This window comes from uncultured Kordia sp., assembly GCF_947496985.1.
Taxonomy (GTDB): domain Bacteria; phylum Bacteroidota; class Bacteroidia; order Flavobacteriales; family Flavobacteriaceae; genus Kordia.
Window position 1 is genome coordinate 173,014 of record NZ_CANMEZ010000003.1, and the last position, 57,671, is coordinate 230,684.

51 protein-coding genes (2 of these 51 only partly in view) are annotated in these 57,671 nt (G+C 31.3%); 18 read left to right on the forward strand and 33 right to left on the reverse strand.

All coding sequences use genetic code 11. The annotated features are described in order from the left end of the window. The 14 genes from Q0828_RS09150 to Q0828_RS09215 all read right to left on the reverse strand — a co-directional run. On the reverse strand, positions 1-618 hold the 5' portion of the coding sequence (locus Q0828_RS09150) for a deoxyribodipyrimidine photo-lyase (RefSeq protein WP_298419822.1). Its footprint begins 684 nt before the window's first position; 618 of the gene's 1,302 nt are visible here — the first part of the coding sequence; the start codon lies at positions 616-618; its stop codon lies off the left edge, out of view. Continuing rightward, on the reverse strand, positions 608-1,096 hold the full coding sequence (locus tag Q0828_RS09155; protein WP_298419824.1) for an SRPBCC family protein: 489 nt from the start codon (positions 1,094-1,096) through the stop codon (positions 608-610). Before Q0828_RS09155 ends, Q0828_RS09150 begins: the two co-directional genes overlap by 11 nt. Positions 1,097-1,101: 5 nt before the next feature. Beyond that, on the reverse strand, positions 1,102-1,563 hold the full coding sequence (locus tag Q0828_RS09160; RefSeq protein ID WP_298419826.1) for a TspO/MBR family protein: 462 nt from the start codon (positions 1,561-1,563) through the stop codon (positions 1,102-1,104). Between the two features lie 3 nt (positions 1,564-1,566). Then, entirely contained in the window at positions 1,567-2,250 is a 684-nt protein-coding gene (locus tag Q0828_RS09165) for an SDR family oxidoreductase (RefSeq protein ID WP_298419829.1), read from the reverse strand. Between the two features lie 94 nt (positions 2,251-2,344). After that, on the reverse strand, positions 2,345-2,548 hold the full coding sequence (locus tag Q0828_RS09170) for a hypothetical protein (protein ID WP_298419831.1): 204 nt from the start codon (positions 2,546-2,548) through the stop codon (positions 2,345-2,347). Positions 2,549-2,551: 3 nt separating this feature from the next. Continuing rightward, entirely contained in the window at positions 2,552-3,253 is a 702-nt protein-coding gene (folE, locus tag Q0828_RS09175) for a GTP cyclohydrolase I FolE (protein ID WP_298419833.1), read from the reverse strand. Positions 3,254-3,365: 112 nt separating this feature from the next. Next, positions 3,366-3,641 (reverse strand): TIGR03643 family protein, encoded by a 276-nt coding sequence (locus Q0828_RS09180; RefSeq protein ID WP_298419835.1) that lies wholly within the window; start codon positions 3,639-3,641, stop codon positions 3,366-3,368. Continuing rightward, positions 3,641-4,066, reverse strand: coding sequence for a hypothetical protein (locus tag Q0828_RS09185; protein WP_298419837.1), 426 nt, complete (start codon positions 4,064-4,066; stop codon positions 3,641-3,643). The genes Q0828_RS09180 and Q0828_RS09185 overlap by 1 nt, the downstream gene beginning before the upstream one ends. Continuing rightward, positions 4,066-5,547: an FAD-binding domain-containing protein gene (locus Q0828_RS09190; protein WP_298419839.1), complete on the reverse strand. Its 1,482-nt coding sequence runs from the start codon at positions 5,545-5,547 to the stop codon at positions 4,066-4,068. The genes Q0828_RS09185 and Q0828_RS09190 overlap by 1 nt, the downstream gene beginning before the upstream one ends. 2 nt (positions 5,548-5,549) lie before the next feature. Next, entirely contained in the window at positions 5,550-6,974 is a 1,425-nt protein-coding gene (locus tag Q0828_RS09195; RefSeq protein ID WP_298419841.1) for an SDR family oxidoreductase, read from the reverse strand. A gap of 9 nt (positions 6,975-6,983) precedes the next feature. After that, positions 6,984-7,598, reverse strand: coding sequence for a flavin reductase (locus tag Q0828_RS09200; RefSeq protein WP_298419843.1), 615 nt, complete (start codon positions 7,596-7,598; stop codon positions 6,984-6,986). Beyond that, entirely contained in the window at positions 7,598-8,908 is a 1,311-nt protein-coding gene (locus Q0828_RS09205) for an AarF/UbiB family protein (protein ID WP_298419845.1), read from the reverse strand. Before Q0828_RS09205 ends, Q0828_RS09200 begins: the two co-directional genes overlap by 1 nt. Further along, a complete protein-coding gene (locus Q0828_RS09210) occupies positions 8,908-9,567 on the reverse strand; it encodes a TetR family transcriptional regulator C-terminal domain-containing protein (protein WP_298419846.1) in 660 nt (219 codons plus the stop codon). Before Q0828_RS09210 ends, Q0828_RS09205 begins: the two co-directional genes overlap by 1 nt. A 152-nt stretch (positions 9,568-9,719) precedes the next feature. Continuing rightward, complete coding sequence (locus tag Q0828_RS09215) at positions 9,720-10,379, reverse strand: MIP family channel protein (protein WP_298419848.1); 660 nt, start codon at positions 10,377-10,379, stop codon at positions 9,720-9,722. Positions 10,380-10,498: 119 nt separating this feature from the next. Here Q0828_RS09215 and Q0828_RS09220 point away from each other — a divergent pair, with 119 nt between their 5' ends. Both Q0828_RS09220 and Q0828_RS09225 read left to right on the forward strand, forming a co-directional pair. Next, positions 10,499-11,341: a DUF2911 domain-containing protein gene (locus Q0828_RS09220; RefSeq protein ID WP_298419850.1), complete on the forward strand. Its 843-nt coding sequence runs from the start codon at positions 10,499-10,501 to the stop codon at positions 11,339-11,341. 149 nt (positions 11,342-11,490) lie between these two features. Further along, complete coding sequence (locus Q0828_RS09225; protein WP_298419852.1) at positions 11,491-12,864, forward strand: vanadium-dependent haloperoxidase; 1,374 nt, start codon at positions 11,491-11,493, stop codon at positions 12,862-12,864. A gap of 66 nt (positions 12,865-12,930) precedes the next feature. Here Q0828_RS09225 and Q0828_RS09230 read toward each other — a convergent pair whose 3' ends face one another. The 3 genes from Q0828_RS09230 to Q0828_RS09240 all read right to left on the reverse strand — a co-directional run bounded on the left by Q0828_RS09230 (position 12,931) and on the right by Q0828_RS09240 (position 16,843). Then, positions 12,931-15,276 (reverse strand): hypothetical protein, encoded by a 2,346-nt coding sequence (locus Q0828_RS09230; protein ID WP_298419854.1) that lies wholly within the window; start codon positions 15,274-15,276, stop codon positions 12,931-12,933. Between the two features lie 203 nt (positions 15,277-15,479). After that, a complete protein-coding gene (locus tag Q0828_RS09235; RefSeq protein ID WP_298419855.1) occupies positions 15,480-16,298 on the reverse strand; it encodes a hypothetical protein in 819 nt (272 codons plus the stop codon). Next, positions 16,283-16,843, reverse strand: a complete 561-nt coding sequence (locus tag Q0828_RS09240) for a sigma-70 family RNA polymerase sigma factor (RefSeq protein WP_298419857.1) — start codon at positions 16,841-16,843, stop codon at positions 16,283-16,285. Before Q0828_RS09240 ends, Q0828_RS09235 begins: the two co-directional genes overlap by 16 nt. A gap of 80 nt (positions 16,844-16,923) precedes the next feature. Here Q0828_RS09240 and Q0828_RS09245 point away from each other — a divergent pair, with 80 nt between their 5' ends. The 6 genes from Q0828_RS09245 (at position 16,924) to Q0828_RS09270 (ending at position 25,646) form a co-directional block, all read left to right on the forward strand. Beyond that, complete coding sequence (locus Q0828_RS09245) at positions 16,924-18,282, forward strand: S8/S53 family peptidase (protein ID WP_298419859.1); 1,359 nt, start codon at positions 16,924-16,926, stop codon at positions 18,280-18,282. Between the two features lie 27 nt (positions 18,283-18,309). Continuing rightward, complete coding sequence (locus Q0828_RS09250) at positions 18,310-21,054, forward strand: CHAT domain-containing protein (RefSeq protein WP_298419861.1); 2,745 nt, start codon at positions 18,310-18,312, stop codon at positions 21,052-21,054. A 164-nt stretch (positions 21,055-21,218) separates the two neighbouring features. Next, complete coding sequence (locus tag Q0828_RS09255; RefSeq protein ID WP_298419863.1) at positions 21,219-22,319, forward strand: hypothetical protein; 1,101 nt, start codon at positions 21,219-21,221, stop codon at positions 22,317-22,319. Next, on the forward strand, positions 22,319-24,076 hold the full coding sequence (locus tag Q0828_RS09260) for a T9SS type A sorting domain-containing protein (RefSeq protein ID WP_298419865.1): 1,758 nt from the start codon (positions 22,319-22,321) through the stop codon (positions 24,074-24,076). The genes Q0828_RS09255 and Q0828_RS09260 overlap by 1 nt, the downstream gene beginning before the upstream one ends. Before the next feature lie 280 nt (positions 24,077-24,356). Next, positions 24,357-24,617, forward strand: coding sequence for a hypothetical protein (locus Q0828_RS09265; RefSeq protein WP_298419867.1), 261 nt, complete (start codon positions 24,357-24,359; stop codon positions 24,615-24,617). 93 nt (positions 24,618-24,710) lie between these two features. After that, positions 24,711-25,646, forward strand: coding sequence for an NAD-dependent epimerase/dehydratase family protein (locus tag Q0828_RS09270; RefSeq protein WP_298419869.1), 936 nt, complete (start codon positions 24,711-24,713; stop codon positions 25,644-25,646). A gap of 49 nt (positions 25,647-25,695) precedes the next feature. On the opposite strand, the gene Q0828_RS09275 is transcribed toward Q0828_RS09270, so the two are convergent. The 11 genes from Q0828_RS09275 to Q0828_RS09325 form a co-directional block, all read right to left on the reverse strand. After that, positions 25,696-27,327 carry a glycosyltransferase family 39 protein gene (locus Q0828_RS09275; protein ID WP_298419871.1) on the reverse strand — a complete coding sequence of 544 codons (1,632 nt, stop codon included), beginning with the start codon at positions 27,325-27,327 and terminating at the stop codon, positions 25,696-25,698. Beyond that, positions 27,324-27,944, reverse strand: coding sequence for a lipid-A-disaccharide synthase N-terminal domain-containing protein (locus tag Q0828_RS09280; RefSeq protein WP_298420589.1), 621 nt, complete (start codon positions 27,942-27,944; stop codon positions 27,324-27,326). The genes Q0828_RS09275 and Q0828_RS09280 overlap by 4 nt, the downstream gene beginning before the upstream one ends. Further along, on the reverse strand, positions 27,944-28,657 hold the full coding sequence (locus Q0828_RS09285; RefSeq protein ID WP_298419873.1) for a glycosyltransferase: 714 nt from the start codon (positions 28,655-28,657) through the stop codon (positions 27,944-27,946). The genes Q0828_RS09280 and Q0828_RS09285 overlap by 1 nt, the downstream gene beginning before the upstream one ends. 156 nt (positions 28,658-28,813) lie before the next feature. After that, positions 28,814-29,287, reverse strand: coding sequence for a DUF6428 family protein (locus tag Q0828_RS09290; protein WP_298419876.1), 474 nt, complete (start codon positions 29,285-29,287; stop codon positions 28,814-28,816). 21 nt (positions 29,288-29,308) lie between these two features. Then, positions 29,309-29,635: a metalloregulator ArsR/SmtB family transcription factor gene (locus tag Q0828_RS09295; protein WP_298419878.1), complete on the reverse strand. Its 327-nt coding sequence runs from the start codon at positions 29,633-29,635 to the stop codon at positions 29,309-29,311. Positions 29,636-30,561: 926 nt separating this feature from the next. Then, complete coding sequence (locus Q0828_RS09300; protein WP_298419880.1) at positions 30,562-31,746, reverse strand: RsmD family RNA methyltransferase; 1,185 nt, start codon at positions 31,744-31,746, stop codon at positions 30,562-30,564. A gap of 3 nt (positions 31,747-31,749) precedes the next feature. After that, the gene (locus tag Q0828_RS09305) at positions 31,750-32,838 is read right to left on the reverse strand and encodes an AI-2E family transporter (RefSeq protein ID WP_298419883.1); all 1,089 of its coding nucleotides are present in this window, start codon (positions 32,836-32,838) and stop codon (positions 31,750-31,752) included. Positions 32,839-32,874: 36 nt separating this feature from the next. Further along, on the reverse strand, positions 32,875-33,390 hold the full coding sequence (locus Q0828_RS09310; protein ID WP_298419885.1) for a TrmH family RNA methyltransferase: 516 nt from the start codon (positions 33,388-33,390) through the stop codon (positions 32,875-32,877). 8 nt (positions 33,391-33,398) lie between these two features. Further along, positions 33,399-33,740, reverse strand: a complete 342-nt coding sequence (locus Q0828_RS09315) for a cyclic-phosphate processing receiver domain-containing protein (RefSeq protein WP_298419886.1) — start codon at positions 33,738-33,740, stop codon at positions 33,399-33,401. Between the two features lie 12 nt (positions 33,741-33,752). Continuing rightward, on the reverse strand, positions 33,753-34,091 hold the full coding sequence (locus Q0828_RS09320; RefSeq protein WP_298419888.1) for a hypothetical protein: 339 nt from the start codon (positions 34,089-34,091) through the stop codon (positions 33,753-33,755). 20 nt (positions 34,092-34,111) lie between these two features. Further along, positions 34,112-34,753 (reverse strand): DUF4159 domain-containing protein, encoded by a 642-nt coding sequence (locus Q0828_RS09325; protein ID WP_298419890.1) that lies wholly within the window; start codon positions 34,751-34,753, stop codon positions 34,112-34,114. Between the two features lie 40 nt (positions 34,754-34,793). Here Q0828_RS09325 and Q0828_RS09330 point away from each other — a divergent pair, with 40 nt between their 5' ends. Next, positions 34,794-35,537, forward strand: coding sequence for a thioredoxin family protein (locus tag Q0828_RS09330; RefSeq protein WP_298419893.1), 744 nt, complete (start codon positions 34,794-34,796; stop codon positions 35,535-35,537). Positions 35,538-35,625: 88 nt separating this feature from the next. On the opposite strand, the gene Q0828_RS09335 is transcribed toward Q0828_RS09330, so the two are convergent. From Q0828_RS09335 to tsaD, 3 genes are all read right to left on the reverse strand, one after another. Then, the gene (locus tag Q0828_RS09335; RefSeq protein ID WP_298419894.1) at positions 35,626-36,333 is read right to left on the reverse strand and encodes a 16S rRNA (uracil(1498)-N(3))-methyltransferase; all 708 of its coding nucleotides are present in this window, start codon (positions 36,331-36,333) and stop codon (positions 35,626-35,628) included. Positions 36,334-36,406: 73 nt separating this feature from the next. After that, the gene (locus tag Q0828_RS09340) at positions 36,407-36,745 is read right to left on the reverse strand and encodes a TfoX/Sxy family protein (protein WP_298419896.1); all 339 of its coding nucleotides are present in this window, start codon (positions 36,743-36,745) and stop codon (positions 36,407-36,409) included. A gap of 87 nt (positions 36,746-36,832) precedes the next feature. Beyond that, a complete protein-coding gene (gene tsaD, locus Q0828_RS09345) occupies positions 36,833-37,855 on the reverse strand; it encodes a tRNA (adenosine(37)-N6)-threonylcarbamoyltransferase complex transferase subunit TsaD (protein ID WP_298419897.1) in 1,023 nt (340 codons plus the stop codon). 183 nt (positions 37,856-38,038) lie between these two features. Here tsaD and Q0828_RS09350 point away from each other — a divergent pair, with 183 nt between their 5' ends. The 4 genes from Q0828_RS09350 to Q0828_RS09365 all read left to right on the forward strand — a co-directional run bounded on the left by Q0828_RS09350 (position 38,039) and on the right by Q0828_RS09365 (position 45,921). Then, complete coding sequence (locus tag Q0828_RS09350) at positions 38,039-42,526, forward strand: translocation/assembly module TamB domain-containing protein (protein WP_298419899.1); 4,488 nt, start codon at positions 38,039-38,041, stop codon at positions 42,524-42,526. A gap of 384 nt (positions 42,527-42,910) precedes the next feature. Continuing rightward, positions 42,911-43,897 carry a 6-phosphofructokinase gene (pfkA, locus tag Q0828_RS09355; protein WP_298419901.1) on the forward strand — a complete coding sequence of 329 codons (987 nt, stop codon included), beginning with the start codon at positions 42,911-42,913 and terminating at the stop codon, positions 43,895-43,897. Between the two features lie 30 nt (positions 43,898-43,927). Next, positions 43,928-44,926, forward strand: a complete 999-nt coding sequence (gap, locus tag Q0828_RS09360; protein WP_298419903.1) for a type I glyceraldehyde-3-phosphate dehydrogenase — start codon at positions 43,928-43,930, stop codon at positions 44,924-44,926. A gap of 116 nt (positions 44,927-45,042) precedes the next feature. After that, positions 45,043-45,921 carry an N-acetylglucosamine kinase gene (locus Q0828_RS09365; RefSeq protein WP_298419905.1) on the forward strand — a complete coding sequence of 293 codons (879 nt, stop codon included), beginning with the start codon at positions 45,043-45,045 and terminating at the stop codon, positions 45,919-45,921. Between the two features lie 78 nt (positions 45,922-45,999). On the opposite strand, the gene Q0828_RS09370 is transcribed toward Q0828_RS09365, so the two are convergent. Continuing rightward, a complete protein-coding gene (locus Q0828_RS09370; protein ID WP_298419906.1) occupies positions 46,000-46,164 on the reverse strand; it encodes a hypothetical protein in 165 nt (54 codons plus the stop codon). Positions 46,165-46,381: 217 nt separating this feature from the next. Next, on the reverse strand, positions 46,382-47,419 hold the full coding sequence (locus Q0828_RS09375; protein ID WP_298419908.1) for a GMP reductase: 1,038 nt from the start codon (positions 47,417-47,419) through the stop codon (positions 46,382-46,384). A 280-nt stretch (positions 47,420-47,699) separates the two neighbouring features. Here Q0828_RS09375 and Q0828_RS09380 point away from each other — a divergent pair, with 280 nt between their 5' ends. The 5 genes from Q0828_RS09380 to Q0828_RS09400 all read left to right on the forward strand — a co-directional run. Then, positions 47,700-50,999, forward strand: a complete 3,300-nt coding sequence (locus Q0828_RS09380) for a tetratricopeptide repeat protein (protein WP_298419910.1) — start codon at positions 47,700-47,702, stop codon at positions 50,997-50,999. Then, positions 50,968-52,923, forward strand: a complete 1,956-nt coding sequence (locus tag Q0828_RS09385; protein ID WP_298419912.1) for a DUF3857 domain-containing protein — start codon at positions 50,968-50,970, stop codon at positions 52,921-52,923. The genes Q0828_RS09380 and Q0828_RS09385 overlap by 32 nt, the downstream gene beginning before the upstream one ends. Before the next feature lie 3 nt (positions 52,924-52,926). Then, a complete protein-coding gene (locus tag Q0828_RS09390; protein WP_298419914.1) occupies positions 52,927-54,891 on the forward strand; it encodes a DUF3857 domain-containing protein in 1,965 nt (654 codons plus the stop codon). 236 nt (positions 54,892-55,127) lie between these two features. Next, positions 55,128-57,152, forward strand: a complete 2,025-nt coding sequence (locus tag Q0828_RS09395; protein WP_298419916.1) for a hypothetical protein — start codon at positions 55,128-55,130, stop codon at positions 57,150-57,152. A 277-nt stretch (positions 57,153-57,429) separates the two neighbouring features. Then, positions 57,430-57,671: the 5' portion of a peptidase inhibitor family I36 protein gene (locus Q0828_RS09400; RefSeq protein ID WP_298419918.1), read on the forward strand. It continues 1,222 nt past the right edge of the window; 242 of the gene's 1,464 nt are visible here — the first part of the coding sequence; the start codon lies at positions 57,430-57,432; its stop codon lies beyond the right edge, outside the window.

A 57,671-nucleotide genomic window follows, 5' to 3' on the forward strand; every position in this document is an offset into this window, starting at 1 on the left:
CGTCATAGTATGAGGAATCACTTTGATGCTTGAAGTTGTAAATCTAATAGCTTCCAATGATGGGAAATCAACTGTTATTTTTGCAAAATTTTTATAATGATCAACGCAATTAATACTTGTGTACATATTTAATGTTAAGTTTGCCAACCATTTTTTAGAATATGGAGTATATATTGTATATGGTTTTCCATCTGCTTTTACAATTTCGTCACGCTCAAAAATTACTTGATCTTTAAACGTTTTAAATTCAATATTCTGTGACGATAAAAATGTATCTACTTCTTTATCTCTAGCTATTGCATATGGTTCATAATCACGATTTGTATATACAGCTGAAATATTATATGTGTTTATCAATTGCTTCATAACCTCAATAGGCTTTCCATGTTTTACTATAAGCGAAGAACCTAATTTTGAGAGTGTATTATGTATGTTTTGTAATTCATCATGAATAAAATTTACACGTGCATCATCTTTTGGTAATTTATCCAAAATGTTTTGATCAAATATAAATAGTGGAATTACTTTTTTACCAGTTAATAAAGCGTTATATAGTCCGATATTATCTTCAATTCGCAAATCTCTACGATGCCAAAAAAGTATGTAGTTATCCTTCATACGTTCCAAATAATTCAGTTAATTTTCTAGTTCTATATTCAAATATTTCTTTCAATTTTGGTTTTACAATTATTGGATGTACTAACCTACCAAGAAAACCAAGAGGTATTTTATAATCTATAATATCTTCCATTTCAACTCCGCCAGGAATTTCTCTTATAAAATGTTTATGATGCCACATTGTATAAGGCCCAAAACGTTGTTCGTCTACAAAATAATGTTGATGTTTTACATGTGTAATTTCGGTAACCCAATGTGTTTTTATGTTGAGAATTGGTGTTACAATATATTGTATAATTTGGCCTGGATACATCGGTCCGATATTTTCTGTAAGAATATCAAAACTCATATAATCAGGAGTAATTGTTTTTAAGTTTTTTGGATTCGATAAAAAATCCCATGCCTTTTCAAGAGATATGGGAAAGTTTTGTGTACTGTGCAATCGATATACAATTCCTTTGGTACTAAATTTTTGCATGTGTTCTAATTATTAAACAAAATATAGCCGTTTAAAGAATTGGCAACAACCAACCATATGATGTAAGGTATTATAAATAGGGTGAATTTTTTTAATTCAGATTTAAAATTGAATGCGATAAACGATACGGTCATTAGTAATATAACCAAGTTTATCATTCCCATAGTAACTAAATGTTGATTAAAGAAAAGATAATTCCAGCTTACATTTAAGACAAATTGTATTGCAAAAAGAATAAAAATTAATTGTTTGTTTTTTACTTCAAAAAGTTTTGCCATATAAATAGAAAAACAAATCATTATCGTAGTCCAAGCAAAACCAAAAAACCAGCCTGGTGGTGTCCAAGGTGCTTTTTCTAATCCTACATACCACGATGCATTTGGTCCATCATTCATAAGAATTATTCCTATGCCTAATGCACTGAAATTGATGATTAGGAATAGTACAAGTCGAATAAAAAATTTCATAGATTATAATTTTAGACTTACAATTCCACAATCAATTGTGAAAATTTGCCCAGAAACTGAGCGTGATTTATCCGAGATTAAAAAGTCGGCCATATCAGCGACTTCTTGTGGTTCTAAAAATTTCTTCAAAGGATGGCGTTCTGTTATATTTTCGATCATTTTATCATTACGTAATAACTTACTTGCTAAATCGGTGTTTGTAATTGTTGGTGCAATTGCATTTACTCTAATAGTTGGAGCAAACTCAGCAGCCAAAGATTTTACTAAACCTTCTATTGCAGATTTTGCGGCAGAAATGCTCGCATGAAAAGGCATTCCAAGTTTTGTAGCTACAGTACTAAATAATACAATATTAGGATTATTTCCATTCTTTAATACAGGTAAATACTTTTGAATTGCTTTTACTGCACCAATCACATTGATTTCATAATCATTTTTGAAATCGTCAATTTTTAAACGTGAAATGGGTTTCAAATTGATACTTCCTGGACAGTATACTAATGCGTCAATAGTATCTATAGCGGGAAGTTCGTCAGTTAAAATATCACAACTGTAATGCGTGAAGTTAGGATGATTAATTTCTGGATTAGAACGACTAATATTAATTACATTATGGTTTACTAATTGAGATGTTACAATAGCAGCACCAATACCTTTACTTCCTCCAATTACAAGTATGTTTTTCATATGTTTGGTTAGTTTTTTAACAATATAAACGTATGATAATGCTAACAATAATTAGTACTGTTAGCATTATTACGTTATAGATTTGAGGGATATTTTATTTTAAACGCTTCTCGTACTTTCGTTTCAAAGTCGTTAATCTCTTCATCAGTTCCATGATGGTTGGATCTTTCTTTTGTTTATAAATTTCGTTTAATCCTAAGATTAATCGTTTTGCCTCTCTTGAAGCTGTGATTTTATCACTTCTTGATATGAACTTTGTGCTCTCAAAGGCCATTACTTCTGAAAAAATAGGTGCCATAAGTTAATTGTTTAAAAAATTTTGTAATTCTTGTATTTTTTCGGGAGTATTAAAAACTCCTCCATAATAAGATGTAATTGTTGTAGATGAGTCATCTTTAACTCCTCTAGATGAGACACATAAGTGTTTTGCATCAATAATTACAGCTATGTCTTCAGTTTGTAATATATTACATAAATCCATTGCGATTTGATTAGTCAGTCGTTCCTGAACTTGAGGTCGCTTGGCATAATATTGTACAATTCTGTTAAGTTTCGATAATCCAATTACTTTACCCGAAGAAATATATGCTACATGAGCTTTTCCCATAATTGGAACAAAATGATGTTCACAGTTTGAGTAAAATTGGATGTTTTTTTCAATAAGCATCTGATTGTATTGATACTTATTATCAAATAAAGCTATTTTTGGCTTATTTTTTGGATTTAAGCCAGAGAAAATTTCTTCTATATACATTTTAGCAACTCTTGAAGGAGTTCCTTGTAATGAATCATCAGTTAAGTCTAACCCTAAGGTTTCCATGATTTCAGAGAAATGATAGGCAATTTTTTGCTTTTTCTCTTCATCAGAGATTTGGAAAGCATCTGAACGCATGGGAGTTTCCATTCCTGTTAAGATATGTTCGTCTCCAATTTCTTCATGACTGAATCCATTTATAGAGATTGAACTACCATTCAGGTGATTTAAAACGTCAGCAGTTTTCATAGATTTTAAAAATGTTTAATTATTTAAATATAAAGTTAAACAAAATAAAAATAGTATGAAACAATCTTAGCTGAAAATATTGATACTTCCATAAGGAAAAACTATAGTGAGGTCAACGCTTCGATATTTTGTTGTTATTTATACTTCTTTGTCGTGAACACTTAAAGCGACCTTTCAAAAAATCACGTTTTTTTTCATGTTTTGTTTTTCTACCAGAAACACGTTTCCTCCATAATTTGAAACTAGAACTTTTTAAGTTAAGTCGCATTAAATCAATTACTTCTTGTTCTTTAATGCCAAATTGAAATTTAATAGCGTCAAATGTGGTGCGATCTTCCCATGCCATTTCTATGATACGATCTATCTGTATTGGGTTAAAATTGTGCATTAGCCGTAATATTCTGTAGTGTTTAAAACTGCATTTTTTTGAATCACCATTTTTTCAATGAATGATTTATTTTCTATGAAGAGTTTGTTTTTTTTGAATTGAATAAAGTTTCCATCTGCATGAATGCTAAAAAAAGAGGAAGTATAAATATTCAATCTGTAATACGGAATTATCCAAGAGTAGTTTTTAAGTTTTTTGTGAATGTGAATTAAAATTCCTTTGGGACGCAATTCGATGTTTCCATAATTTAAATCGTCAACCTTATTTAGATATTGTTTTATTTTTGGACTTACATCGTGAATAATCATTCGTTTCGAGCCAATCCCTTTTAATTTAATACGCTGTAATAATGAAAATGATTCACCTACTGTTGTATCAATTAGTTTTTCAACTTCTTTGTCTTTATGTGTTGTATTGACAACCATTATGAGCTTTTTTTACGATTTGTTAAGGTATGTTTTTTTAGAATTCTAAAGTTTTCTTCAATAACAGTATTTTCGTCTTTCATATGCCATAAAATATCACTAGCACGTTTGCGTGTTTCTTGAAGGTTAACAATAGGAGCAGGGTAATTTTTTCCAATAATAAAGCCAGTCATTTGCTGTTCCATATAAGTCATCTTTGATGGTTCATGTACAAAATGAGAATCTAAATTAGCAAGTTCAGGAACCCATTTTTTAATAAAAACTCCTTCAGCATCATGTGCTAAACTATTTTTTGTCGGATTGTACATGCGCAACATATTAATACCAGTTTCACCAGCTTGCATTTGAATTTGTGGAAAATGAATTCCAGGTTCAAAGTCTAAAAAATATTGAGATAAAATAATAGTCGCTTTTTGCCAAGGTTGCCATAAATTGTGCGTGAAAAATGAAACAGTTAAGGCACGCATTCTAAAATTTAAATACCCAGTTTCTTTAAGACATCGCATGCAAGCATCAACTAAAGGGAAACCCGTAAGTCCGTTTTTCCAAGCTTCAATGTATTGTTCAGAAACTTGCTTTTTTAATTTGCGATATCCTTTATTAATACTTACAAATTCCATTTCGTCTTCCATTTCAAACTTTTGAATAAAATGTGCTTGCCAGCGCAAACGTGAACCAAATGCGATCATTTGTTTTTTATAGATATTTTGCTCAATGCACCTTGTGTTTTCTTGTAAAACTTCGCGTACGGATAAATTTCCCCAAGCCAAATAAGGTGACAAACGACTACAACTTCTTCTTGATAGTGACGGTTTTGAAATGTGAAATGAATAATTTTTACCACGATCTTTAAAAAATGTAGTCATGTATTTCATCGCCATTGTAGTACCGCCTTTTTGAAAAAGAGTGTCAGAATCTGTTTCTAAATTTGGAATATGAAAAGAAATTGCTAAGTTTTGAATTTCGTTAATAGTGAATAATTGCTCAGCTTTTGGGTTGAAAGTCAATAAAGGTTGCGACATAAAATGTTCCCACTTTTCAATCCAGTTGTTTCGATCTTGCAGACCTCTAAAAACACCATTATTTATATTTTCAACCCAAGTTATCATATTGTTAGCAAGGAAACGCTTCAGCATTTTGTCACGATCGTAGGTTACTTTAATTCCTGTTTCTTGATGCGAATATAAATGCGTTACTTTATACGTTTCTTGTATAATTTGTATAGCTCGATTAATATTTCCTTGTATAGTAAGGATTTTACTATGATATGGTTTTAGTGAATTATTTATATCAATAAGTGATTCTTTGATAAAATTCCAGTGACGTTTACTATAATGAGGATCCTTTAAAAGGATATCTTCAAAAACATATAAGAGCAATGTTTTTTTTCCAGATTGTAACGCATTATAAATCGCTTCATTATCTTGAAGTCGTAAGTCACGCTTTAGAAGAACAACATTTATTTCTATTTTGTTTCCCATGCTTACTTTTTTGATACCAATTTGTTGATCATTCCATTAAAGATAATTCCATGAAAAGGTAAAACAGCATACCAATACATACGTCCTAAAATTCCTTTAGGTCTAAAAATAGCACGCTGATATAACTCGTTTTTAACAATTTTAAATTCTAACCAAGCTTCTCCTGGTAAGCGCATTTCTGCAAAGAGTAACAATCTTTTTTCTTCTTTGTTAGCATACAATACTCTCCAAAAATCCAACGGATCACCCGCATTGAGTTTTGTTTGATGTGTACGTCCACGACGCAATCCAATACCGCCAAAAACTTTATCAAGATATCCACGAAGCTTCCAAAGGAAAGTTGCATAATACCAACCATTTTTTCCGCCAATCGCCCAGATTTTATCCAACGTTATTTCTTCATCCAAGACTGTGCGACGTTTGATATCTTTAAAACAGCCATATTGTGGAACTTTAATATATTGAGAAATTTTTTCGCGGAAGCGTCCACTAATCAATGAATCTTTCCAGCTAGAAACCACACCATTTTGTTCAATTTTAATAAAAGCACGTTCTACAGCTTCTTTGTATGAAATGGGCTGAATGTCTAAAATGTCACTGATTTCACTTGGCTTTCCAATAACTTCTACTTTCATACTATCTACCAAATTCATGGCTAGTTTATATGAAGTAGTTGTGATAAAGTACAACCAATATGATGATAATTTTGGAGTCATTACGGGAACAGAAATAATAGTACGTCTTAATTTCCTAACGGAAGCAAATTGCATCATCATTTCACGATAACTGAGCGTATCAGGACCAAAAATATCATAGGAATTATTGTATACTTTTTCATTTCCAATAGCTTTTGATAAATACGCTAATACATCTCTAATAGCAATCGGCTGTGATTTGGTTTTAATCCATTTTGGTGCTACCATAATTGGTAACTTTTCCGTTAAATCTCTAATGATTTCAAAAGAAGCACTTCCACTTCCTACAATAATTCCGGCTCTAAAAGTGGTTAGTGCATATGATTTTGACGCTAATGTTTTTTCTACATTTTGTCTAGAAAGTAAGTGTTTTGATAATTGTTTGTCATTGACAATTCCACTTAAATAAATGACTTGTTTTACCTTGGTTTGTTGTGATAAGTATGTTTTAAAATGTACTGCACAATCATATTCCATTTTCTCAAACTTTGAAGATGAAGACATGGAATGAATTAGGTAATATGCAACATCAATATCTGTGGGAATTTGGTATAAACTACTTAAATTAAGAAAATCAACTTCAATAATTTTAATACGTTCATGATTTTTTATCTCGTCAGGAACGCGTTGTTTGTCTCTTACACTGCAAACTAAAGTATGCCCCAATTCCAATAGAATAGGAATCAGCCGTTTTCCAATATACCCAGTAGCACCTGTAAGTAGAATTTTCATTTATAGTGTTTATTTCGGACGTTGGTACGGATATCTAACACTTTGTTCTGGTATTGTATATGCGTCAAGTCCATTTATAGTAGCAGTTTTTGCTTTTGCAAGATTTATAAAACCGTCTGTTTCTAATATTTTATCGTTTATATATAATTTTTCAATTTCACCTATCACTAAAATAGTTTCGTTTATTTGAAGATTGTATTCTTCAACATAACGCATTCCAATTTGTACGTGACAGTTATTTACAAAAGGAGCCGAAAAATTATCTTTATAATTTGTTTTTAATGCTGTTTGATCAAATTCAGAAACTCCTTTCGGATACTTTGCAGAAGTATGATGTGCATCTTCCGTAATTTCTTGGTGAATATGATTTATGGTGTAAAAACCAGTTTCTTTAATATTTTCATATGTATCACGCGGTACAACTGCCGGACGTGTTATAAAACCTAATAATGGCGGATTTGATCCTAAATGCACAACAGAGCTAAAAACGGCAACATTCGTATTTCCTTCATTTGATTGTGTCCCAATTAGATTTGCCGATTTGTAACCAGAACAGCTATTGATAAGATTGATACGATATAACTTATCCATGTTATCAATATCTGTTCGTGTGATTGCTACCATTATAAGTTTTTAAAGTTGTTTATTTTTACGTCTTTAGCTTTTAAATCGTGTAATAAATTGTAAAGTCCAAAAAAGGTGCGATTCATGTAAATAAAGTGTTTTGAACCTCTATTTCCATTCATACTTCGCAGTTGTGTACTTTTTGAATAACGTTCTCCGATATCTGCAATTTTCCCAAAAAATTCTTTGTCAGAAAAGTCAAATATTTCTGAATTAAAAGGTGTTGTAAACAAGCTTAATAATTCATGAAACATTTCAGAGAAAAATGCTAATTCTTCTTTAGAGTCATCTTCACGAAGGATTTCTAATTCGTACAGTTTTTTGGTAAATAACTCAGGATTATCAATCGTTTTCTTATCAGCCAATTCAAAATATGGAGTATAAAAATCATCAGGAATAGCTTTCATACAACCAAAATCTAGCGCAATAAGCTCTGTGTCTTCAGTGACTAAGAAATTCCCAGGATGTGGATCGGCATGTACTTTTCGGAACTCATGAATTTGAAACATATAAAAGTCCCAAAGTGTTTGCCCTAAAAGATTTGCCTTTTCTTGATCGGTGTTTTTATCTGTAAATTCAGACAAGTGTTCACCATTCATCCAATCCATCGTAATGATTCGCTCTGAAGAGAGCGAATCATAATATTTGGGAAAAAGTAAATTTGGTAAATGCTTACAGGCTTCAGAAACGGCTTTACTTTGCTTAATTTCTAGTAAGTAATTGGTTTCTTCAATTAATTTGTCTTCTACTTCCTTAAAATATTTATCTGAACCTTTTCCGGTAATGTTAAACATGCGAATTGCAATTGGTTTTACAATTGCCAAGTCTGAGGAGATGCTTTGGGCAACTCCTGGATATTGAATTTTCACAGCAAGTTTTTTCCCATCCTTTTCGGCAACATGTACTTGTCCAATGCTTGCAGCATTTAAAGAAGTAGAATTGAATTTATCAAAAATTTCACTTGGCGATTTACCAAAATATTTTTTAAATGATTTTATAACTAATGGAGGTGATAGTGGCGGAACAGAAAATTGAGATAGTGAAAATTTTTCCACATATGCACGTGGTAAAATATTCTTTTCCATACTCAACATTTGCGCAACTTTTAACGCACTTCCTTTTAAACTTTTTAATCCATCATAGATATCTTCTGCATTCGATTCGTTTAAGCGTTCTTTTGCTTTTTCTTCCGAACTGATAAGCTTGTCTCCATAATATTTTAAATAGTTAACTCCGACTTTTGCACCCGTAGTTACTAATTTTCCAGCACGCTGGATTTTACTTATTGGAATTTTATCAATTGTTTTCATTACGATCTGATGTCTAGTTTTTCTTTAAAAATAAATTTCCCAAAATCTACAATGCTTTTGAGTGGCGTATTATCAATTAAATCGAAACTTGCATTGACTGATTTTTCGATATACTGATCTGTTTTATCAAAACTTTTAGAAGTGTCATCTAACCAAAATTTTATGGTTAATAACAATTGTATCCAAGCTGTTTCTTTAATAGCTTTGTTTTGAAAACGTTCCAAGCGTTCTTGATTCAGATCGATCGTTTTTACATCCAAGCTTTCAACAAATGCTCCAAACACATGTTTGAGTCCTTTCATTCGTTTTAGGGATTGTAAAGGTTTCTTTTCAGATTGTAAGCTATGTACAACATAACTTCTGTTAGCAGTTAATTGTTCGAAGAAAGTGAAGTAAAAACTCAAAAGCTTGTTTCGAGCATCAAATGTTTCAAATTCCTCACTTTTTGATAGTAACTCAATTGTATTAGCACCAAAAATTGTAAATATTTCTTCTTCTAATACTTCAAAAGAACTGAAGAACATGTAAAATTGTGCTTCTTCAAAATTATTCTCTTTTGCAAACGAATACACGTTTTTTGGGTGTTCTCCATGTGCTAATACATAATCCATATAAAAGGAAATGATAGCATCTGAGGTTATATTTTTTTTCTTTGCCATGATGTATATTTTAAAACAGTATAAAATTACGAAATTTTGTTCAACTTATTTTTGAATCAATTAAACAAAAAAAATGAAAGCATTGTTAAAGTTTTCTTAAAATAGAATTCTAAGAAGACTAAAACTTAAAATAAAAAGAAAGGTTTTATTGTTTAACAGTCTGTATCACAGCAATTTTCATCCTTCACAAGTTTGCAACTTACTACAGCAACTATAGCTCCTAAAATGGGTGCTAAAATATATAACCATAATTCTGAGAAGTTTCCAGAAACTAATGCAGGACCTATGGAGCGTGCCGGATTCATAGAAGCTTTAGTCATTGGACCAGCAAACATGGCTTCTAATAGTACAATTCCACCAATGGCAATTCCTGCCATTGTCCCAGTTTCTTTGCTTCCAGTAGATACATTTATAATGACGAGCATTAAGAAAAAGGTGAGTAAAAATTCTAAAATGAATGCTTTCCATGCTATCATTGAAGGAATGGTAGCGCCTAAAGTTTCGCTTTCTGGCCATAGCATAAATACAAGTAAACTAGCGCAAATAGCACCTAAACATTGTGCTATGATATATTTTGGAACTTCTTTCCAAGGAAATTTTTTAGCATATGAAAAAGCAATAGTAACCGCAGGGTTGAAGTGGGCACCAGAAATTTCAGCGAAAGCATAAATCATTCCCATAACAATTAATCCCCAAGTAATAGCAACACCAGGATGTGTAATAACTCCAGTAATATCATTAACAACCATGGCAGCAGTTCCACAAAAAACCATGGTAAATGTACCTAAAAACTCAGCGATGTAATTTTTCATTATTCAAAAAGTATGATTAGATTTCAAAAGTACTATTTCTTATTTTAAGTATTTGTTAACATTTGTTAGTAAGGTTTCTGCGTAACTTCGTCAAATTAAAAAAATAAAATAACAATAAGATGAAAAAATTACTTTTAGCATGTTTCTTAGCTGCTGGAATCAGTGTTCAAGCTCAGATAGAAACTCCACAACCTAGCCCAAGCGCAAAGTTAACGCAAACTGTTGGTTTAACAGAAGTTACTGTTGAGTATTCAAGACCAGCAATGAAAGGAAGAAAAATATTTGGTGATTTAGTACCTTATGGACAAATGTGGAGAACTGGAGCTAATGCCAATACAAAAGTTACTTTCAGTGATGATGTTACTATTGGTAGAACTTCAGTAAAAGCAGGAACATATGCAATTTTTACTAAGCCAACTGCAAAAACTTGGGAAGTGATTATTTATAGTGATGCTTCAAACTGGGGAACTCCAAGAAATTGGGATGATGCAAAAGTGGTTGCAAAGGCAACTGTACCAGCAAACACAATGCCTTACAAAACAGAATCTTTTACAATTGGAATCGCTAATATTAAAAATGGTGGAGCTGATTTAGAATTTAGTTGGGATAAAACATATGTTTTAGTTCCTTTTACTGTTCCTACAGATACAAAAGCAACTGCAAGTATTGAAAAAATGATGGCTGGACCAAGCGCTGGTGATTATTTTTCTTCTGCTAGATATTTCTTGGAAGAAGGAAAAGATATGGATAAAGCTAAAATGTGGATTGATAAAGCTGTTGAAAAAACAAGTGCTCAACCAAGATTTTGGTATTTAAGACAACAGTCATTAATCTACGCTAAAATGGGTAAGAAAGCTGAAGCTGTTAAAATTGCAAAACAATCATTAGCATTAGCACAAGAAGCTGGAAACGGTGACTATGTTAAGATGAATAAAGACTCTATTAAAGAGTGGTCGAAGTAATTCTTCAATCATAAATGATATATAAAGCCTTTCCACAATGGAAAGGCTTTTTTTTATGGATACTATTTTTATTAGAATTATGTCACTTTTTTATTTTGAAATTTTAAAAAATAAATTAATTTGAGCATGTATTTTAAGAACAACCAAAAATGAACCTATCCTTACGTACTTTAGTACTACTTACAACCGTATTTTTATGGAGTTCCTGCTCCAATGAACAAATAGATGATAATATACAACCAACCACACCAATAGCTACTAATGCTACCACACAAGTTATTTTAGACTGGAATCAGTTATGGTGTGAGTTAGACAGATACGCCACAGGAATGCGCCCAAACGCTTCTACACGTGCATTGGCATATATTCATTTAGCAGCTTTTGAAGTTTGTGTGGATGATATGTTGGGATATACTTCAAATAAAAATAGATATACCGAATTGGATATCGATTTTACTCAAAGAGAAGCAAATGTTAATGTTGGTTTAGCATTAAATGCTTGTTATGCAAGAGCTATTGATCATTTTATGTATAATATTCCAGCTACAGTTGATGCAAAAATTGCATTGTTGAATCAGGAAAAACAAACGCTGCTTTCTGAAAATGTAAGTGAAGATGTTGTTTTGAATTCAATTGATTGGGGAAATTATGTAGCAGATCAAATTATAGCATATAGTTTAACGGATACTGCTGCGGAAAGCCAAATAGGAAGTCCACAACCAACTTCATATGAACCACCAGTTGGTATTGGTTATTGGACCTATAGTGATGATGCAGAAAGAGCGTTGTTTCCGTATTGGTCTTCAGTGAGAACATTTGTAATTTCTTCAGCGGAAACATCTTCTGTTCCACCATCATTAAGCTATAGTGAAGATACAACGAGTGATTTTTATACATCAATGCAAGAAGTATACACAACTAGTGAAGCCGCTAGAACTACAGATGCAGAAGGTTTGTGGATAGCAGAATTTTGGTCGAATGATGTAGAAGGTTTGATGATGAGTCCACCAGGAAGACAAATTTCGATTGCAAATCAATTGATTCAGCAATATAATGTAGATCATGAAAATGCATTAGTTTTATTATTAAAATTAGGTTTTTCTTTAAATGATGCTGCTGTTTCTACATGGGCGGATAAGTATGAATATATGGTAATGCGTCCAAGTGAATATATAAAAGATTTTATTGATCCAGATTTTCAAACAAATTTGTATCCGTTTATTTCTTGGCCAAATCCTTCGTTTCCAAGTTATCCTTCAGGACATTCTACGTTTGCTTCTGCAGCAGCGGGAATTTTTATTCACCATTTTGGAAACGATACAGATTTTATAGATCGCTCGCATGAGGGAAGAACAGAATTCAATGGAACACCAAGAGCATATACAACTTTTACACAAATGGCAGCAGAAAATGGATTTTCACGTTTGCCATTAGGTGTACATTTACGAATGGATTGCACAGAAGGTTTACGCTTAGGTTATGAAATTTCAGATGCAGTAAATGCCTTTGATTTATCGCTTTAAGCTAAAAAAATAAAAATAAAAAGCCTTCCTTAACTAACAGAAAGGCTTTTTTTCTAGTTCTAGCAATTATTGACTGCAATTTCCGTCAATAATATCTTGTATACTTGGATTGAATAGATTGTTCTCTATATAAACTCCATTAAAAGTGCTATTCACTGTTGGATAGGTTCCGTTTGTAAATAGATTTTGTAATGCGCAAAAATCTGTTAAACTATTATTTGGTGAATTTACAACAATATCAAATTCTAAATCATTTCCAATCAGCATCCAATCTATATTAGTTAGATTGTCCAAACCATTTAAACTTGTTAACGCATCATTACCGCCAATAGAAACGATGTCGGCACTTGTTATGTTACTTAATGCTGATAAATCAGTTATTGCATCAATATCTCTAATACGTAGCATGCTTAATTCTGTTAATTGATTGAGTCCTTGAAGTGAGTTTAATGATGGTAAATAGGATAAATTAATAGAGCGGGCAGTTGTGATGTTACTGAATGAAGTTAATGAAGTAAGAGCTGCGTTGCTATGAATAGATATGTTATTAGCTGTTGTTAACGATTGTAATGCATCTATAGATGTTAAGACTTCATTGTTAGATAGCGTAATATTTAAAGCATTTGGAGTATTTATATTTTCTAATCCAGCTAATGTTGTCAATGCATTGTTGTATGAAATTTGAAAACCAAATTCAATAGAAGTTATAGAACTTAATGCTGTAATAGAGTTTAATGATGAATTATGACTTATGGAAAGTGAATTTACGGCATTTAAATTATTAAGACCGTCTAAACTCGTTAGGTTAGGATTATTAATAATGGTTAAACTTTCATGAATGTTTACTAATGAATTTAACGCTCCTAAACTTGAAATGTTATTAGTAAGTTGAAACTCACCAATTTTTAGTTTTCCATTAATGGTTGTAAAATTCATGATTCCAAAATTATTCACATCATTTTGTGTAAGTAATGTAACATCACCATTATAAATTCCGCCACCATCTCCACAGGTAGAAATAACACCTACATTTGTATCTACACCACTTAATACTACATTTTCATATATAGCCCATTGATTTGTATCATAATCAAATATTTGTACATCAATATTTAAACCGTCCAAACAGTGGATTACGCCAATAGAGAAGTCTCCATTGGAAAGATTAAAAATATTCGTATCATTAATATATACATATCCATTGGTGATTGGTGATCCATTACAATTTAATGCAGTTCCAGTAAGTGTTGTAGTTGTAAGTTCTTCTGTAAAAGAAATTGTTGTGGAAGTATCAGTTGCATAATCACCAAGCGTTTCCGAATATACCAATTGATTATTACATCCGCCAGTAATACTGTACACTGAAACTAATACTTCTTCATTTCGTGGAATTAAACCACATTCTGTTTCTCTAGAAGTAATATTACCTGAATAAATAACTTGATTATTACTAGCTCGTGTAATGACAACTAAATATGGAGTGTTTGCATTAACATTGTTGGCAATAATATCAAAACAAAAAATGATAGCGTCAAAAGGAATGTCACAGTTCCACCATGTAAAATGCGTAACTTCTGCTATATATTTGTTACCATTTTTTACGGCTTGTCCTTCTTCTTTCCAATATCCAACTTCTTCATCAAAATACCATAAGTTTATAGTTTCAGGAGCAATACTTGTTTGCGTATAATCTACAGGGAACTCTAGTGTAGCAGGGCTTTCGGGATCAATATTTAAACGTTCTCCAGAAGGAGAAAATAAATTCACAGAAAGCATTCCGTATGTTTCTAAATTTTGAGCATTGTTTGATGCATCTTGTGCCAACAAGCTACCTGGCATCTGTTCAAAAGTATTTATAGAATTTGGTCTTATGTGATGGACAACAACGTCAACTTCACCTGAATATGAATTCCCGTCTGTAGTTATAAAGCCTCCACTAAAATTTACAATAGCTCCATTTGATAAGGATACTTGTGAGTTTTCGCCAGAGTTTACTCTTGAAACAATCTCCTTTTTTAATAATACAATATTAACCCTATTGGCGCCTTCAGTTTTTGGAATTATAACTCTGGAACCGTCAATATAACCGTTTTTTTTAGCTTTTACATACGCAAACTTTTCAAAAACATCTGCATTATTTAAGACAAATAATCCATTGCGATCGGTCATTGTTATTACATTTCCAATAGTGATTTGTACGTTTTCTAACTTAGCGCCAGATTCATCTGTAATTAAACCAATAAAGTTTCCAGAAGTAGCATTTCCAAAGTTTTCAGATTGGAAAATATCATCGGCTATACTTAGCGCTGGAGTTGTTTCAGGAACAATGCCTGAATCTAGTTCATTGTTTTCACAATTTTGTAATAGAAAAGCAAGGGAAATGGTAAGAATTAGTTGGATAATTTTTTTCATGTGGTTGAATGATTTATATTTTTTAGATACAAATACATTGGAATGGTTGCGTTGAAAACAGTAAACTAGTATATACTTTCAATGTTTTCTTAACGAATACATGAATTTAAAATCAGAAGTAATTCGATTTAGGGATAATGCAATTTTACAAGTGTATTAATTTGATTATTAGTATTTTGTGAAGTGTGTATTTGTGTGAAATATCATTTCAATTCATCAAGAAGTTTGAGTGCTTCTTTGTATTTATAATTCTTAGATTTTTTTGTGAGATTTTTTAATGAAATAATAGTTTTCTCTTTATTATTCATCTTAAGATAGATCAAAGTTTCATACCAATATCCTTTAGAATGTTCATTTGAGTTTCCTGATTTTGAAAGCTTTTGAAACGTTGCGATTGCTTCTTCATTTTTGTTTAATATATCATAAGAAGCACCTAAGTATTGTAAACTAAATACATACGACTCATGGGAAGATTCAATTTTAGAGAATTTTGAAATTGCTTCTTCATAATTTGAAGCTCTAAAAGCAAGCTCTCCTTGTGAAAACAAATTCTCTTGTTGTCCTTTTTCAATAAAAGAAGGCAATTCGCTCCAATTTACATTTGCATCATAATATGAATCCAAAGAAGTATTCACTTGTGAAAAATAAATTCCACAAAACAGTATCAATACAGCAGCTATCATTGCATACTTATAATAGTTTGTACGAGGTTTTACGGTTTTTTCTTCTAAATATTCAGTTCCAACATTTTTAATCGCATTGGAAAGTTGTTGATATTCGTCGCTTCTTAATTTTGTTTTTAGCTTCGTGAGTTCTTCATTATTTTGATTATTTTGAAAAATATTATAATCACTATCTTCATGTAAAGCTTCTCTCAACTCTTTTTCAAGAACTAATTCTTGTTTGAGTTCCTCATCATTTGCTAACTTTTGTTCAAAACGTTTGCGTTCCAATTCGTTCATTTCGTCGTTTAGGTAACGATGCATTTCGGCTAAAAGCGCTTCGGTTAGTTTTGACGCCATCTTCTTATTTTTTGGTATTTATTGTCTTCTTTTATTAGTTTCACTAGTTTACTACGACATTTAAAAACACGTTGTCGTACTGTATTTATAGAGGCATAAGAATGCTCCGTAACAATATCTTCATAGCTTAATCCATTAAAATAACTGCTCAATATTTCTTTACAATTATCAGAAAGCAAGTCAAATTTTTCAATATAAAAATCAAAAAGTTCCTGTTCTAGAATATGTGCTCCCAATTCCGCTTCTTTATCTACTAGTGTCAAAGGATCGGTTTTTATTACCTTATTTTTTAAAGTTCTTTTCCAGATATTTTTACAAATCACAAATAAGTACGCTTCAAAAGACTTTATTTCTGTCTTTTTTTCTTTTTGTGTCACAATAATATACATCAATCCGTCATGAAAAACATCAGAAGCATCTTGCGTGTCACCTCTGTTTTTAAGTACGTAAGTTTTGATTTTAGGAAATAGTTTAGTGTAAATTTCCTTTATAATGCGTTCATTTCCAGACGTGAGGGCATTAATGAATCTTTCACTATCTTTCATAAATCCTAGATATGATTAAAATATTGGGTAATGTTTTATGCGTTTGTTCCCTATTATAAGAACGCAAAATTTTTAATAAAATGAGAAATATACAAAAACTTATTGCAATCTTTTTGTTGATAAGTGTCACGTCGTGTACGAAAGATGATACTTTTATTGATACCACAAAAGATGAAAACCTAAACATTAAAGCCAAAAATGGTGGAGGCATAAATTCACAAACATTTATACCCGGAAACTTGCCTGTGTATTCGCAAAATGAATTTGTTATTCAATTTAAAGACGGAACACCAGATTCCATGAAATTTACAATTAGAGAAAGCAATGGAATTGACGGAGACAATATAAACCCACAACAGGGTTTTGGATCATTTGAGATATGTAAATGTGACAATCCAGATTTTGAAAAATGGATTTTTCCTCCAGGAACTATCAGTATAGAACCTAAAAAACAAGTAATTGAAGGTCAAATAGGAGGAGAAATCTTTGGTATTGCAGATATAGATTATGAATTTGAATTTGGATTTGATGTTGAAAGCCCTATTTTAGGAACGGCAGCTGATACAAATTATGAATCGTATATTAAACCTTCGAATAATGGAATTACGGTAGCACTATTAGATACTGGCTTGGCTCCAGCTTTAACAGTTTTTAGTGAAAGCACTTTTGAGCCTCAATTTTTATATAATGCAACTGTTGACGAATTTGCTGAAAGTGAAGCTCAATCTGGATGGGATTTTGTAGATAATGACCCAAATACATTTGACGATGATCCTTTTAAACATGGAAGTATTATAGGAGATTTAATTCATAATGCATTAGCTAATTTAGAAATAAAACATCAAATATTACCACTAAAAATTGCTGATTCAAATGGAAATATAAGTTATTTTGCAACGATCTGTAGTTTAGTATATGCTTCAGAACGATCTGACATTATCAATGCTAGTTTTGGTTGGCATGGCGATCCTTTTGGAGACTTCGGAAATACTATTTTTGAAAACGTATTGGAAATGTTTCCTGATGTTATTTTGGTTGCTTCCGCCGGAAATACAAGTCATAATAATGATACAACTCCACATTATCCTTCCTCTTTTAACAAACCAAATGTAATTGCGGTGGGTTCATGTAATCAAGGATATGGAAGAGCATCCGACTTTTCTAATTATGGAACAAGTGTCGATTTCTTTACTAAAGGAGAAGGAATTTCGTTTTATGGTTCTTTTGTATCGGGAACTTCTTTTGCTGCACCACAAATAACAATAGAAGTCGCCAAGATCTTAAATTCAGGTGAATTGTCAGAATTAACAATGACGCAAAGAGTAGCATCATTAGGGATTCCAGTTACTTTGGAGTTTATGACTGTAACAGATTTATATACAGGAGAAGAAGTAGTTAAAAATACTTTGCATAATAGATATATACTTGCAGAGGATTAAAAAATATTATTTATTTTTAGCATAAAAATGCTTTCAATCCGTGCATTATTATTAATAAATTGCTTGTGTTTTGTATTAGTTGCAAATGCACAAAATACACTATCGTTTCAAATTGAAAGTGTGCAGCAATTAGAAGATATAGAGTTAAAAACCGAAGGGTTTAAAAAAATACTTCAACAGCAAGATACATCTGTTTATACAGAAGATTTAGGAATGCTTTATTATGAACTGGGAACTTGTTTTTACAAGCAAGAAGTGTATGATAAAGCATTTCCTTTCTTTAATAAATCTTTAATAGTAAGATCACAATTTAAAGATTTCAATAAATATAACGAAAGTAGGTTTTGGTTATCACGAACCTATACAAAAATTGGTGAAATTGAAAAAGCACATACCATTTTAATAGAAATCATAAATGATTTAGAAGGAGATAAATATACATCACATGCATATCGGTTTTTATCTAGAAATGCGAAAAAAAGAGGCGATATTCCACTTGCATTGTATTATTTGAACTTAGGTTTAGCAAATAAAAAACTATGCGAAAATCCAAAATATGAAAGTAATTTACGATTTGATATTATAAACACATATGCAAAAAAGTATGCAAGTATCTATACAATTAATGATACTAATATTGATTTGAAAATTATTTCGGATCATCAAAAATTAATACGAGTTGATAGCTTGGCTGAGTTCAATAGAGTAGTATTAAATAATGGTTTAGCAGTTGTATATGATGCTTTTAAAGACTTTGATCGTGCATTGTATTTTTATAAAAAAGCAGAAAAAGGATTTATTGAAATAGACTATTTATATAAAGCATTGAAAGTGGTCAACAATATTGGAATCATTTATTCAAAGCAGAAAAAGTATGAGTTGGCAACAGCATCCTATAAAAGGGTTTTAAATGAGTCTGATGATAAAGAGCAAATTGCAACAGCTTTGGATAATATGGGGTATTACCTCAATTCGGATATTGCTAAAGAAAAAATACCATATTCTGAAAAAGCTGTGTATACTATTTTAGGAAAAGATACAGCACAACCTTTCAAATTGCCAACACTAAATGAAATTAAAGAATCTGAATATGAGCAGGATATATTAATTTACTTGATTGATTTGGTAGATCATTATATTCATGCTTATAAGCAAGAACAAACACTTGAATATCTTCACAAAGCAAAAAAAACAATTCAAATTATTGATCAATTAGTATCATTGATTCGGTATGAAATGAATACAGAAGCTTCTAAATTGTTTTGGATTAATAAAGGAGTCAATATCTATATGTTGGCGGTTGAAGTTTGTTATTTATTAAATGATCCTACAAGTGCGTTTTACTACATGGAAAAAAATAAAGCCTTGCTCTTACAGGAAAATATAAAAACATTACGAGCAAAATTTAAAATGAATGTTCCTAAAGATTTAATAACGCGCGAACATCAATTGTATTATAAAATGTTAACCTTAGAAGAACAATTTCATCAAAATACAGATGATGAAGTATGGAAAGCAAAATATACAGCAACTAATAGGGAATTTCAACAATTTATGGACTCCATGCAACAAGCATATCCAGAATATATTAAAACGAAACAAGAAATAGCTATTACATCTTTAGAAAATACAATAGCAAAATATACCGATAAGAATGAATCATTTGTAGAGTATATTTTGCATGAAGCAGATGGTTATGGAATTTACTGTGATAGTGGTGAACCAATATTTTTTAAGATTGATAATATATCAAGATTTCACAAGAAACTTGAAAAACTAAAATCATTCATGACGAGGCATTGGCTGAATGAAGAAGAACTAAAAGAATATCAAGAGATAGGAAATACTGTATTTAAAGAATTGTTTCCATTTGAAAATGCAGCCACACGTTTACAGAATAAAAAACTTACGATTGTAGCCGATCAAGCATTACAGTATCTTCCATTTGAAATATTACCAACTCAAAAAGAAGGAGAACTCATTGAAAGCTATCTAGTAAATAGTACTGAAACATCATATTTACAATCATTTTCACTATTTGATCAAATTCAACAAAAACAAAATTTACCAACACAAAAATTATTGACAATTGCACCTCAAGAATTTCAAGACACAAAATTACCAACCTTAACGGGGACTGAAAATATTATAAAACTGGTTGAAACGTTTGATGAGTCGCTTGTACTTACAAAGCAAGAGGCATCAAAAGCTAATTTTTTAAAACAGCAAAACAATTTTGAAATTATACATTTTAATACACATGCTGGTTTGGATAGTATTACACAAAAACCTTGGATTTCCTTTTATGAAGATAAAATGACACTCAACGAACTCTTTGGTATAGAAAATCAAGCAGATTTGGTCATATTAGATGCTTGTCAAACAAATGACGGAATCAATATTTCGGGAGAAGGTGTAATCAACTTATCCAGAGGATTTTTTTACAATGGAACACAAAGTGTCATGGCTTCATTTTGGAAAGTAAATGAGCAGGCAGGAAATGAGCTTTTACAAATGTTCTATCATGAATTAATACAAGGAAATACAAAATCAAAAGCATTACAACTAGCGAAAAAGGAATACTTGCAAAAACATCAATTTTCGCAAAACACACCCTACTATTGGGCAGCATTTACACTAACAGGAAGTACAAATGCTATAAAAATTCAAACAACATCGTACACTTTATACATAGTTTCAGGAATTATATTACTTATAATTTTAGGAATATACATGGCATACAAAAAGAAAATGTTTTTGCTGCGTAATTAATTGTTATTCATTGTTTTAATGTGATGAGTAAAAAGAGAAATATAATTTTTCATTTTTAGTTGGGTAATGAATCTCTCAAAGGATCCCATATAGATACATAGATCTATCAAGGGAAAACTCGAAAACCTTTCAAAAGAGTAGAGATAATTACTAATTATACAACCATGAAAAATAAACTACCTTTTTTAATCCTTTTACTAGGGTTATTTACACTATCAAACACTAATGCACAAACAAATTGGGGAACAAATACAGTTGATCCAACTTCATCAGCACTTGGTGATGGAAATTTGGTAAAATCAAAATATTCTACAGTTGTTGGTACTGAAAATAATATGAACTTCGATACAAAGCGATCTTCATTTATCGCTGGACACAGAAATACAGTAAATGATAATTTTTCATTTGCTTTTGGAATGTCAAACGCCGTACAAAACATGCAATCTGGAGCTTTTGGAGTAAACAATTATGTAAACTCGTTAAATTCTTTTGCAATAGGACACAGTAACAAAACAAACGGAAGTTTCTCATTTGCTTTAGGGCACACAAACCAAGCAAATGGAGCTTTCTCATTTGCTATCGGAAGAAATACTGTAAATACAAAAAACTATTCTTTCTTAATAGGGTTTGATCATCAACAACCAGTATTTATGGCAACAAAAGATAACTCGACTGGAGCAAAAGTCGGAATTGCAACCGATGATCCTCAAGCGCGTTTAGATGTACGATTAGGAGACAAACAAGAAATCAGAATTCAGTCTGAAATAAATAATAGCTACGGAGGTTTATCTTTTAGAGATCACTTAGGAAATGAAAGTTGGAGAATAAGAGCATTTAACAATTTTACTGGAGGTTACAATAGTATACTAAGTATCGTAAGTTCTAAAAAACATGATTTATGGATTGCAGCAGGAAAAACAATGATAGGAGATTGGTTTGACTTTGATCCATGTACAGATTGTGATGAGTATGAGTTATTTGTAAAAAAAGGAATTCGTACTCAAAAAGTAAAAGTAGATGTAGCAGCTGGTGTTTGGGCTGATTATGTTTTTAAAGAAAATTATAATTTAAAACCATTAGAAGAAGTAGAAGAATTTATCAATACAAACGGACATTTACCAAATGTTCCATCTGCAACTCAAATAGAAACAGAAGGAGTAAACTTAGGTGAAATGGACGCTAAATTATTAGAAAAAATAGAAGAACTTACCTTATATGTAATTGAATTAAAGAAAGAGGTTAATGAATTAAAGAAGAAAAAATAATGAAAAACAGGAGTAAGATAATAATCACTTTATTCTTGTTTTTCGGATGGATTTCTTTTGGACAAGATAATTTGATTCATAATGCGGTAGCGGATCAACCTACACACAATGCAACGCCTTTTTATTTGGCTTTGGTAGATGATTATTCACCAAAAACATATACATATTCAGGAGGTTGGAATACAACTAATCATGGAAATCAAGAAGGTCTTTCCGTATGGGAAAGCGACATGAAAACTGTTACAAAAGTCATCACTGCACCTGCAGAATCACCAGAAAAAATTCAATTCAAATTACATTCACCTGATTGGTATATGGTTAATAAGTATGATGGTTACGAAAAACTGAGACTCTCAGAAGGAGGAACGGACATTGTGCCTCATGCAGGACTTGGATATATAGGAATGGGACCAGGTGAACTTATACAACAGAAATTCTTTGATGCTAATAAATTTGAAGAAGGTGAAACGTATACATTGCAATTTTACATACGTTCTATTAATGATCCATCTCATGATTGGTCTACAGGGTTAGATTTAAATGTGTATTTCAGGAAAAATAATATGAAGTATTCCATAGGAGCAAATCAATTTAATAATCGATGTGATCCAAGTAAATATTATAACAAGCAAAGTACATCAAACACATTGCAAGTGTTAAACAAACCTATTGACCTTGTAAACTATCCAACTGGAGAATGGTATCCAATTACAGTTGAATTTACAGCACCAGCAGATAGTTATGATTGGATTGTAATAGAAACCGAATCAGCAAATCTTTGTGATGGACCATACATACTTTTAGACGACTTTAAACTAGCAAAAACATGTGAATTTCCAAGTTGTAGTAGACTAAGTGGTGAAGTGTATCCAAACCATAACGGATTGGTATCAACAACAGTTCCGTTAAAAATTACAAACTTAAACAATGCTCATACAGTTACAACAGAAATATTTACCATGCTTGGAATATCAATATGGGACTATTCTGTGAGTTGCACAAATGGTATTGTAGATCCAATTTATTGGGATGGAAGAAATAATACGGATGGCTTAGTTGCAAATGCTTCCTATCTATTAAAAGTTACATATACAAACGATTGTGGAACTGAAACTAAAACATCAGTAGTTGTAAAAAGTGGAAATCATCCGCCAGTCGTCAATAATATTATATGTAACAATTCTGGAGTCATTACACCAAAACCATGTTGTGTTTACGAACCTGATTTAATAATTGATAACAGTACGCTTCCAGGATTAGGTTTGTTAGATTATAGAGTAATAAACACGATTGATGTTGCTCCAGTATTTAATGTAACCGTTACAAATAATGCAAATGTAGAAATGCGAGCAGGAACTGAAATTATGTTAAATCCAGGGTTTACTGTGCAACCAGGAGGGAATTACTTTGCAGAGATTGTGCCTTGTGGAACAAATAGAATCGCAACTACAGACCCAGTTTATACAAAACTAACGGAAGTATTAAATGCTGATGAAGTTTCAACTAGAAATGAAGAAAACGCAATAACATTGTACCCAAATCCTTCTAAGAATGAAACGACATTACACATTAAAGATTTTGATAATAATACGAGTTACCAATTAGGAATATATAATTTACAAGGAATGTTACAATTAAAACTCAATACGAAAACGCAAAAAACAGTATTGAACTTAAACCAGTTGACTACAGGTATATATTTTGTGAAAGTTTCGAACGGAATTAACTCATATACTACAAAATTGATTAAGCAATAACCCCAAATTGATGTATCATTGAAAGCATATGTATGATAGATACAACTAAACTCAGACCTACTGAAAATTTGTATCATTTTTGCGTTGATTATGCATATTAAGAAAGGCTTTCTGTAACAGGAAAGCCTTTTGAATATAGTGAAACTTAATTTTGAGAAATCTAAAAGTGTAGGTTGAGTAAATATTGTTAAAGTAGAAGAGAAGTATTAGTTTTTGGAACTTTTTTGCGCGTTTTTTTATTAATTATATTTGTTTTTATTAATGTTTAAATATTATAAAAATGGCAACAATAAACTTTGTTGAGATGAATTTCGGAGAAACATCTGAACATCAAAAACTAATTAAAAATGCTAAAGAAAGTTTCGAAAGTTCTTTGAATGAAAATTCAAAATTAAGACACTTTAATGCTAAAATCGTTTTATCAAATAGAAATGAACATGATCCAACAAAATTTCATTTTGTTTCATGCGATCCTAAATCAGAAGAAATGTCTGTTTTAAAGTTTTTACAATCTAGCTTTCTTGAATATTTAGGTGGTTAAAGCCACCTAAAATTCTACAGTTTTTAAAAATAATAAAGGCATTCCATAAATTATTTATACTTTTATGCATCAAACACATTACGAAGTACATCAATGAAGATACTCATCACAGGAATTGCTGGATTTATTGGATCGCATGTCGCAGAATATTTACAAAAAGAAGGACATACTGTTATAGGAATTGATAATTTTTCAGATTATTACCCTGTCGATTTAAAAAATAAAAATGCAGCAGTACTCAAATCAAAAGGTATTGAAATACTCCAAGCAGATTTGCGCGATGCTTCTTCTATAGAAAAACTTCCTAATGCTATTGAATATATCTTTCACTTTGCTGCACAACCAGGAATAGCTGCAACGTCTACGTTTGAAGATTATTTGACAAATAACGTAATTGCCACTCAAAATTTGTTGACATACGCTTTAGCGCAAACAACATTACAATTATTTGTAAATATTGGAACTTCGTCTATTTATGGTTTAAATGCTACCTATCCAGAATCGGTGGCGCCGCAACCAGCTTCGCATTATGGCGTTACTAAATTGGCTGCCGAGCAATTGGTCTTACATAATTCTAGATTGAATAAAATCAATGCATGTTCCTTACGTTTATATTCTGTATATGGCTCACGTGAACGTCCAGATAAATTGTTTACAAAACTGTTAGATTGTGGCTTAAATAATAAATCATTTCCGTTATTTACTGGAAGTTTAACGCATCTACGAAGCTTTACACATGTAAGTGATATTGTAGTTGGAATAACTAGTGTTATTGGTAAAGAAGAAGTGTGTAATGGTGAAATATTCAATATTGGAACTGAAGCCGAATATACTACACAACAAGGAGTAAATGCGGTTGAAAAATTATTAAATACTACAATAAAATTTAACGAATTGCCTCCACGTTCTGGGGATCAGCAGCGTACCAAAGCAAACATTGACAAAGCGCGAAAGCTATTAAATTATAATCCTACTGTAACTTTAGAAGAAGGTGTTGCTGAGCAATTAGCTTGGTTTCGAAATTTGTAATATAGCAATAAAAGAAATGTGAGAATATTTGATTTTTTTAATCCTTTAATCACCTTTTCTCTACCAAATACATTTCCGTACGCAAGCGATCTTTATATCCTTTATTAGTATTGTCTATCGGATTTAAATCGAAGGTTTCTTGATAAGTAACTGTGTAATTTGGAAATGCTTCTTCTACACCTTTTTTTCCATCAATCATAACCAATACTTTAAACGTATCTTCTTTCGGGATTTCTAAAGCATGACTGTGTACTAAAGGAACTTTTCCTCCATAGTCCCATACTAATTCTGGCGATTGAATATTAAACATATACACAGGAATTTTTTCTTCCTTTGCTTTGTGCGATATGTCTTGTAACGAATTATATTTTGGATTCTCTAAGAAAGCATTTGCTAACGGAAACCCAAGGACAATAGTTGCCATTAAAAATGCAATGATGAGGTAAAACGTTTTTTGAATTTCTTTTTGATATAAATATTTCAAGGTGAAAAACCCAATCGGAACGAGTGCTAATGAAGTAATTATGAAACGAACATAAAATCCTTCTAACCTGTCTTTTAAGAAAATATAACCAACAATAGGAAATACTAAGCCAATCAATCCTACCAATCCAAAATTTAGATATACAGGGAATTTTTCAAGCTTTTTCATATCTGTTTTAAACGATCGGAATACATATTCAATAAAAAAGCTCATTGTATATGCTAACGGAATTAAAACAGGTAATAAATAACGTGATTTCTTTTCAGGAATTACAGATAATAAAATGACTGCAAAAAGTGTCCAAAATAAACTGAATTTATAAGCTTTTAAATTCTCAACTCTCGATTTTAAATACGGATATAATAAACTTACAAACGCAACAATTGTCCAAATTCCCGATTGTACAAAGAAACTCCAGTAATAATAAAACGGACGGACGTTTCTATCTTTCCAAGCAGTTGTTTCTTTTTCAGCAATAGCTTTTGCAGTATCACCATCCATCATATTAATATACAAAGGCCACCATATAGATAATACAACTACGATAGTAACTAAACTCACTAATGGCAACCATTTTTTCTTAAAACCTTCGTATTTATATACAACACTATAGGCAATAATAAATGGTAAAAACAATGCAAAATGTGAAACAGGACCTTTACTCATAAAAGAGAATCCTATAAAAAGACCTGCTAACAAGGCATTTCGCCAAATATTTTCTATGGATGAGAAGAATTGAAAAATATAATAAATTCCAACAATCATAAAACCGTGCGCAAAAATATCCCAAGTTCCGTTTCGTCCTGCAAAAATGATATAAAAAGAAGTTGCAAGTAGTAAACTGTTGATAAATGCCTGTTTTTTATTTTGAATAAAATACACACCGAAACGATACGAACATACTATTAAAACTAATGTAATAAGTGCAGAAGGAATTCGTAATGCCATTAAACTTTTAAATCCGAAAAGCATTCCGGAAATTGCAGCAAGCCAAGTTGGTAAAGGTGGTTTTTCATAACGTGGTTCACCATTCATTGTTGTTAGCAACCAATTGCCGTCAGAAACCATTTCACGCGCTGTAATAAAGTTTCGAGCTTCCATAATATTTGGATACAACACATCAAGATTTACAAAAAATATTGCAAAACAAACAATGACTAATATCCAAACGTAATTCTTTTCTTGTATAAAATTCATGACTGATTTCTTAACAGCATTATATTTCTAACATAAGTGATGATTCCGAAAATATGCCCAGCAATTAAAATAGGGTCAACTCTAAAAATTGCATACGTAAATATTAAACTTGAACCAAGTAAACTCAACATCCAAAAGCCTAGCGGTAAGCTAGATTCTTTGTTTTTCTCAGAATATAACCACTGATATACAAAGCGTAAGGTAAAAATAACTTGTGCAATGATACCTAAAATTAACAACCAATCAGGAATGGCTTCATTGTTTAATAAATTATCGACGTCCTGTTTATCGTTATTATAGCCAAAGATAATAATGATGAGCGGAAATATTAAAATGAAAATTTGAATGAATTTGTGCATTTTCTTCCATTCACCTTGCAATTGCATATTCCGAATGTAAATGAAATACGTTAAAACTTGTCCGAGCATAATGGAGAAATCTTGACGTAAATAGCCATATACAAACATTAAAAAAGAAGCAATTAAACTCAATTTCCAAAAAAGAGCAGGAGTTAATACCTTTTTGTTTTTTTCAGAAATAATCCATTGAAGTAAGGTTCTTCCAGAAAATAATAATTGTGAAAGTCCGCCAATAGCTAAAACATACCAAGCGTACATCATCCTTTTTTAGCAATAGAATAGTTGATGTACTTTTTCTTCATCCAAACATAAGCGAAGCAGTCCATTAACGGACCTAATAAACGATTCCATAAACCGTATTTTGCTTCTCCAGCAATTCGAGGAAAGTGCGAAACAGGAATTTGTTTTACTTTTCCTTCTTGTAATAAAATCATAGCAGGAAGAAAACGGTGCAATCCTTTAAACATTGGAATGCGTTTTGCAAAATCTGTTTTTATAATTTTTAACGGACATCCTGTATCGTCCATACCATCTTTTGTAAACGTTCTACGAATTCCATTGGCAATTTTAGACGACATATTTTTTACAAATGAATCTTTTCGGTTGGCACGAACACCTGTTACCAAATCGTATTCTCCAATATGTTCTAGTAATAAATCGAAATCTGCAGGCGCTGTTTGTAAGTCAGAATCAATATAACCAACTAAATTGGTTTGAGTTTCGTCAAAACCAGCTTTAATTGCAGCACTTAAACCTCTATTTTCAGTAAAAGAAATAAAATGGAAGGTGTCACTATCAGTACAGATTTTTTCAATCATTTCCTGACTTTTATCTTTAGAGCCATCATTTACAAACAAAACTTTAATGGGAATTTTAGCAGCTTTTGAATAGGCAGCCAACTCTTTTTCAACCCTTTCTAAATTATCTTCCTCATTATATACAGGAACAACGATGGTTAGTTCTTTCTCCATTTACGAATACTTTGTTTCTAAAAATAGCTTAAAAATATCCGCCAAAGTTATAGTTTTTTTACAATATCAACAGTATGAATCTAATTTAATCCTGAATTATGCAATAGGAACTCTCTGTAGAATTTCTAATACATAATTCAAGATCATCTAAGTTAGTTAGCAACAACCTGATTCTGGAGAGCAACAAGCGTTCATATTTTCTTGTAATTCAGAGAGTTTCATCTTCGGTTTCTGTGCTGGAATTCCACAATTATCTTTCGCTAAACAGTCCGTTTGCTTCATTGTTAGTACAAAGTGATTATTTTGAAAATCCAATCCGTATTTTCCAATAGTTTCCGCCTGATACTCTACTTCAACTTCTAAATCTTGAATTCCTAAAACTTTTTCGGAAAGTTCTATAATATTCATTAATTTCTTTGGTTCTAGTCTATGATCAACATCATCTGCAGACCACAATTGAAAATTCACTACGTTTTCTTTACGTACAACACCACCACAGTCAATAAAATGTTTTGAAATTTGTCCAACTTCAGTCACATGAAAATGGCTTTCTACTTTTTGTGAATTAGGTAAATAAAAATCTAATTGTTCTAAATTTTGTAAATGTGCTTTTACTTCTGATAATTTCATAATACTTAATTTATAGTATAATTAACATTGCTTTTTGATGGATAGGGAAGTGGTTATCATTTTAAAATGTAGTAAAACTTTATTCCATTTTTTTGGATTGATGCAATAGCAAATATTCTTTCCAGAGATTTGTCCCTGAATAAGTCCAACACGTTTCAATTCAGATAAATGTCTTGAAATTGTCGGTTGTGCTAAGGGAAGTTCTTCCACTAAATCATTACAAATGCATGAAGGACTATTTGCTAAATATTCCATAATAGACAAACGTGCAGGATGCCCTAATACTTTTAAAATATCAGCCATTTCAATGACTACTTCTGAAAAACCAATTGTTTTTGTTATTCCCATATTGCAATATTACAATATGTTTTTTAATTGAAGATAATTTGTAATGTTAATTTTTTAAAAAAGTTAAGAATGAAGCAGATGAAGTCTTGTTTTAGAACGAAATAAATTCAACAATCCGTTTTATATTCGTTTATACTTTATAAAATTGTATTTCACTAAAAAAAGGGAGGCCCTACCATAAACCTCCCCTTCAATAATAGTTGTATAAAATACAACAATGTGAAAAATTCATTTCTGAATTTTATGTTGCTGTTTATCTGAATAAACATTTTTAGTTTTCGGCTTAAAAAAAACTAAAAATGTATGTTTTAGAATGATTGAGTGTTATGTGCAATAAATAAATTAAAGATCCTCATTCTGAATTCAGTGCAGCAAATTTAGATATAAGATCAGATAATCTAGTGGATTTTGATTTTACATTCTATAAACTCCATATATAATCGATTAACGCTCTAAATTGTAAGTTTTTTAGTATAAGAAAAATCGTTTTTTAAAAGAACTAATTTAAAAAGAAGAGTTTATGGAAACAAAAGGCATAAAAAAACCGTACCTAAATTAAAAGTACGGCTTTATTTATCGTTATTTACTAGTCATCTAAAAAACTAATGATACAAATCTATGTGTTTGGTATTAGGATCTATGTTTAGCCTATAAAAATGCATATTCAATCGTTTAAGTGCTTTTTTTTGTCGATATAAAGTAAGCTTTGAAGAAAATTCTTGATGGTCTTCATTTTAAATCACATACCCATATAAAAGAAGTAAGGGGAACTTAATTAAAAGTTCCCCAAAGTATAGTGGATTCCCCTAAATCCCTAAAACTGTATTGCATGGTTCAAATGTAGGCAGAAGTCTTAAGTATGGGATATGGTGCGCTATTATAAAAGCTACGGTAAAACCGTAAAAGCGATTTCTTTTGAAGTTTCTCTATGCTTTTTTGCAATGTATAACCGCTTTTTTTCCAGTAAACACGGTAGTTAAGAACAAAAAGTCTGTGCCACCGTCGGCAAGTGTTAATTTTTTTCTAATTGTTGCTACTGACTCAGGAAAGTTTCGAGTTGTAACGTTTGCCTTTTTCAAATTTAGTTCTTTTTTGATAATTTTCTTTGTGTATGGCAGTACTTTTTCAATGGAAAACCGTCTACCGGGAAAGGAAATCAATTCATTAGAAGTATATAAATGTGAATGTTGTTGTAATTTTTCAATTTTGTATTTTGAAGCGATACTTAAGAATCCGCCAGCTTTTAGAATGGCAGCATTGGGTTCGTATAAGTACTTTTTTGGCAAAGAAAAATCAATTGTTTGCTCTTTTTCTTCAGAAAGATAAAAGTCAAAGGTTTCTATTTCTTGCTTTTTAAGATTTACAGTTTTTACACAAATATTTTCTGTCTTTAAATTTTTATCTAAAACCCATAATAACTCTTTGACTTCATTATTAACCGCAACAACATGTACTTCTTTTACATTTTCTAAAGCGCGTAAACCGTTTGTAATATCCAGTAGTGGAGAGGTTTTAATTAAAATATTATCTGCAAATTTAAATAAAGTTTCTTTGTGTGTTACAACATCTGGAAGGCAATCTTCTAGTAAAAATACTTTTCCTTTTAGATCATTTCTACGTGAAGGATCAATGTAAATCCAATCGTAAGTTTGTTGGTTGTTTTGTAAAAAAGAAATACCATCTTCGTTGACAGTTGTAATGTTTTTAATCCCTAAAACTTTGTAATTATGTGCAACAATTGAAGAAAGCTTCTCAGCAATTTCACAATGTGTTACTTTTTGAAACTGTTTTGAAAACGCATAACAGTCGACACCAAAACCGCCAGTTAAATCTATCATGGAGCTCCCTTTTATCAAGCTAGCTTTGTAAGTAGCGGTTTGTTCTGATGAAGTTTGTTCTATATTTAATTTATTAGGGAAATATATGTTTTTGCAAGAAAACCAAGTTGGTAATTTTTTGTAGCATCTGATTTTTGCTTCAATTTGCTCAATAATTTCGGCAAACGGAATTCCTTCAACTTCTTTGTATTTCAACAAAAGTTTTGCTAAATCATCATGAAGATGTTCATGAATAAATTGTTGAATTTCAGGAGATAATAATGCAGGGTTCAAAAGCTAAATATCTTTGGTGAGTGATTTCACGATTTTATTATCGGATAAAAATTCTTTTAAAATTACTTTAATTGCTGTGTAAGAAGGCACGGCAACCACCATTCCTAGAATTCCAAATAAAATTCCCCAAATAATGATTACTAAGAAAATTTCTAGTGGATGCGATTTTACAGAACTTGAAAATATAAGTGGCTGACTTAAAAAGTTGTCAATTAATTGTCCGATGAGGAAAAAGACCATTACGCCAATCGTATTTGGTAAAATTACCGTGCTAAAATCGGCTTCTAAGTTACTTGTCATGCATAATAATAACATCAAAACACCGCTAAATAAAGGTCCGATGTATGGAATCAAGTTTAATAAAGCACATAAAAAAGCTATGACAATAGCATTATTTATCCCAAATATTAGAAGAGCAATGGTGTAAATAACAAACAGAATTAAAATTTGAAAAACCAATCCGACAAAATATCTTGAAAGTAAATCTTTAATCTTTTCAAATGATTTACTTAATCTTGTTTCTTTATTATCAGGTACAAAAACCATAACGCCATCTTCTAGTAGCTTGCTGTCTTTTAGTAAAAAAAATGAAATGAACAATACGGATAGCAAACCAATACTAAAGTTTCCTAAACCACTAACTAGCGAATTAAAAAAATTAGGAATAATAGTATAATCAAAACTTGAAAATATTTTTGATTCTTCTAGTGATCGTTCAAAATCTATATTTTTAGTCGCTAAATATTCTGAAATTTGTGTGTATAAACTTTGTACATTTTCTTGTAATTTGTCAATATCTAGCAATGATAAGTTGTGTCCTTGTTCAGCAAGTAGTGGAATAAACATGGAAATCAATCCAATAAATAATCCAATGAGTAAGGTCATTGTAAAAATAACAGCTAGAGTATTTTTAAACTTTAAACGTCGTTTTAAGAAACGAACAATTGGTCGTCCAATCAATGAAATAACAGCTGCAATGGCAATGTATACAATAACTGATTGAATTTTATATAAAAAATAAAGAATTAGAAAAATACCTAAAATAATTCCTAAAGCTTTTAAAATGCCGTTTGCGATGGTGTTTGAAGTCATTGAAATTGGTTTGTAGATAAATTTAAAACAATAAAATTATTTCGCAACTATTTGTTGACGAGTAATTTCATAAAGCACAATATTTGTCGCTTGTACCACATTCATACTACTATTTTGACCAAACATGTCAATATGCGTAATAATATCAGATTCGTAAAGCGTTTCAGGGTTTACACCAAAATTTTCATCGCCGATAACCAAAGCTATTTTTTCGAATTTAGAAAAATCAATAGAATGAATTGATTTGCTTTTTTCTGTAATTTCTAAGGAAATTATAGTGTAATTATCTTCTTTGAGTTTTGAAATTACTGTATGAATGTCTTCTGTAATCTCAAAAGGAACTACTTTTTCTGTAGCGCGAGATGTTTTGGTCATTTTTCTTCCAGAAACAGGAATATTTTCACCGCAAAAAATAATTTTTTCTACACCAAAAGCATCACAAATACGAAACAATGAACCAATATTTGGTGCATTCGAAACTTGATCTGAAACCAAAGTGATTGGAAACGTTCGTTTGTTAAAATTAGTTGTGTAATGTGTGAGTTGTGACATGAAATCTATTACGAATTCGATTTTAAATGATTGATATAATTTGTCAATAAACCTTCAATTTGCTTAGCGGCTACAGGATTTGCTGAATGTACATAGAAATCAAGTTCTTTTAAATCTAAACCAGAAGTATATACCAACCATTTTGCAGCAGCATAGCCATCTTCGGCAACTTCTCCTTCGGTATTTAATCCTAAATCATTATCAAAACTAATATATTTTGGAAGTCCATTTGTTTCAATATACGCTACAAATTTTTCATATGTACGGACAATCACAAAATTGTAATCATCAGGATTTCTGTAGACCATTTCAGGAACACGAATATCATCTAAAAAAAGGTTATAACTCATGAAATCTTAGGTTTAATCAATCATTAATTTATTGAAATCGGTTGCTCTCTTTTTTTGATGTATCCATACAAATGCAGGAATTCCAAAAGTAACTGCGCCAAAAAGCACACCTAAATTCCAGAGAATTACTGTTAGTATTAAAGTAATGATTAAAGTAATCAGTATTACTGCATTATTCATTTCTCCATGCAATCTATTGATATGCTTTTTTGTATGTTTTCCACAGTGTTTACAACGTTCATTAAATTCTTCGCCAATTTCTTGTTTCAAGTCATAACGATTGTCAGAAGCTACTCTTATATAATTTATTTTTCCACACGAAGTTGAAGCACAGTAATAACTAAGTTTCATGAGTGTTTTTTTAGAAATCATTAATGTCTAAACGCATAGTTCACAATATTTGCGCCCATTTGCAAAGCTTTCAAACGAACTTCATCCGAATCGTTGTGAATCTCTTTATTTTCCCAACCATCGCCTAAATCACTTTCAAACGTAAATAACAAAACCAATCTGTTTTCATGAAATAAACCTAAAGCTTGCGGACGCATGCCATCGTGTTCATGAATTTTTGGCAATCCTTTCGGGAAAGAATACGGTTGTTTAAAAATTGGATGTGAAGCAGGAATCTCTTTTAATTCCTGATTAGGAAATACCTTTTTTAATTCCTTTCGAATATATTGATTCATTCCATAATTGTCATCAATATGCAAAAAACCTCCAGAAATTAAGTATTTACGCAAGTTTTCAGCATCTTCTTCTGAAAAAAAAACGTTTCCATGTCCTGTCATATGTACAAACGGAAATTGAAACAAATCTGTACTACCAACTTCCACGGTTTGCGGTTTTGCTTTAATAGTTGTATTTATATTTTGATTGCAAAATTTAATCAAATTAGGAATTGCTGTCGGATTTGAATACCAATCACCACCACCTGCATATTTCAAAATGCCAATTTCTTGTGCATGTGTAAGTGAAACACTCAATAAAAATAAAAGTAACGTAAGCTTCTTCATGTAAAATCGTCTTATACATTGCAAGTTAAACTTTAAGATCATGAAACGAAAATATTTAGTAACACTTTCACTTTTTGTCATATTCTTTTTTGCATCATTTATGGATAGTGTCAAAAAAAAGCAGGAATCTGTGGTTGTTTTGGAATTATTTACATCGCAAGGTTGTTCAAGTTGTCCGAGCGCAGATGTATTGTTGGAAAAAGTTGGAAATGAATATGTCGAAGCGAATGTATTTACCTTATCATATCATGTTGATTATTGGGATTATATTGGTTGGAAAGATCCGTTTAGTCAAAAACAATTTACTGAAAAACAACGTTCATATGCTCGAAAGTTTAATGATAACAGAATTTACACACCAGCAGTAATTGTCAATGGAAAAGAACATTTTGTAGGTTCCAATCGTTCAAAAATGTATACGAAGATTAAAGAGTATAAAAAGCATAAAAATAAGTATGATATTTCGCTTGGCGCGATACAGCAAAAAAAGAATTCAGTAAAGTTTGAATATACAATTGATGGCGATGTATCAAATACAAAAGCCAGAGTTGTCTTAGCAATTAAAGAACGAATTACAGAAGTAAAACGTGGGGAAAACGCACGAAGAATCTTGAAAAACAATAATATTGTTGTTAGCGAGAACTATCTGATGGAAGTCAAAAAAACAGGAAACTACACATTTCATCTTCCTGAAATTGTTACAGAAAGTGATAAATTGAGCGTATTTTTGATTTTAGAAAATAAACAAAAAGATATTTTGAGTGCGCAGAAATTGGATTTTTAGTATCGTTTTACTTTTGGTATTTTGGTAGATATATTTTTTTAGAAACTAGCGTCAAGCTCAGAATGATGAACTCTTGTATAAGTTATAATCATTCTCCATTCATAAACGCAACTGAATGACATGCAACAACAGCAGCCGTTTCCGTACGTAAACGCGTATCACCTAAGGTTACAGGAATATAATTATTTGATAGCGCAAGCTCAATTTCTTTCAAAGAAAAATCGCCTTCCGGACCAATCAAAATTGTAACGTCTTTCTGAATTTGTAAAACTTGTTTCAACGATAGTTTTTGATTTTCTTCACAATGTGCAATAAATAACTGTTCGTCTTTGTGTGTTGAAATAAAATTTGAAAACGAAATAGCAGGTTTCAATTTAGGAAAATAAGCATTTAAGGATTGTTTCGTTGCCGATTGAATAATCTTTTCATATCTATCTGCTTTAATCACTTTTCGTTCCGATCGATCACAAATAATTGGTGTAATTGTATCAATTCCAATTTCAGTAGCTTTCTCCAAAAACCATTCGTATCGATCGTTCATTTTAGTAGGTGCAACAGCTAAATGTAATCGGTAACTCTTCTGTTTTTGAAACTCAAATGATTGTATGGCTACTATACAATTTTTCTGATCTGCAATGGTAATTTGAGCAGAAAAAATATACCCTTTTCCATTCGTGATATGCAAAATATCATCTTCTTTCTTGCGTAATACACGTACAATATGCTTGCTTTCTTCTTTAGAAAACGTATAGTTTTTAGTATCGGGTGTTAATTCAGGTGTGTAAAAAAGTTGCATTTGCAGAAGTTATGAATTGTGAATGCTAAATTATGAATTATAAATGTTCGATGTTAAATGAAAAAGTTACTTTTTAAGAATTAAGCCCCAATTTATATTTTGCATGTTCCAAACCAAGTTCAATCCACAGTAACAATTCATGTTCAGTTTCAAAACCTTCTGAAGATACATAAATGAATTCTTTCATAGGTTTTTTTGTAAAATCCATTGGTCGAACGAAATCTTTGGCTAGGTTTTCTTCCATCTTATCAGAAATGACTCTAACCATCAAATCTTCCTTTACAATACCAATAACCATTTTTCCTTCATACATAAAGCAAATTCCACCAAACATTTTTTTCTCTGTAAAAGTCTCAGGGAAAAAAGTGAATTGTTCTCGAATCCTATTTGCTAAACGTTCGTTAAATGCCATGATGTTAAAAATTTTAAATGCTAAACTTCGACTTCGCTCAGTTTACAGTTTTTTCAAATCTAAAGACTCAATGCTAATATCTAAAAACTATATTTTAATTCTCGAATTAGCCGTAACTGCTTCGTCTGTGAAATCTTCTTGTAAATATTTCAAATACCCAACAATTCCAATCATTGCGGCATTGTCGGTTGTATATTCAAATTTAGGAATATGTGTCTTCCAACCAAATTTAAACTCACCATCTTTCAATGCTTTGCGGATGGCAGAATTCGCGGAAACACCGCCGCCAATGGCAATGGTTTTAATTCCAGTTTGTTTGACAGCTTTTTTTAATTTATCCAAAATAATGTTCACAATCGTATATTGAATAGAAGCGCAAATATCTTTTAAATTCTCCTCAATGAAAATTGGATTCTCTTTGGTTTGTTTTTGAATGAAGTATAAGATAGCCGTTTTCAATCCTGAAAAGCTGAAATTCAAGCCTTGCACTTTAGGTTTAGGGAACGGAAATGCTTTCGGATTTCCTTGATTTGCTAGTTTATCAATTTGTGGCCCAGCAGGATATGTTAAGCCTAAAATTTTACCACTTTTATCATAGGCTTCTCCAACGGCATCGTCAATAGTTTCACCAATAACTTCCATCTCAAAATGATTCTTAACGACCACAATTTGCGTATGTCCACCAGAAATTGTCATTGCTAGAAAAGGAAACTCAGGAATCTCTTGTGTATCATCTTCAATAAAATGCGCTAAAATATGCGCTTGCATATGGTTTACTTCAATCAACGGAATATCCAAACCAAGTGCTAAAGACTTTGCAAAAGAAGTTCCAACTAACAAAGAACCCATTAATCCAGGTCCACGTGTAAAAGCTATGGCAGTTAACTGTTTTTTGTCGATATTTGCGTTAGCTAATGCTTGATGTACGACAGGAACAATATTTTGTTGATGTGCACGCGAAGCCAATTCAGGAACAACACCTCCGTATGCTTCATGAATTTTCTGATTTGCGACAACATTTGATAAAACTTTTGCGTTCTTCAATACCGCGGCAGAAGTATCGTCACAAGATGATTCAATAGCTAAAATATATACATCTTTTGTGCTCATAAATTTTAAAAGGCATAAAAATTGATAATAAGTTCACAAAGATATGCTAAACATCGTGTTTTGTATTAATTTTTTTGTGAATTTGCAGTGTCTAATATGACACATAACTTTTAATTCTGAAACATCATCAAAAGAGTCTGGAAAATAATCAAACGTATTCTAATAGCAATATTGCTATTGTTTATGTTTTTGGTGCTTTTCTTTTCGATTCCTGCTGTGCAAACTGCTGTAGGACGAAAAGCGACGAATTGGTTGAATGATACGTATAAAACGAATATTAATATTGATCGTATTGGATTAAAATGGAATGGCGATATTTCTTTGAAAGATATTTATATTGAAGATTACTTAAAAGATACGCTGATCCATGTACAAACGCTAGAAGCCTCTATTCTGAGTTTTAAAAATGCAGTGAATAGTAAACTAGAATTTGGAGGTGTAAAAGTTGATGGTTTAACCTTAAATATCAACACGGAAAAAGATTCTATAGATACAACTCTAGATGTTTTTATAGCGAAGCTCGATTCTGAACCTTCTGATGGAACACCGTCAAATTTTTTACTGATTACATCTAAGCTAAAGCTGACTAATAGTAAATTTAGATACATTGACCATAATCACGAAACGGCTAAAATTCTTGATTTTCAAGAATTATCAGGAGTTGTGAACGATTTCAGAGTACAAGGTCCAAATGTATATGGAGATGTCACCGGATTAACATTTTTAGATCATAGAGGATTGCGCATTGAAGAAATGAATTCTAAATTTCAATATACGCTTACGCAAATGCGTTTTGAAGATTTAGTCATGAAAACTAAAGGTTCAAAGCTTGATGGAATGCTGGTGTTTGATTATGATAGAAAAGACTTTGCAAACTTTTTAGACAAAGTAAGAGTGACTGCAAGTTTTAAAGATTCTGAAATTGATTTTGCAGAATTGAACTATTTCTATGATGAATTTGGAAGCAAAAAAGGGCAGTTTTCTACAGAAATTACAGGTGTTTTAAATGATTTTACGACGAAGAATTTCAAATTCAAATCGCCAAGTACTGTTATCAATGGAAATGTTCGTTATCAAAATCTATTCACTTCTGAGCGACCTTTTTATATGAAAGGTGATTTTGACCGTTTGTCTTCAAACTACTATCAATTGCGAACATTATTGCCAAATTTACTTGGGCGTACATTGCCTTCATCTTTTCAGAAATTTGGACAATTCAATATCCGCGGAACTACAGAAATTACTGAAAAGACTATTGATGCCGATCTAATCATTGATACCGAAATAGGAAGTTCTGTATCTGATTTAATATTAACTGAAATTGATGATATAGACAATGCTTCTTATGAAGGAAAAATAACATTAGAAGATTTCAATTTAGGTGTGTTTGTAGACGATCCTATGATTGGAAAAATAACACTAGATGCAGACGTTGATGGAAAAGGATTTACGCAAGAAAAATTAAATACAGAAATTGTTGGACGTATTTTTAAATTAGAATACAACGATTATGAATACCAAAATTTAAACGTTTCGGGAGTTTTAAAAGATCAATTATTTGATGGAAATTTAGTTTCAAACGATCCAAATGCAAAATTCAACTTTCAAGGATTAGCAGATTTATCAGGTGTTGAAAACGAATTCAGATTCAAAGCTTCTATTGATTTATTAGATTTACACAAATTAAATTTTGTCACAAGAGATAAAGTTTCCATCCTAAAAGGTGATTTCGTATTGGATGTGATTGGAAACAATATTGACGATATGGCAGGAGATATATTCTTCAAAAAAATTGCCTACACCAACCAAAACGCAACTTATGCTTTTCAGAATTTTAATGTAAACTCTGAATTTGACAAAGACATTCGGAAAATCACGGTGGATTCGCCAGATATCATTGAAGGAACACTCACAGGACGTTTTCATTTTGATGAAGTAATTGACTTGGTGCAAAACTCTGTCGGAAGTATTTACGCGAATTACAGACCTATAAAAGTGTTGCCAAATCAATATTTAACGTTCAATTTTAAAATCTATAACAAAATTGTAGATGTATTTCTTCCAGATGTGGAATTGTCAAAAAACACCTCACTTAGAGGAAGTATTATCGGTGATGAAAATAAATTTAAACTTACGTTTAAAACGCCTCAGATTATTGCCTACGGAAATACAGTTGATAATGTAGAGTTACAAATAGACAACAAAAACCCCGTATTCAATACGTATCTGGAAATTGCTGGCATTACTACAAAATGGTATGATGCGAGTGAATTCAATCTAATTAATAAAACAATTAATGATACTTTATTCTTTAGAACAGAATTTAAAGGAGGAAAAGAATTGGATGATGTCTATAACTTAAGTTTCTATCATACCATAAATAGCAATAACAAATCGGTTGTCGGACTCAAAAAATCGGATGTTGCTTTTAGAGGAAATAAGTGGTTTATCAACAACAAAAATGATCGTAAAAATCGATTCATTTTTAATAAAACGTTGGATTCTATTTTCATTGAAAAAATTGTGATGAATCATCAAAATGAAGAAATTGATTTAGAAGGACAATTGTTTGGGAAAAATGATAAAAGCATAAAATTGCAATTCATTGATGTTGGATTAGAAAAAATAACGCCAGAAATAGATAGTATTCGCTTAGGCGGAAAAGTCAATGGAAAACTAGATATTAAGCAAATAAACGGTGGTTATGTGCCAAAATCGAAGCTTAGTATTGCAGATTTATTAGTAAATGATCAATTATTAGGTGATTTAAATATAGACATTACTGGAGATGAAAGTCTGGAAAAATTTGATGTAAATGCAAAGCTGGTCAATGAAACTATTGAATCTTTGATAGCTGTTGGAAACATTGATATGTCTGGAGAAATGAATACGATTGATGTTGATGCAAAAATTGACAAATTTGATATTTCTCCGTTTAGCCCATTAGGAGAAGATGTTATTACGGACATTCGCGGATTGATTTCTGGAGATGCAAAAGTCGTCGGAAACTTAAACAATCCAGCAATCAATGGAGAGCTTAACATTTTAGCTGGTGGATTGTACATTCCATATCTGAATGTTGATGTAGATATGGCAAACAGTTCAAAAGTCAAACTCTACGATCAAACATTTGAATTTGACAATGTAACCATTTTAGACACACAAGATTATACGAAAGGACTACTTAACGGAACCATTTCGCATACATCTTTTGACGATTGGATTCTTGGTTTAAATCTTACGACTGATCGTTTATTGGTGTTAAATACAGAATTAGACGAAGATGATGAAGAAGCCTTATATTACGGAACTGGTTACATCAGTGGAGAAGCTTGGATAGATGGTCCAACTGATGAACTCTTAATTCGTGTAGAAGGAGCTACGGAAAAAGGGACGTCGTTAAAAATTCCTATCAGTGATGTAGCTTCCATTGGTGATGCATCATTCATAAAATTTGTTCCAAAAGATGAATTTTATGATCCACAAAGTAAAGAGGAAAATGCACTAAATGATTTTAAAGGATTGGAATTACAATTTGATTTAGATGTAACACCAGATGCAGAAGTAGAAATTGTAGTAGATAAAAATACAGGAAGTACCATAAAAGGAAGTGGAGTAGGAAGTCTATTGATGGAAATTAATACCAATGGTAAATTCAATATGTGGGGAGATTTTATCACTTACAAAGGAGAATATAATTTCAAATATCGTGGAATCATTAATAAAAAGTTCACGGTAAAACCAGAAGGAACTATAACTTGGGAAGGCGATCCATTCAAAGCGCAATTAAATGTAGAAGCAGTATACAATTTAGAAGCAAATCCTGATGTACTATTAGATAGTCCAACCTTCAATAAAAAAATACCTGTAGAAGTTGGAATTCGTTTAACAGGAGATTTGTTAAAACCAGATCCATTGTTTAATATTTCATTTCCAACGACAAGAGGTGTTGCGGAGTCTGAATTAACAGGTTTCTTACTAAATGATGAAGACAAGCGAAGATTGCAAGCATTATCATTATTATCACAAGGGCGTTTTGTAAATGAAGTAAACATCAATCAAAATGCAATTACAGGAAATCTTATAGAAACTGCTACTGGCATTATCAATGATGCGCTTTCTGGTGACGGAAATGGTAAATTAAATGTTTCATTAAATTACAGTCAGGCGGATCGTTCCAATCAATTAAATCTTGAAACAGCGGATCAATTAGGTTTCAAAGTCTCAAGTCAAATAAGTGATAAAATCACGTTCAACGGACAATTGGGAGTTCCGGTTGGTGGTGTTACACAAACGGCAATAGTAGGTGATGCAGAAATAGAAATCTCATTAAATGAAGATCGTTCGCTGACGGCAAAAATATTCAATCGCCAAAATCAAATTCAATATGTTGGAGAAATTCAAGGATTTACACAAGGAATTGGATTATCTTACCAAGTAGATTTTGATACCCTAAAAGAACTGGTAGATAAAGTTTTGAAAGGGAAAAAGAAAATGGCGGAAGAAAAGAAGAAAAAAGAAGAAGAAGAAACAAAAGTTGGAGGCGGACTTATCCAATTCGAGGATAAAAAAGTAGATAAAAAAGAGAAGAAGACAGCAGATTCTAAAAAAGAAGAAAAAAAGGAAACTTCTAAAAAAGAAGAAGACAAGAAAACTGAAAAGGGACAATAGTTTTATCTAAGACTAAATTTTCAAGTTGTTTTATTAATAAATGATAAAATTTCAATTTCCTTCAATATGCAAAGATCTTTGTTTTTGATTCTATGATTTAACGACCTACTAAACTTATTAAAAAGTACAAATGTGTCTTCTTATAAAAACAATCTAAATTCTTCAAAAAATAATTCAAAAACAAGTTGATTTACACTTCAAAAAATCAATTTTATCCTTTACGAAAGTTTATCAAAACTGAAAAAACACTGCCCTAAAACGTTAAAATTCTGAGAACTTATTAACGAAAACGTTTGAAATTTTCGAACACCATAAAATTAGTGTTAAGCGTACTATAAAATCAAAATAAGTTTACTAGCTTTACTATTCAAAATAAAAAAATGCATGCAAAGTAACATCAAAAAAATAGGGGTAATGACCTCTGGAGGAGATGCTCCAGGAATGAATGCAGCCATCAGAGCTGTAGCAAGAGCATGTTCATATTACAATGTAAAATGTGTAGGATATTATAGAGGTTATCAAGGAATGATTGAAGCTGATAGCGTAGAACTAACTGCACGTAGTGTAAAGAATATAGTAAGTAAAGGAGGAACGATTTTAAAATCAGCTCGCTCCTTAGAATTCAAAACAAAAGAAGGTCGTAAAAAAGCATACGAAAATCTAAAAGAAGAAGGTGTAGAAGCTATGATTCTTATTGGAGGAGATGGAACGTTTACAGGAGGAATGATTTTTAGTAAAGAATATGACATTCCTGTAATTGGAGTTCCTGGAACTATAGATAATGACATCTTTGGAACAAAATTCACAATTGGATATGACACAGCTTTAAATACAGTTGTAGAAGCGATTGATAAAATTCGTGATACGGCAAGTTCGCACAATCGATTATTCTTTGTGGAAGTAATGGGACGTGATGCAGGATTTATTGCTTTAAATGCAGGAGTTGGTGCTGGAGCTGAAGAAATACTAATTCCAGAAGAAGACTTAGGATTAGACAGATTATTAGAATCATTACAAAGAAGTCGTAGAAGCGGAAAATCATCAAGCATTGTGGTGGTTTCTGAAGGAGATAAAATAGGTAAAAATGTATTCGAATTAGCAGAATATGTTACTGAAAACTTACCTGATTATGAAGCACGTGTATCTGTATTAGGACATATGCAACGTGGAGGAAAACCAACATGTTTTGATCGTGTATTAGCCAGTAGACTTGGTGTGAAAGCTGTAGAATTGATTCTAGACGGACAATCAGATGTAATGGTTGGAGTTTCAGACAATAAAGTAGTCGTAACAAGTATTGAAAAAGCGGTAAAAGGCGAACATAATATTAACAAAGAGTTATTAAGAATATCTGATATATTATCAGTATAAAGTAAGAATAGAAAGAAAAAAGAAGATAAAATGACAAGATTAGGAATTAACGGATTTGGAAGAATTGGAAGAATCGTATTTAGAGCAACTTTAAAGCGTAACAATGTAGATGTAGTTGCAATTAATGACTTATTAGATGTAAATCATTTAGCATACTTATTAGAATATGATTCAGTACATGGAAGATTTGATGGAAAGATTGAAGTAAAAGACGGAAATCTTGTTGTTGATGGAAAAACAATTCGTGTAACAGCAGAAAGAGATCCTAAAAACTTAAAGTGGGATGAAGCAGGAGTTGATGTAGTTGCTGAATGTACAGGAATTTTTACAACGCTAGAAACGGCTGACTATCACATTCAAGCTGGAGCAAAAAAAGTAGTGATTTCGGCACCTTCTAAAGATGCACCAATGTTTGTAATGGGAGTAAATCATAAGGATGCAAAAGCTTCTGATAAAATTGTTTCAAACGCTTCTTGTACAACAAACTGTTTAGCTCCAATTGCTAAAGTATTAGATGATAACTTCGGAATTGAAGAAGCATTAATGACTACAATTCACGCAGCAACATCTACGCAATACACTGTAGACTCACCATCAAAGAAAAACTACAGATTAGGTCGTTCGGCAATGAACAATATCATTCCAACAACTACAGGAGCTGCAAAAGCAGTTGGGAAAGTAATTCCTAAACTAAACGGAAAACTAACAGGAATGGCATTTCGTGTACCAACAGTTGATGTATCTGTAGTTGATTTAACGGTTCGTTTAGAAAAAGAAACATCGTACGAAGAAATCAAAAATGTCTTCAAAGCTGCTGCTTCAGAAGGAGACATGAAAGGAGTTTTAGGATATACTGATGAAGCTGTTGTTTCTCAGGACTTTGTAAGTGATGATCGTACAAGTATCTTTGATGCTGGTGCAGGAATTGAATTAAACTCAAAATTCTTCAAAATTGTATCTTGGTACGATAACGAATTTGGATACTCAAACAAATTAGTAGACTTAGCGTTACACGTAAACAACTTATAATATAAAAAATAGCAAACGCACTTAGGAACATTTTTGAGTGCGTTTGTTACACTATACAAACAACACTTCTTGCAAAACATTTCCTGGAAACAGGAAATTTATTTTATATTCATCCTATGATTTTAGTAGTAGACAGTGGTTCCACAAAGTGCGATTGGATTGCAGTGGATAAAGATGGAAATCAATTATTAGACAAACTTCGTACAAAAGGGTTAAATCCTGCAATACTTGCGGAGAAAAAGCTAAAAAAGACCATCAAAAAAAGCAAAGAACTTTCAGCACATCGTCATACCGTAACGCATATATTCTTTTATGGAGCTGGTTGCGGAACGGAAAATCCACGTTTATTATTAAAAGGAGTATTACAAAACTTTTTCCCAAATGCTGAAATTTTAGTAAATGAAGATACCTTAGCGGCAGTGTATGCAACTATCAATGATATTTCTGAAGCAGCTGTTGTGTGTATTCAAGGAACAGGTTCAAACTGTAGTTACTATGATGGAAAACAATTACATCAACGTGTAAATTCTTTAGGCTATAGCCTGATGGATGACGCAAGTGGAAACTACTATGGAAAGCAATTAATTCGTGATTACTATTTCAACAAAATGCCAAGCTCTATTCGTGTTGCATTTGAAGAAAAATACAATCTTGAAAGTGATTATATCAAATACAACTTGTACAAACAACCCAATCCGAATGCTTACCTGGCAAACTTTGCAGAATTTATGTTTCTAAATAAAGATTCAGACTATGTTGTAGAGCTAATCAAAAGAGGGTTCCGTGAATTCTCAGAAAACATGATTATGCAATACGAAGAAGAACTAAAAACGACTCCTGTTCATTTTGCAGGATCTATTGCATTTTTCTCAGAAAATGAAATTAGGGAAGTCGCTAAAGAATTTGGCTTTACAGTTGGAAATATTGTTAGAAGACCAATTGAAGGTTTAGTTTCCTTTCATACAAAAGCTTTAAGAGAAAGCCAGAAATTGTAATTATTATTAAATAAAAAATATAGAAAGAAAAAGGTAACAGCATGATTTATGTTGCTACCTTTTTTATTTGAAAAATAATTATTGACACATAGAATCACAATATGTCAAACATTGACTAACTCTACAACTAAAAGATGCACACGGTGGATTAAACGATCTTCTTCCTCCAGATATTTCTTGTTGATCTAATGTAGAAATAGACTCTTTTGATAAACTCAATGATTTTAAATTTCTTTTCTTCATGGTATAAAATTTAGGTTAATAAAGAAAACAAATTATAAAAAGAATAACTAGGAGAATTACGGTATCACCTTACTTAATATATGATTAACGATTTTTGATTTTAAGTTTTCAAATTATTAATTAAAATACGAGTATTTATAGTTTACACCCAAATTAACGAATCAATAAATAATAGATAATTACGGTCATATCGAGTGTTATCGAGGCATTATAAAATTTAAGAGTACACTCTATTTTCTTGCTCAGAAACACGAATAAAAGTAGTTCGTTTGGTTAGCTCTTTTAACCTTGGAGCACCAACATATGTACACGTACTTCGAATACCTCCTAAAATATCTTGAATAGTATCTGAAACATTTCCTTTTAAAGGAATTTCAACTGTTTTACCTTCGGAAGCTCTATATTCGGCAACACCGCCAACATGTTTTTCCATTGCTGTTTTAGAACTCATTCCATAAAATTGCTTGAATTTTTCTCCATTGCGTTCAATGAGTTCACCACCACTTTCATGATGTCCAGAAAGCATTCCTCCAAGCATTACAAAATCTGCACCAGCGCCAAATGCTTTTGCTAAATCACCAGGAATGGCACAACCGCCATCGGATATAATCTGTCCGCCGAGTCCATGTGCAGCATCAGCACATTCAATAATTGCAGAAAGTTGTGGGTAGCCAACACCAGTTTTTACACGTGTAGTACAAACTGAGCCTGGTCCAATCCCTACTTTTACAATATCGGCACCTGAAAGAATCAATTCTTCTACCATTTCACCTGTAACCACATTTCCAGCAATAATTACTTTATCAGGAAATTGCATGCGTGCATTCTTAACAAAATCAACAAAATGTTGTGAATATCCATTGGCAACATCAATACAAATAAATTTCAATTGTGGATGTATTGTAAAAATATTTCTTAGCTTTTCATTGTCTTTTGCACTGGTACCTGTACTTACGGCAATATATGGAATATAACTTTGCGGAATAGATGCCATAAAAGTATTCCATTCTTTAATGCTATAATGTTTATGAATTGTAGTGAATAACTGTTTAGAAGCTAGAGCTTTTGCCATTTCAAACGTTCCTACGGTGTCCATATTTGCTGCCATAATAGGAATGCCTTTCCATACATAAGAACAGTGCAAAAACTTAAAAGTACGTTCCAAAGAAACTTCTGAACGACTTTTTAAAGTTGAGCGTTTTGGACGAATCATTACATCTTTAAAGCCTAATTTTATATCACTCTCAATACGCATGTTGTAAGATTTAAATGGTTATGATTTAAAATTAAAAAGTTTCAGATGAAACCACTTTTTTTGACCTCTATTTTTATAAAAGGTTATCAACAATGTAACAAATAAACTACTAAGGATACCAATTGTAATGTACGTTTATGCAAAAATAGCGACACCTACGAAGTTTGTTTTGTTTTGAAATTTAGAGAAGGTATATTTAACATTATTTTATGTACATAAAATAATGTATTTTTATAGGCAACAACCGAATAATCACATACATTAACAATTTTATTTATCTATGAAAAAATTCCCGTATTTCTGTATACTGCTATTGCTTCCCTTTGTCAGTATATCACAAGAAAAAATTCCTTTTATTGATCCTGCAAAAATTATAGAGCAAATTCAAGAAGAGGAACAAAAAGGTGAAAGTGCAAAAGCACTTGCACTCATTGAAAAAATCAATAAAAATGATTCTACGTATTGCTCCCTTCTAACATCAAAAGCTTACTATCTCATCAACCTAGAAAAGTATGAGGAAGTTATCAAAGTATTAGATGATGGAGAAGCTTATGACTGTGGTGATGCGAAAGCATATTTTTACATAAACAAAGGTGTTGCGTATGCAGCTATGGAAAAATATGACATGGCTATTGAAGTATACGAAGAAGGAATAAAAAAATACCCTAAATTTCATAAACTTTGGAATAACAAAGGTACTTCACTGCAAAAATCTGGAAGAATTGAAGAAGCTGTACAAGCCTATCAAAAAGTTATAACGCTCAATCCGTTTTTTAGAGAAGCCTATTTAAAATTAGGAAATATTTGCTATAGACAAGGTAAAGTAACGCAAGCATTAATGTGTTACAACATATATCTTATGCTAGATCCTGATGGGGAAGGAGCTTTTGATACGCTTCGTTCATTGAATGATATTGTATCTAACAAAAACGAAAATGAAGCAGATCCTGATATAGAAATCTCTGAAGATGATGAATACTTTGAAGATATTGATTTAGTAATTGATAATAAAATTGCACTGAATGACGATTACAAAATAAGTCACAAAATTGACGTTGCACTAGTACGACAAAACCACGCAATGTTAGCACAATTGGAAAACTATGAAGGAACAGATGGTTTTTGGAGTAAAAAGTTTGTGCCATTTTACCAGTGGATTCAAGCAAATGATCATTTTGAAAATTTCGCATACACATTAGTAGCTTCTATTGAAAACAAAAAATATAAAAAACAGATAAAGCGAAAAGAAAAAGATATTATCGAATTCTTAAAACAAGCCATACAAAAATGGAAAGGAATCTTAAGTACCAATATTGTAACTGTTGATGGAGAAGAAAAAGAATTATCATATTTCTATCAAGGAGGATATGTAGAAGGGCAAGGAGAACTGAAAGGTGAATTGCTTGTTGGAAAATGGAAATTCTACAATAGTTACGGACGTTTAACAGGTGAAGGAACATTTAGTTCAAGTGGTGAACGTGAAGGTGATTGGCAATGGTATAATGAACACGGAAAAGTTAAAGAAACTGCTAGTTATACAAATGGAAAATTAACAGGCAATAACTTAATGTATTATGAAGATGGAACTGTATACATAAACGCAAACTATACAGACGGAGAATTTGATGGAGAATACAAATATTACAACAAACAAGGTGCATTACAGCAAAAAAAATATTTCAAAAATGGAAAGCTGAATGGAAAGTATATCTCATACTTTAGAGTTGGAGAATTATTACCTGAATATGATATCAACTATAAAGATGACTATCCAGATGGTAAAATTTTAGAATACTATGCAAATGGAAAAGTATACAGAGACATGTACTATGCGGATGGGAAAACAAATGGTGTAGAAAAAAGATACAACCTTAAAGGAGATGTAATTTCAGAAGCAAACTATAAAGACGACGAACTTAATGGTGCATATATTACCTACCATGTAAATGGAAACATAAATGATAAAGGAACGTATGTAGACGGAAAACCAAATGGAAAATGGACTGTGTATTATGATGATAAAACTATTGAAGATGAATACACATATGTGAGAGGAAAACTCAACGGAATAAATAAGCATTACGATAGAGATGGTAAAATTCATTATGAATATACATACCGTAAAGGTGAAATCATTGCATATAAATTTTATGATAAAGCAGGGAAAATTATAAAGCAAGCCAAGAAAAAAGGCGGTGAATTTCTATACAAAAGTTATTCTCCATACGGAAACATTACTTCAGAAGGAGTATATGATATAGAAGGTGGAAAAAAAGGTAAATGGAAATTTTACACAGATCATGGTGCATTAAGTGGAGAAGGTTCATATAAAGATAACAATACAATTGGTGAACACATTACATATTACAAAAATGGTAAAAAAGAATCAGTCATAAACTATAATAATGAAGGTGTTGAAGATGGTTACCATGCTACATATTACAATAATGGACAAATGAAGCATCAATGTTGGTATAAAGACGGAAAAGAATTTGGTGAATTCCGCGATTACTACTTAGATGGAACAGTAGAAAGTATCTATTTCTATCACAAAGGGGAATTGCATGGAATGCAAACAGAGTATACGAACAATGGAAAATTAGACAGACAACTTGTATACAAATATGGAACGTTACTTACAGATGAATACTTTGATCAAAATGAAAAATCGTTTCAAAAAATTGATCATCAAAAAGAAGCGAAAAATGGTCTTTTTTCATACAATTATACCAATAACAAGCCAAACGTATCATTTACCTATGTAAATGGTGTAAAACATGGAGAATCTATATCGTATTCTTTTACAGGAAAGAAAAGGGTAGAAGGATCATATGTAAATGGAAATGAAGATGGAAAATGGACTTGGTATAATGATGATGGAAAAGTACAACTAGTGCAAAGCTATTACCAAGGTAATATACATGGAGAGTCAATAGCGTATAGTGATGACGGAACAATTACGCGAAAATCTACACATCATAGAGGGAAAGAAGAAGGATTGTACACATCTTATTACGACAATGGTAAACTAGAAATATCTACACCGTACAAAAAAGGGAAAGAACACGGACGTAAAGAATTTTTTGATCCATTAGGAAATTTACAGCTCGTTCGTTTTTACGAATATGGAAGACTTATTGGATATAGTTATTTGGGAACGGACGGAAAAGAAGTTGATATGATTCCAATAACAAATGAAACAGGGAAAATAAAAGCATTCTATGATAACGGACAAGTTTCAAGAGAAATGGAAGTAAAATTTGGAGATTTTACAGGTGTATACAATTCGTTCTATTATGATGGTAAACCAGAAAGTGAACTTACTTATATAGATGGAGAATATCACGGAACTACGAAAGAATACTACGAAAATGGGAAGCTGAAAAATGAAAAAGAATACAAACACGGAAAGCTTCATGGAAAAACAAAAATATACCATGAAAATGGACAATTAAAAATGGAAGCTAACTTGGTAAATGATGAAATTACAGGAGAAGTTAAGCATTACGATGAAGCAGGCAAACATACAAAAACAGAATACTATTTTAATGGAGAAATATACGAGTCAAAAACTCTTTAAAAACATATCATTACTGATTATAGCACTTGTGTCTACAAGTGCTATGTTTGGACAAAAATCTTCAGAATATACCAATCTGAAACAAAAATATCCAAACGCGAATCAAGTTACATTACAAGAAGAAACTACCATAGAGATCAAACTCAAAAAAGGAAATCTAGAAATTACACAACGTTTCCTAGAGGAAGATATCTATTTAAATGAGAGTGCAACGTACAAATCAAAACGATCATTAAACTTCTCTTCATTTTTTGAAATGATAGAAGTGGAAGCGTCCGCATTTAATTATGTAAAAGGAAAATACAGAGAAACAGAAGTAAAAGAATTCAAAGAAAAAGATGAATTAGATAAATCCTTTCATGATGATACAAAATCATTAAACTTTATCTATCCTAACTTAAAAGAAGGTTCAAAAACGAAACTTGAATATGCTGAAAAAGTGAAAAATCCTCGTTTCTTAAGTCCATTTTATTTTGGAGGATTTTCGCCTGTAAAACATCGAAAAGTAACCATAATTGCTGATAAAGATATTTCGTTACAGTTTAAAGAATTCAATACAGAAAACATTCCAATTAACTTCTCTAAAAAAGAAAAAAGAGGAAACATCGTCTATACGTGGGAAATTCAAAATATAGACAAAATTGATTATGAGGAAAACGTTCCAACGTATAAAAACATATTGCCACATATTGTTCCAATCATCACATCTTACAAAGATGAAGATAATAAAGATGTGAAATTATTAGGTGAAGTTTCTGATTTATATAATTGGTATTATTCATTGGTAAAAGATGTAAACACACAAGAATGTGATCAAGAGCTAGTGACAATTGTCAACGAAATAACTGCCGACAAAGCCAATGATTTAGAAAAAGTAAGAGCAATTTACTATTGGGTACAAAAAAATATAAAATACATTGCTTTTGAGTACGCTTTAGGAGGTTTTGTGCCAAGGGAAGCAAATGACGTATACAAAAAGAAATATGGCGATTGTAAAGACAATTCGAGCATCTTAGCAACGATGTTAGACATTGCCGGACTCAAAGGAAACCTTACGTGGATTGGTACACGAACCATTCCGTATTCTTACGAAGAAGTACCAACGCCAATTGTAGACAATCACATGATTTTGTCGTATCAATATGAAGGGAAAACATACTTTTTAGATGCGACAGGTAGATATTTACCAATTGATTTCCCTTCGTCTTTCATACAAGGGAAAGAAGCGTTAATCGGAAATGGAGAAGGTGACTTTAGAATAGAAGAAGTTCCTGTAATAGATGCCATGCGAAATGCTACAATTGACACAACGTATATCTCAATTGACGGTGAAAACATTGTTGGAAAGGGGAAAATAGAACTCTCTGGTTATGAAAAAAATCACTATTTCAATTACTTGGAAAGTATCAAGTCAGACGAGAAACGTACATCTTTCTACAACAGTATTTTACGTAAAGGAAGTAATAGCTTTTTAGTAGACAATTTTAAAGAAAAAAACCTATATGAATATGATGAAAACTTTATAGTAGAATACGATTTCAATATTGCAAACTATGTGAAAAGTATTGATGATGAAATTTATGTAAACCTGAATCTAATCAAAGATTTATCTTCTTTCAAAACAAAGAAAGACAGAAAACATGAAATCAAAAACACGTACAAAATTCATTATAACTATCAAACAATATTTGCCATTCCAGAAGGCTATGAAGTATCATATATGCCCGAAAATATTGAAGTTAAAAACGAATGGATTCGATCAGCAATAACATACAAACAAGAAGAAAATCGAATACTGTATAGTCATAATGGTGAATTGAATTATTTAAGTTTATCTATTGAACAACAGAAAAAAGTAAACAAGTTGATCAAAAAAATTGAAAAAAACTTTAAAGAAATTATCGTTTTAAAAAAGAAATCATAATATATGAAAAAAATACTCATAACTTTATTTGTGACGTTATCAATTCAAGCGATAATAGCACAGGAAATGGCTGAATTTAAATCTTATGACTGGGAAGAAAATCCAAACTATACCATAGATGAAAGTGAAAAAGATGAACAAATCATAACCTTAAAAGAACAAGTGATCACAGAGTTTTTCTTTGAAAATGAAAACTCATTTGTAGAATATTTCTTGGAACACAGAATTGTTTGGTTAAACTCAGATGAAAAAATAGAAGACTACAACAAAATCTATATTCCATATGCGACAAGTTCTAATTTAGAAGTAAGTAAAGCGCGTGTAATCAACAAAAAAGGAGAAATTTTAGAGCTAGATAAATCTAAAGTATTATCTGCTATTGACGAAGAAACAGGAAGCAAATACACTTATTTTGCATTAGAAGGAATTGAAAAAGGGAGTTTTATTGAATACTTCTATGTTGTAAAAAAACGTCCAAGTTACAAAGGAAGAAAACTATCATTACAAACATCACATCCTAAAAAAGAAGTAAAATTTGATTTATACGCTCCTACAAATTTATTATTTGCATTCAAAAGCTACAACGGAGTGCCAGAAGTGGTAAGAGATACAATTCTCAAAGAAAAAAAACATTGGAATATTCGTATGGATAATGTTGAATCGTTGGAAAGAGAGGCACAATCTGCGTACAATGCGCAAAGAGGTTTTGTAGTGTATAAATTGGATAAAAACCTTGCGTCAGGTGTAAACAATATTTCTTCTTACGGAGAGGTATCACAAAACATCTACAGTTATTACTATCCTGAGTATTCGAAAAAGGAGAAAAAGAAAATCAAGAAGTTTATTGCTGAAGCGGGAATTGATAAACTTACTGATCAAGAAGAAATTATCAGAACCTTAGAACGATTCATAAAAACAAATGTATTCAGTTCAGAAGGAGTTGATTATAATTTAGAAGAAACGCTAGATAAAAAAGTAGCGAGTGAATCTGGTTTTACGAGCTTATATACGGCAGTTTTAAATACATTGGGAATTAAAAATCAAATCGTAATAACTTCAGATAGAAGAGATTTAAAATTTGATAAAAAGTTTGAAGCAAACAACTTCCTAAGAGATTTCTTAATATACATTCCAAAATATAAAAAATACCTTTCACCAACAGAGCTTGATAGTAGATATGGCTTTCCTCCAGCAAATTTAACGGATAACTATGGCTTATTCATCAAAGAAGTAAAAGTTGGCGATTACAAATCGGCAGTTGGAAAAATAAAGTATATAAAGCCTATCAAAGCGAATAAAACTGTTGATAAAATGAACTTTGAAGTATCATTTGATGAAGATGACCTTACCATCATAAACGTGGATTTCACCAACGAACTTACAGGATACTACGCATTATATGTACAAGCGTTTTCAAATCTTTTCAATGAAGAACAACGAACAGAATTGATGGAAGGTTTCGGAAAAAGAATTCATAAAGATGCTGAAATTATTAGTAAAAAAATGACAAATGAAGCTCCTGAATTATTTGGAGTAAAGCCTTTAATAGTAAACACAACTGTAGAATCGGATGCACTAGTAGAAAAAGCTGGAAAAAAATACCTATTCAAAGTTGGAGATTTAATCGGGCAACAAATGCAATTATATCAAGAAAAAAAGCGTGTGATGCCAGTTGAGAATGAATTTCAACGTAGCTATGTACGAACAATTAAAGTAAACATTCCTGAAGGTTATCAAATAAGTAATTTGGATGATATAAAAATTGACAATTCATACATAAGAAAAGGGAAAAAGGCACTTTCTTTCTTATCTGATTATGAACTCAAAGACAATGTATTAACGATTGTAGCCAACGAATATTACCGAATGAATATTGTTGCTGCATCTGAATATGAAGAATACAGAAAAGTGATCAATAGTGCAGCGGATTTCAATAAAATCACTCTTATCTTAGAACCAAAAGGATAATATACTAACATTTAATACTCAAATGAATCTCTAGAAGTAAATACTTTCTGCTGATTCATTTGAGTGTAAAATGATAAAAATCTTTAAAATGTATTGCAATTTGAAATGCATTTTAAAGATTATTTCTTCATAAATTTCACAAAAATTAAATCATTTATATTGGACTAGCGATTTGCATTGTGCCATGTTAAAAAAATTAAATTCTAATTTGTGAAAATCACTCAATAATTTTCAGAATGACAAAACGAAAATATAGGTGTAGTATTATAATCTTTTTAATAAGTTGTGCGTTATCAATACTACATGCGCAGGAACTAACGACAGTTGAAAAAAAAGACCTTCCAGAGTATATAATTGTAACAGATGTTACTAAAAAAATAGAAGAACTCAATGATAGTTTAGCTATAGCAAAAGCTGAAAATAATACGCATAGTCAAATACAGCTATTATATCGTAAAGCTCGAATCTTAGCAAAAGAAAAACAAACAGAAGAAGCTAAAAAGAACTATACGGAAGGCATACAACTTTTCGAAAATACAAGAGACAATCAAAGCAAAGTGAAGTTCTTGACAGGATTGGGAGCACTTTCAGACCTGGAAGGAGACGCAGAAAATGCCGAAAAATACTTTAAAGAAGCAATTAAAATTGCAAAACAGCATAAATTGACAGCGGGAATCACTTGGGTTTTATTTCATAATGGAGAAAATTACATTCAACCCTATCGATTAACTAAAGATGAATTAATATATATAGTTGATTTTGCAAATAGATACTTATACAGTTCACCACAATTAACATTAGCCGCGAGTCATTGGTTAATAAATCAATCAGGAGATCAAAAAAAGTATGCGATAGACGGACATGTTTATGCAGGTTTAGTATATAGAGATTGGGGACAATTTGATAAGTCTTTAGAGCAGTTTTATCTAGCACAAAAGGTTGGTGAACAATATTCTTTTGTAGAAAAGTCTAAATACTCACCATTATTAAACATTTCCGCAATTTATGATATGCAAGGGCAGCGTGAAAAATCGCTCGAAATTATAAAAAAAGTCATTGTTGCTGCAACAAAAGATAAAGATGATTGGGCGTTAGCTTATGCTTTAAAAGATTTGGGAATCACATTGATGCAATCTGGAGAATACAACACTTCCGAAAAGCAATTTTTAGCGTGTATTCCAATAATGGAAAAGCTTAATAATCAACGTGGAGTTGGTGTGTGTTATTCCAACCTATCTAATATTTACTTAGAAAGAAAAGAATATGGTAAAACAAAAGAAAGCATAGCAAAAGCATTAAAAATACTAAAAGCTACGAATTACGATCAGTTGTATGCGTCCACATTATTAGTAGAATCTAATATGTATCAACAATTAGGCGACTGGGGAAAATCTGCAAAATTGATCAATCAAAGTTTAGAGATATCTAAGCGTATTCAGGCATTAGATTATGTTATGGGCGGTTACATCTATATGATGAATTATTATAAGCATAAAGATAACGCCACTCTTTTAGCTAAATATGCTGATAGCCTTATTAAAACACATGAAAAGTATTATAAAGAAACTCGTATTCACGAAACTGAAAACTTGAAAATTAGGTATGAAACAGAGAAAAAAGAAGCGCAACTAATTGTTCAGAAAAAATTAAATGCTTCTTTAAATGCGGAAAACACCTTGCAAAAACGTTTACGAAACACTATGTTTTTCATTCTTTTATTAAGTAGTATTGTGTTGTTATTATTTTTTAATAGATATAAACTTCGTAATCGATTGATGCATGAACAGGAAAAAAGAAACCTTATAGAAAAGAAACAGCTCGAAGAACAAATGAATCATAAACAACGCGAATTAGCGACGATGACGTTACAAATGTTGAAAAAAAATGAGTTGCTCCAACAATTATCTAAAAATATAAAAAAACTAGAATACAAAAGTGGTAATGAATCTCAAAAGGAAGTGAAAAAACTAAAAGAAATGATTCAAAGCCAAAATCGACTCGATCAAGATTGGTCTACTTTTAAAATTCATTTCGATGGTGTACATCCAAATTTCTTCAATCGTTTACGTGAAATAATTAACAATCTTACTCTACAAGACGAGCGTCATTGTTGTTATATTAAAATGGGTTTATCTACAAAAGAAATTGCGCAATTAATGAATATCAGTTCTTCCAGTGTTCAAATGGCGCGTTATCGACTCAAAAAGAAACTAGAACTTGGGAAAGAAGAAGAGATTTATAATTTCATAAATAGCTTATAAAAAGCATGTGTTTTTTAATTCTCGTTACGCTTATCATTCTACATTTTTACTACAAACGAATGAATAGTGAAAATTTGTTAAAATTAAATAATGTTTTAATTATTAGTTGTTTACGTGTTTGTGTAGAAGGTTTGTATAACCTGTTTTAACAAATTGTAGAAGATTTGTATAACTCAAAAGTGATAGACGAGTGTGTGTTTCTGTATTTCTTTGTATTCACAATTCAATCATAGAATTGTTTACCAAAAAAATATATTAACTAAAAAAACACAAAATTATGTCAACATGTAATGTATCATTTTTTAAAGATGATGACTTTGATGGTCGCTATAAAAACTATGATGGAGCAAGAAATGTTTCTGATTTAGAAGACGTGCACTGGCACGATCATGACGGCGATAACATGAAAGATGATATCAGCTCTATTACAACAAGTACACAAACATGGATTCGTGTATACTCTAAAGCAAATTATCAAGGAAGAACTGCATTGATTGGACCCAATGCAAGAATAAAAAT

Bases quoted from the DNA above. Each gene is read 5' to 3' on its own strand.
- Q0828_RS09290 (WP_298419876.1), bottom strand. From the start codon at position 29,287: ATGAAATTATCAGAAGTAAAAGCACATTTACAAAATTTAGAACAATTA.
- Q0828_RS09195 (WP_298419841.1), bottom strand. From the start codon at position 6,974: ATGAAAATTCTACTTACAGGTGCTACTGGGTATATTGGAAAACGGCTG.
- Q0828_RS09320 (WP_298419888.1), bottom strand. From the start codon at position 34,091: ATGAAACTTAGTTATTACTGTGCTTCAACTTCGTGTGGAAAAATAAAT.
- Q0828_RS09235 (WP_298419855.1), bottom strand. From the start codon at position 16,298: ATGGCGTCAAAACTAACCGAAGCGCTTTTAGCCGAAATGCATCGTTAC.
- Q0828_RS09335 (WP_298419894.1), bottom strand. From the start codon at position 36,333: ATGCAACTTTTTTACACACCTGAATTAACACCCGATACTAAAAACTAT.
- Q0828_RS09255 (WP_298419863.1), top strand. From the start codon at position 21,219: ATGAAAAATAAACTACCTTTTTTAATCCTTTTACTAGGGTTATTTACA.
- Q0828_RS09250 (WP_298419861.1), top strand. From the start codon at position 18,310: ATGCTTTCAATCCGTGCATTATTATTAATAAATTGCTTGTGTTTTGTA.
- Q0828_RS09240 (WP_298419857.1), bottom strand. From the start codon at position 16,843: ATGAAAGATAGTGAAAGATTCATTAATGCCCTCACGTCTGGAAATGAA.
- Q0828_RS09350 (WP_298419899.1), top strand. From the start codon at position 38,039: ATGTTTTTGGTGCTTTTCTTTTCGATTCCTGCTGTGCAAACTGCTGTA.
- Q0828_RS09220 (WP_298419850.1), top strand. From the start codon at position 10,499: ATGAAAAAATTACTTTTAGCATGTTTCTTAGCTGCTGGAATCAGTGTT.
- Q0828_RS09305 (WP_298419883.1), bottom strand. From the start codon at position 32,838: ATGACTTCAAACACCATCGCAAACGGCATTTTAAAAGCTTTAGGAATT.
- Q0828_RS09325 (WP_298419890.1), bottom strand. From the start codon at position 34,753: ATGAAGAAGCTTACGTTACTTTTATTTTTATTGAGTGTTTCACTTACA.
- Q0828_RS09205 (WP_298419845.1), bottom strand. From the start codon at position 8,908: ATGAAAACAATTGATAAAATTCCAATAAGTAAAATCCAGCGTGCTGGA.
- Q0828_RS09380 (WP_298419910.1), top strand. From the start codon at position 47,700: ATGAAAAAATTCCCGTATTTCTGTATACTGCTATTGCTTCCCTTTGTC.
- Q0828_RS09280 (WP_298420589.1), bottom strand. From the start codon at position 27,944: ATGTACGCTTGGTATGTTTTAGCTATTGGCGGACTTTCACAATTATTA.
- Q0828_RS09390 (WP_298419914.1), top strand. From the start codon at position 52,927: ATGAAAAAAATACTCATAACTTTATTTGTGACGTTATCAATTCAAGCG.
- Q0828_RS09375 (WP_298419908.1), bottom strand. From the start codon at position 47,419: ATGCGTATTGAGAGTGATATAAAATTAGGCTTTAAAGATGTAATGATT.
- Q0828_RS09210 (WP_298419846.1), bottom strand. From the start codon at position 9,567: ATGGCAAAGAAAAAAAATATAACCTCAGATGCTATCATTTCCTTTTAT.
- Q0828_RS09370 (WP_298419906.1), bottom strand. From the start codon at position 46,164: ATGAAGAAAAGAAATTTAAAATCATTGAGTTTATCAAAAGAGTCTATT.
- Q0828_RS09225 (WP_298419852.1), top strand. From the start codon at position 11,491: ATGAACCTATCCTTACGTACTTTAGTACTACTTACAACCGTATTTTTA.
- Q0828_RS09275 (WP_298419871.1), bottom strand. From the start codon at position 27,327: ATGAATTTTATACAAGAAAAGAATTACGTTTGGATATTAGTCATTGTT.
- Q0828_RS09365 (WP_298419905.1), top strand. From the start codon at position 45,043: ATGATTTTAGTAGTAGACAGTGGTTCCACAAAGTGCGATTGGATTGCA.
- Q0828_RS09310 (WP_298419885.1), bottom strand. From the start codon at position 33,390: ATGTCACAACTCACACATTACACAACTAATTTTAACAAACGAACGTTT.
- gap (WP_298419903.1), top strand. From the start codon at position 43,928: ATGACAAGATTAGGAATTAACGGATTTGGAAGAATTGGAAGAATCGTA.
- Q0828_RS09340 (WP_298419896.1), bottom strand. From the start codon at position 36,745: ATGGCATTTAACGAACGTTTAGCAAATAGGATTCGAGAACAATTCACT.
- Q0828_RS09160 (WP_298419826.1), bottom strand. From the start codon at position 1,563: ATGAAATTTTTTATTCGACTTGTACTATTCCTAATCATCAATTTCAGT.
- folE (WP_298419833.1), bottom strand. From the start codon at position 3,253: ATGAAAACTGCTGACGTTTTAAATCACCTGAATGGTAGTTCAATCTCT.
- Q0828_RS09270 (WP_298419869.1), top strand. From the start codon at position 24,711: ATGAAGATACTCATCACAGGAATTGCTGGATTTATTGGATCGCATGTC.
- Q0828_RS09200 (WP_298419843.1), bottom strand. From the start codon at position 7,598: ATGGTAGCAATCACACGAACAGATATTGATAACATGGATAAGTTATAT.
- Q0828_RS09265 (WP_298419867.1), top strand. From the start codon at position 24,357: ATGGCAACAATAAACTTTGTTGAGATGAATTTCGGAGAAACATCTGAA.
- Q0828_RS09285 (WP_298419873.1), bottom strand. From the start codon at position 28,657: ATGGAGAAAGAACTAACCATCGTTGTTCCTGTATATAATGAGGAAGAT.
- Q0828_RS09385 (WP_298419912.1), top strand. From the start codon at position 50,968: ATGGAGAAATATACGAGTCAAAAACTCTTTAAAAACATATCATTACTG.
- Q0828_RS09315 (WP_298419886.1), bottom strand. From the start codon at position 33,740: ATGAGTTATAACCTTTTTTTAGATGATATTCGTGTTCCTGAAATGGTC.
- Q0828_RS09215 (WP_298419848.1), bottom strand. From the start codon at position 10,379: ATGAAAAATTACATCGCTGAGTTTTTAGGTACATTTACCATGGTTTTT.
- Q0828_RS09330 (WP_298419893.1), top strand. From the start codon at position 34,794: ATGAAACGAAAATATTTAGTAACACTTTCACTTTTTGTCATATTCTTT.
- Q0828_RS09190 (WP_298419839.1), bottom strand. From the start codon at position 5,547: ATGGGAAACAAAATAGAAATAAATGTTGTTCTTCTAAAGCGTGACTTA.
- Q0828_RS09245 (WP_298419859.1), top strand. From the start codon at position 16,924: ATGAGAAATATACAAAAACTTATTGCAATCTTTTTGTTGATAAGTGTC.
- Q0828_RS09170 (WP_298419831.1), bottom strand. From the start codon at position 2,548: ATGGCACCTATTTTTTCAGAAGTAATGGCCTTTGAGAGCACAAAGTTC.
- Q0828_RS09185 (WP_298419837.1), bottom strand. From the start codon at position 4,066: ATGGTTGTCAATACAACACATAAAGACAAAGAAGTTGAAAAACTAATT.
- pfkA (WP_298419901.1), top strand. From the start codon at position 42,911: ATGCAAAGTAACATCAAAAAAATAGGGGTAATGACCTCTGGAGGAGAT.
- tsaD (WP_298419897.1), bottom strand. From the start codon at position 37,855: ATGAGCACAAAAGATGTATATATTTTAGCTATTGAATCATCTTGTGAC.
- Q0828_RS09180 (WP_298419835.1), bottom strand. From the start codon at position 3,641: ATGCACAATTTTAACCCAATACAGATAGATCGTATCATAGAAATGGCA.
- Q0828_RS09260 (WP_298419865.1), top strand. From the start codon at position 22,319: ATGAAAAACAGGAGTAAGATAATAATCACTTTATTCTTGTTTTTCGGA.
- Q0828_RS09165 (WP_298419829.1), bottom strand. From the start codon at position 2,250: ATGAAAAACATACTTGTAATTGGAGGAAGTAAAGGTATTGGTGCTGCT.
- Q0828_RS09230 (WP_298419854.1), bottom strand. From the start codon at position 15,276: ATGAAAAAAATTATCCAACTAATTCTTACCATTTCCCTTGCTTTTCTA.
- Q0828_RS09295 (WP_298419878.1), bottom strand. From the start codon at position 29,635: ATGGGAATAACAAAAACAATTGGTTTTTCAGAAGTAGTCATTGAAATG.
- Q0828_RS09395 (WP_298419916.1), top strand. From the start codon at position 55,128: ATGACAAAACGAAAATATAGGTGTAGTATTATAATCTTTTTAATAAGT.
- Q0828_RS09155 (WP_298419824.1), bottom strand. From the start codon at position 1,096: ATGCAAAAATTTAGTACCAAAGGAATTGTATATCGATTGCACAGTACA.